The sequence below is a fragment of the Candidatus Gracilibacteria bacterium genome, assembly GCA_041658685.1.
In the GTDB taxonomy this organism is placed as follows: domain Bacteria; phylum Patescibacteriota; class Gracilibacteria; order UBA1369; family UBA12473; genus JBAZZS01.
Genome location: JBAZZS010000001.1, coordinates 519,043 through 576,713 on the forward strand (window position 1 = coordinate 519,043; position 57,671 = coordinate 576,713).

General features: G+C 46.2%; 41 protein-coding genes, 8 tRNA genes, 3 rRNA genes and 1 pseudogene (1 of these 53 running past the window's edge). 25 read left to right on the forward strand and 28 right to left on the reverse strand.

Annotation, left to right across the window (positions count from 1 at the left end; all coding sequences use genetic code 25):
- Positions 1-51 precede the first annotated feature (51 nt).
- From WC882_02110 to WC882_02120, 3 genes are all read right to left on the reverse strand, one after another.
- Positions 52-128, reverse strand: a tRNA-Val gene (locus WC882_02110).
- A 222-nt stretch (positions 129-350) separates the two neighbouring features.
- A tRNA-Leu gene (locus WC882_02115) sits at positions 351-439 on the reverse strand.
- Between the two features lie 45 nt (positions 440-484).
- Entirely contained in the window at positions 485-1,702 is a 1,218-nt protein-coding gene (locus WC882_02120) for a trypsin-like peptidase domain-containing protein (GenBank protein MFA5842451.1), read from the reverse strand.
- Positions 1,703-2,548: 846 nt separating this feature from the next.
- Between WC882_02120 and glyA the strand changes: the two genes are divergently transcribed.
- The 3 genes from glyA to WC882_02135 all read left to right on the forward strand — a co-directional run bounded on the left by glyA (position 2,549) and on the right by WC882_02135 (position 6,072).
- Entirely contained in the window at positions 2,549-3,811 is a 1,263-nt protein-coding gene (glyA, locus tag WC882_02125) for a serine hydroxymethyltransferase (GenBank protein ID MFA5842452.1), read from the forward strand.
- Positions 3,812-4,077: 266 nt separating this feature from the next.
- Entirely contained in the window at positions 4,078-4,386 is a 309-nt protein-coding gene (locus tag WC882_02130; GenBank protein MFA5842453.1) for a hypothetical protein, read from the forward strand.
- A gap of 18 nt (positions 4,387-4,404) precedes the next feature.
- Entirely contained in the window at positions 4,405-6,072 is a 1,668-nt protein-coding gene (locus tag WC882_02135) for a hypothetical protein (GenBank protein ID MFA5842454.1), read from the forward strand.
- A 1-nt stretch (position 6,073) separates the two neighbouring features.
- On the opposite strand, the gene WC882_02140 is transcribed toward WC882_02135, so the two are convergent.
- The 3 genes from WC882_02140 to lepA all read right to left on the reverse strand — a co-directional run bounded on the left by WC882_02140 (position 6,074) and on the right by lepA (position 11,088).
- A complete protein-coding gene (locus tag WC882_02140; GenBank protein MFA5842455.1) occupies positions 6,074-7,654 on the reverse strand; it encodes a SpoIIE family protein phosphatase in 1,581 nt (526 codons plus the stop codon).
- Entirely contained in the window at positions 7,624-9,198 is a 1,575-nt protein-coding gene (locus WC882_02145) for an ABC transporter substrate-binding protein (protein ID MFA5842456.1), read from the reverse strand. The genes WC882_02140 and WC882_02145 overlap by 31 nt, the downstream gene beginning before the upstream one ends.
- Before the next feature lie 69 nt (positions 9,199-9,267).
- Positions 9,268-11,088 carry a translation elongation factor 4 gene (gene lepA, locus WC882_02150; GenBank protein ID MFA5842457.1) on the reverse strand — a complete coding sequence of 607 codons (1,821 nt, stop codon included), beginning with the start codon at positions 11,086-11,088 and terminating at the stop codon, positions 9,268-9,270.
- Positions 11,089-11,400: 312 nt separating this feature from the next.
- Between lepA and WC882_02155 the strand changes: the two genes are divergently transcribed.
- From WC882_02155 to WC882_02170, 4 genes are all read left to right on the forward strand, one after another.
- Positions 11,401-11,568 carry a hypothetical protein gene (locus WC882_02155; GenBank protein MFA5842458.1) on the forward strand — a complete coding sequence of 56 codons (168 nt, stop codon included), beginning with the start codon at positions 11,401-11,403 and terminating at the stop codon, positions 11,566-11,568.
- Between the two features lie 187 nt (positions 11,569-11,755).
- Positions 11,756-12,202, forward strand: a complete 447-nt coding sequence (locus tag WC882_02160) for a PrgI family protein (GenBank protein MFA5842459.1) — start codon at positions 11,756-11,758, stop codon at positions 12,200-12,202.
- A 12-nt stretch (positions 12,203-12,214) separates the two neighbouring features.
- A complete protein-coding gene (locus WC882_02165; protein ID MFA5842460.1) occupies positions 12,215-13,072 on the forward strand; it encodes a hypothetical protein in 858 nt (285 codons plus the stop codon).
- A 191-nt stretch (positions 13,073-13,263) separates the two neighbouring features.
- Positions 13,264-15,078 (forward strand): hypothetical protein, encoded by a 1,815-nt coding sequence (locus WC882_02170; GenBank protein MFA5842461.1) that lies wholly within the window; start codon positions 13,264-13,266, stop codon positions 15,076-15,078.
- A gap of 156 nt (positions 15,079-15,234) precedes the next feature.
- On the opposite strand, the gene rrf is transcribed toward WC882_02170, so the two are convergent.
- The 3 genes from rrf to WC882_02185 all read right to left on the reverse strand — a co-directional run bounded on the left by rrf (position 15,235) and on the right by WC882_02185 (position 19,090).
- Positions 15,235-15,349 (reverse strand): 5S ribosomal RNA (gene rrf / locus WC882_02175).
- A gap of 137 nt (positions 15,350-15,486) precedes the next feature.
- Positions 15,487-18,555, reverse strand: a 23S ribosomal RNA gene (locus tag WC882_02180).
- A gap of 292 nt (positions 18,556-18,847) precedes the next feature.
- A complete protein-coding gene (locus WC882_02185) occupies positions 18,848-19,090 on the reverse strand; it encodes a hypothetical protein (GenBank protein ID MFA5842462.1) in 243 nt (80 codons plus the stop codon).
- A 130-nt stretch (positions 19,091-19,220) separates the two neighbouring features.
- On the opposite strand from WC882_02185, the gene WC882_02190 reads away from it, so the two are divergent.
- Positions 19,221-19,297 (forward strand) — tRNA-Ala (locus WC882_02190).
- Between the two features lie 88 nt (positions 19,298-19,385).
- Positions 19,386-19,462 (forward strand) — tRNA-Ala (locus WC882_02195).
- Positions 19,463-19,662: 200 nt separating this feature from the next.
- On the opposite strand, the gene WC882_02200 is transcribed toward WC882_02195, so the two are convergent.
- Together WC882_02200 and WC882_02205 are read right to left on the reverse strand one after the other, a co-directional pair.
- Positions 19,663-19,739 (reverse strand) — tRNA-Ile (locus tag WC882_02200).
- A gap of 420 nt (positions 19,740-20,159) precedes the next feature.
- Positions 20,160-21,667, reverse strand: a 16S ribosomal RNA gene (locus tag WC882_02205).
- Together the 16S, 23S and 5S rRNA genes with 3 tRNA genes alongside form the textbook arrangement of a ribosomal RNA operon.
- Before the next feature lie 332 nt (positions 21,668-21,999).
- Between WC882_02205 and clpP the strand changes: the two genes are divergently transcribed.
- Positions 22,000-22,653, forward strand: a complete 654-nt coding sequence (gene clpP, locus WC882_02210) for an ATP-dependent Clp endopeptidase proteolytic subunit ClpP (GenBank protein ID MFA5842463.1) — start codon at positions 22,000-22,002, stop codon at positions 22,651-22,653.
- 315 nt (positions 22,654-22,968) lie between these two features.
- On the opposite strand, the gene WC882_02215 is transcribed toward clpP, so the two are convergent.
- Positions 22,969-23,976, reverse strand: a complete 1,008-nt coding sequence (locus WC882_02215) for a RimK family alpha-L-glutamate ligase (GenBank protein ID MFA5842464.1) — start codon at positions 23,974-23,976, stop codon at positions 22,969-22,971.
- 122 nt (positions 23,977-24,098) lie between these two features.
- On the opposite strand from WC882_02215, the gene WC882_02220 reads away from it, so the two are divergent.
- Positions 24,099-24,704: a hypothetical protein gene (locus WC882_02220; protein MFA5842465.1), complete on the forward strand. Its 606-nt coding sequence runs from the start codon at positions 24,099-24,101 to the stop codon at positions 24,702-24,704.
- Between the two features lie 161 nt (positions 24,705-24,865).
- On the forward strand, positions 24,866-25,438 hold the full coding sequence (locus WC882_02225) for a hypothetical protein (GenBank protein MFA5842466.1): 573 nt from the start codon (positions 24,866-24,868) through the stop codon (positions 25,436-25,438).
- A 3-nt stretch (positions 25,439-25,441) separates the two neighbouring features.
- On the opposite strand, the gene WC882_02230 is transcribed toward WC882_02225, so the two are convergent.
- The 3 genes from WC882_02230 to WC882_02240 all read right to left on the reverse strand — a co-directional run bounded on the left by WC882_02230 (position 25,442) and on the right by WC882_02240 (position 25,730).
- Positions 25,442-25,528: transfer RNA gene (locus tag WC882_02230), tRNA-Leu, on the reverse strand.
- Positions 25,529-25,542: 14 nt separating this feature from the next.
- Positions 25,543-25,616 (reverse strand) — tRNA-Cys (locus WC882_02235).
- A 39-nt stretch (positions 25,617-25,655) separates the two neighbouring features.
- A tRNA-Lys gene (locus tag WC882_02240) sits at positions 25,656-25,730 on the reverse strand.
- A gap of 140 nt (positions 25,731-25,870) precedes the next feature.
- Here WC882_02240 and radA point away from each other — a divergent pair.
- Entirely contained in the window at positions 25,871-27,178 is a 1,308-nt protein-coding gene (radA, locus tag WC882_02245; protein ID MFA5842467.1) for a DNA repair protein RadA, read from the forward strand.
- Here the strand turns inward: radA and WC882_02250 are convergent, their stop codons facing one another.
- From WC882_02250 to WC882_02260, 3 genes are read right to left on the reverse strand one after another with little or no spacing between them, the layout of a single operon-like run.
- Positions 27,179-27,475, reverse strand: a complete 297-nt coding sequence (locus WC882_02250; GenBank protein ID MFA5842468.1) for a hypothetical protein — start codon at positions 27,473-27,475, stop codon at positions 27,179-27,181.
- A gap of 23 nt (positions 27,476-27,498) precedes the next feature.
- A complete protein-coding gene (locus tag WC882_02255; GenBank protein ID MFA5842469.1) occupies positions 27,499-27,807 on the reverse strand; it encodes a hypothetical protein in 309 nt (102 codons plus the stop codon).
- Positions 27,808-27,828: 21 nt separating this feature from the next.
- Positions 27,829-28,620 carry a TatD family hydrolase gene (locus WC882_02260; GenBank protein ID MFA5842470.1) on the reverse strand — a complete coding sequence of 264 codons (792 nt, stop codon included), beginning with the start codon at positions 28,618-28,620 and terminating at the stop codon, positions 27,829-27,831.
- 385 nt (positions 28,621-29,005) lie between these two features.
- On the opposite strand from WC882_02260, the gene aroF reads away from it, so the two are divergent.
- The 7 genes from aroF to WC882_02295 all read left to right on the forward strand — a co-directional run bounded on the left by aroF (position 29,006) and on the right by WC882_02295 (position 36,705).
- Positions 29,006-30,019: a 3-deoxy-7-phosphoheptulonate synthase gene (gene aroF / locus WC882_02265; GenBank protein MFA5842471.1), complete on the forward strand. Its 1,014-nt coding sequence runs from the start codon at positions 29,006-29,008 to the stop codon at positions 30,017-30,019.
- 186 nt (positions 30,020-30,205) lie between these two features.
- A complete protein-coding gene (aroB, locus tag WC882_02270; protein ID MFA5842472.1) occupies positions 30,206-31,303 on the forward strand; it encodes a 3-dehydroquinate synthase in 1,098 nt (365 codons plus the stop codon).
- 141 nt (positions 31,304-31,444) lie between these two features.
- Positions 31,445-32,761, forward strand: a complete 1,317-nt coding sequence (gene aroA / locus WC882_02275) for a 3-phosphoshikimate 1-carboxyvinyltransferase (GenBank protein MFA5842473.1) — start codon at positions 31,445-31,447, stop codon at positions 32,759-32,761.
- Between the two features lie 119 nt (positions 32,762-32,880).
- Complete coding sequence (locus tag WC882_02280; GenBank protein MFA5842474.1) at positions 32,881-34,044, forward strand: MFS transporter; 1,164 nt, start codon at positions 32,881-32,883, stop codon at positions 34,042-34,044.
- 1 nt (position 34,045) lies between these two features.
- A complete protein-coding gene (nadB, locus tag WC882_02285) occupies positions 34,046-36,064 on the forward strand; it encodes an L-aspartate oxidase (GenBank protein ID MFA5842475.1) in 2,019 nt (672 codons plus the stop codon).
- A 22-nt stretch (positions 36,065-36,086) separates the two neighbouring features.
- Complete coding sequence (locus WC882_02290) at positions 36,087-36,380, forward strand: nucleotidyltransferase family protein (protein ID MFA5842476.1); 294 nt, start codon at positions 36,087-36,089, stop codon at positions 36,378-36,380.
- The gene (locus WC882_02295; protein MFA5842477.1) at positions 36,364-36,705 is read left to right on the forward strand and encodes a DUF86 domain-containing protein; all 342 of its coding nucleotides are present in this window, start codon (positions 36,364-36,366) and stop codon (positions 36,703-36,705) included. The genes WC882_02290 and WC882_02295 overlap by 17 nt, the downstream gene beginning before the upstream one ends.
- Before the next feature lie 3 nt (positions 36,706-36,708).
- Here WC882_02295 and WC882_02300 read toward each other — a convergent pair whose 3' ends face one another.
- From WC882_02300 to WC882_02330, 7 genes are all read right to left on the reverse strand, one after another.
- On the reverse strand, positions 36,709-37,572 hold the full coding sequence (locus tag WC882_02300) for a hypothetical protein (GenBank protein MFA5842478.1): 864 nt from the start codon (positions 37,570-37,572) through the stop codon (positions 36,709-36,711).
- Between the two features lie 111 nt (positions 37,573-37,683).
- Positions 37,684-38,769 (reverse strand): peptide chain release factor 1, encoded by a 1,086-nt coding sequence (gene prfA / locus WC882_02305; GenBank protein ID MFA5842479.1) that lies wholly within the window; start codon positions 38,767-38,769, stop codon positions 37,684-37,686.
- Complete coding sequence (prmC, locus tag WC882_02310) at positions 38,763-39,845, reverse strand: peptide chain release factor N(5)-glutamine methyltransferase (GenBank protein ID MFA5842480.1); 1,083 nt, start codon at positions 39,843-39,845, stop codon at positions 38,763-38,765. The genes prfA and prmC overlap by 7 nt, the downstream gene beginning before the upstream one ends.
- Positions 39,846-40,100: 255 nt before the next feature.
- Positions 40,101-40,304 (reverse strand): hypothetical protein, encoded by a 204-nt coding sequence (locus tag WC882_02315; protein MFA5842481.1) that lies wholly within the window; start codon positions 40,302-40,304, stop codon positions 40,101-40,103.
- Positions 40,305-40,523: 219 nt separating this feature from the next.
- Positions 40,524-40,787 carry a hypothetical protein gene (locus tag WC882_02320; GenBank protein ID MFA5842482.1) on the reverse strand — a complete coding sequence of 88 codons (264 nt, stop codon included), beginning with the start codon at positions 40,785-40,787 and terminating at the stop codon, positions 40,524-40,526.
- A gap of 223 nt (positions 40,788-41,010) precedes the next feature.
- Positions 41,011-42,951 carry a DNA topoisomerase (ATP-hydrolyzing) subunit B gene (gene gyrB, locus WC882_02325; protein MFA5842483.1) on the reverse strand — a complete coding sequence of 647 codons (1,941 nt, stop codon included), beginning with the start codon at positions 42,949-42,951 and terminating at the stop codon, positions 41,011-41,013.
- A 115-nt stretch (positions 42,952-43,066) separates the two neighbouring features.
- Positions 43,067-45,568 (reverse strand): DUF5667 domain-containing protein, encoded by a 2,502-nt coding sequence (locus tag WC882_02330; protein ID MFA5842484.1) that lies wholly within the window; start codon positions 45,566-45,568, stop codon positions 43,067-43,069.
- Positions 45,569-45,948: 380 nt separating this feature from the next.
- On the opposite strand from WC882_02330, the gene WC882_02335 reads away from it, so the two are divergent.
- On the forward strand, positions 45,949-47,817 hold the full coding sequence (locus WC882_02335; protein ID MFA5842485.1) for a S41 family peptidase: 1,869 nt from the start codon (positions 45,949-45,951) through the stop codon (positions 47,815-47,817).
- Between the two features lie 127 nt (positions 47,818-47,944).
- Positions 47,945-48,664, forward strand: a complete 720-nt coding sequence (locus WC882_02340; protein MFA5842486.1) for a sulfite exporter TauE/SafE family protein — start codon at positions 47,945-47,947, stop codon at positions 48,662-48,664.
- Positions 48,665-48,666: 2 nt separating this feature from the next.
- On the opposite strand, the gene WC882_02345 is transcribed toward WC882_02340, so the two are convergent.
- Both WC882_02345 and WC882_02350 read right to left on the reverse strand, forming a co-directional pair.
- Positions 48,667-50,787: a DUF87 domain-containing protein gene (locus WC882_02345; protein MFA5842487.1), complete on the reverse strand. Its 2,121-nt coding sequence runs from the start codon at positions 50,785-50,787 to the stop codon at positions 48,667-48,669.
- A 78-nt stretch (positions 50,788-50,865) separates the two neighbouring features.
- Positions 50,866-52,203: a GGDEF domain-containing protein gene (locus tag WC882_02350; protein MFA5842488.1), complete on the reverse strand. Its 1,338-nt coding sequence runs from the start codon at positions 52,201-52,203 to the stop codon at positions 50,866-50,868.
- 108 nt (positions 52,204-52,311) lie between these two features.
- Here WC882_02350 and gyrA point away from each other — a divergent pair, with 108 nt between their 5' ends.
- The 3 genes and pseudogenes from gyrA to WC882_02365 all read left to right on the forward strand — a co-directional run bounded on the left by gyrA (position 52,312) and on the right by WC882_02365 (position 57,009).
- Positions 52,312-55,125 (forward strand): DNA gyrase subunit A, encoded by a 2,814-nt coding sequence (gyrA, locus tag WC882_02355; protein ID MFA5842489.1) that lies wholly within the window; start codon positions 52,312-52,314, stop codon positions 55,123-55,125.
- Between the two features lie 1,416 nt (positions 55,126-56,541).
- Positions 56,542-56,685 (forward strand): annotated as a pseudogene (gene rpmE, locus WC882_02360) (50S ribosomal protein L31).
- Between the two features lie 6 nt (positions 56,686-56,691).
- Positions 56,692-57,009, forward strand: a complete 318-nt coding sequence (locus tag WC882_02365; GenBank protein ID MFA5842490.1) for a hypothetical protein — start codon at positions 56,692-56,694, stop codon at positions 57,007-57,009.
- 86 nt (positions 57,010-57,095) lie between these two features.
- Here the strand turns inward: WC882_02365 and WC882_02370 are convergent, their stop codons facing one another.
- A protein-coding gene (locus WC882_02370; protein MFA5842491.1) for an S-layer homology domain-containing protein crosses the window boundary here: on the reverse strand, positions 57,096-57,671 show its 3' portion. The gene runs 7,014 nt beyond the window's last position; 576 of the gene's 7,590 nt are visible here — the last part of the coding sequence; its start codon lies beyond the right edge, outside the window; it ends in the stop codon at positions 57,096-57,098.

The following is a 57,671-nucleotide window of genomic DNA, read 5'->3' on the forward strand; positions in this document are numbered from 1 at the left end:
TGCGAGGAAAGAAAGAAAATGCAGGAGAAAAATTGCAAAGCAATTTTTCTCTGGTGGGCGATACTGGACTCGAACCAGTGACCTCACGAATGTGAATCGTGCGCTCTAACCAGCTGAGCTAATCGCCCGTAAGGAAAGGTTAGAAAAAAGGGTTAGTCCGCCAAAGGCGGCGTTTCGAGTGAAAACGGCCGTAACAAACTTGTTTGTTAAAGGACGATTGAACGAAAAACGGTCCCGCAAAGCGGGACAAACCCAATTATCAAAAAACTTTGACTGGAGGTCCTGCAAGCTTTCGCCGAAGGCGAATGCTAATCGCATGAACTAAGGACCCTCGTTACGCTTCGTGTCTATGGTGCCCAGGAGAAGACTTGAACTTCCACGACCAAAAAAGGCCACTAGCCCCTCAAGCTAGCGCGTCTGCCAGTTCCGCCACCTGGGCACATTATCAAGGATTTCCTTTCAAAGGACAAAAGAGCACGGCTATTTAATCAGAGGCGGGAGCTCTCGTCAATTCGACTTCCACTTCAAACGTTTCTCCGTCTCGCCATACCTCCATTTTTATCTTATCTCCAACTTGATAACGCAACACCGCATCTTGCAACGGATAATCCAAACTCAACGCTTCTCCTTCCACGCTTAAAATCACATCCCACTCTTTAAGCCCCGCTTTTTCCGCAGGCCCTCCCGCCACAATAGGCGACACCTTCGTATCCGGATCTTTAATAATCAAAGCTCCATGATCCATAGACAAATCCAACGCCCTAGCTCTCGCCGGGACCAACATCACATAACGTACGCCCAAAATAGGCCTTAAAATTTCGCCGGTTTCCCTCCAACTTTCAATCGCGGACTTCACGTCATTGATCGGAATGGCAAACCCAATTCCTTGCGCTGAAGAATCCACCGCGGTATTGATTCCAATCACCTCCCCGGCCAAATTCACCAACGGCCCTCCGCTGTTTCCCGGATTAATCGCCGCATCGGTCTGAATCAACCCATACAAAGTCGACGTTTGCCCAAATCCATCAGATGCAACCACTTTTCGCCCTGTGGCACTCACAATCCCGGCTGTGGTTGTGTTTTCATATTCGGCCAACGCATTCCCAATCGCCATAACCTGTTGCCCAACCTGAAGCGTTGATGAATCCCCCAAATCCGCATACGAAAAATTCCCAACCATGGCTTTTACATCCTCTGTGGCCTCTTCCGATGCCACCAATTGAAGAATCACAAAATCATTCCCGGGATCAATAGCTTCAATCGTAAGATCAAATTCAGTCCCATCATTCAAATAAGCTTTATAAATGCCTTTGCCATCACTCGTCACATGCTTATTGGAAACCACAATCCCGGAAGGATCAATGATAAAACCAGTGCCCCCGGCCACTTCGGTCAAATTCGGTCCCTCTGTGCCATTGGGAGATCCTCCGAACGGATTGGGCCCAAAAGGACTCCCTTGCTGTTGTTGCCATGCGGAAATATCCCGAAATTCCACAATACTCACCACCGCGGGCGCCACTTTTCCTTGGGCATCGATCATAAACGATTCCTCGATATAATCCCCATCGATTTGAGAAGCCCCATTTCCATTTTCATTAATTTTCATCATTAAAAAACTCGACCCAAAACCTCCTGCAGTTCCCAATAAAAAAGATCCCATCACAACTCCCACCATCATTCTTTTAGAGAAAACATTAGACATAAGGAAAAATTAAAAGATCAAGCGTTGGTGATTGTAATCAAAACAAGTTCATGTTTCAATAGAGAGGCCTTATGAAAAAAGCCCTACGAACTCACGCCAAAACGATTCGTGCCTGCATCCTCCCCGATCACCGAACCCGACACAACGCAGACATCCAAAAAAAGCTCAAAACATTCCCTCTCTTCAAAAATGCAAAAACAGTGCTTTTTTACGTATCTAAAAAAAATGAAGTGGACACGCATAAACTCATTCAAAACCATCTCGAACTCAACGATAAAATCACGGTCATTCCCATCACTCATCCCAAAACCAAAACGCTCTCTCTTTCTGTGTTAAAAAACTTTGACGATTTAAAAAAAGGCGCCTTCGACATCCTCGAACTCCCTCCAAAAAACCGAGTTCCTATTGACCCAAAAGCCATTGATCTTGTAATTGTACCAGGTTTGCTTTTCGACAAAAGAGGTCATCGTTTGGGCCATGGTCACGGCTATTATGATCGCTTGCTAAAAAAAATAACCGCCCCTAAAATAGGTCTGGCCTACGCATGTCAAATCGTTCCAAAACTTATGAACGAGGCACATGACGTGCCTGTAGACCATCTAATCACGGAACAACAAATTTTTACTTTTGCTCCTCTTCCAACATGAGTGAAAATCTTTTGAGCGCACGGAGTCGTAAACACTTTCGGGTCTTGTGGGCCCCGAAGTGGCTTACGACGAAGTTTAGCGAAAATAATTTTCACGAATATCAGCTTGGAGGGGGATCCCGAAAGGGGGAACCTTAGGTGTCCCCTTTCGTATTCTTTAACTCCTTTTTCCCATGCCGCAAGACAACGCACAGGCGCAAATGGTTGCGCACAACTGGGCCCTTCTCCAGCAGAACGACCCCACCATCTACAACGCTATTTTGGGAGAGCAATCTCGAGAAAAAAAAGGAATTGAGCTCATCCCCTCCGAAAACTACACGTACCCCGAAGTGTTTGCAGCCAACGGATCGGTTCTCACCAATAAATACGCGGAAGGATACCCGGGACGACGCTATTACGGTGGACAGGAATTCACCGACATTGTGGAATCACTTGCCATTGAACGCGCGAAAAAAGTTTTCCGTTGTGAACACGCCAATGTGCAACCCCTTTCCGGCTCACCCATGAACCAAGCCGTGTACCTCGCCTTCTTGAAACCCGGCGACACGGTATTAGGGATGGATCTCTCTCATGGCGGTCACCTCACGCATGGACATCCGGTTTCTCACATGGGAAAAATCTTCAACTTTGTGCGCTACAAAACTCATCCCGAAGAAAACGGACGCATCGACTTTGACGAACTCGCTCGTGTGGCGCGTGAAACCAAGCCAAAAATCGTGCTCTGCGGATACACTTCCTATCCTCGAGACTACAACTACGAAGATTTCAAAAAAATTGCAGATGAAGTCGGCGCCATCACCATGGCGGACGTATCTCACATCGGCGGACTCATTGCCGCAGGCGTAATGCGCAACCCGTTTGACTACGGGTTCGACATTGTCACCACCACCACACATAAGAGTTTGCGTGGACCCCGTGGAGGCATGATTCTCTGCAAAGAAAAATACGCCAAAGATATCGACAAATCCGTATTTCCGGGATTACAAGGCGGGCCGCACATGCATTGCATCGCCGCGATCGCCGTGGCGCTGGGAAAAGCGCTCGAACCTTCCTTTAAGGAATACGGTGCGCAAATTCTCAAAAACGCCAAAGTGCTCGCGCAAACCCTTATGGACGGCGGAGCCAAACTCATCACCAATGGGACCGACAATCACATGATGGTCGTAAACACAGTGGAAAGTTTTGGGCTCGGCGGTACGGACGCGGAAAAAATCCTCGATCGCATCTCCATCACCACGAACAAACAAGTCATCCCCGATGATCCAAACCCGCCTCTCAAACCCAGCGGCATTCGTCTCGGCACTCCTTGTGCCACGACTCGTGGTATGAAGGAAGCAGAGATGAAAAAAATCGGAAATTGGATGCTCGAAGCCCTCAAAAACCACACCAACGAAGCCAAAATGGCTGAGCTCAAAAAAGATGTGGAGGCATTCTGCTCCCAATATCCGGTGCCGGGGATCTAGCAGGCACGAAGCGTAAAAAATGATTAAACAAGAATTTTAAAAAAATTCAAGGATTTTATTTGTAAAAAACCTGGTAAATTTTAAATATGAGTGAAAAACCCCCATCACACCGACCAAACCCTCTATTGTGGTTGGATACCTCTCCACCAGAACCCCCCGTAATATTCGAGCTCTCAATCAACCCGATCGTTCCTCCAACTCCTATTGCTGAGCCCCCCGTTTCTATTCCTCCCATTACCCCACCATCGCCCATTCCATTAGACACAATGGATCCTATCACTTCTTTAAAAGATGAATCTGTTGAAACATTAGAAGAAGACCCCCTACCCGCCCCAGCCGTTAAAATTACAGAGGATCCCATAAAATCAATGTGGGAGGAATTAGCAACAAAATTCGCCCCCACTTCCTCCGGTTGGGCCATGGTCGGGATCCCCGTAAAAACCATTCACGATATCAGCGCTGCAATTGCAGCTAAAGATGCTAAAACCCTAAAAGCATTAGCTGCTGGGAAAACCGCGACCCAATTTCCTGCTGTTGTCAGCAATATACTAAGAAAATTTGGGCTTCTTAAATAAAACCACTACAATAGGGCTATGAAAATTTGCAAAAAATGTCACAATTCTTTCGACTTCTCCCCTGAAGACGAACAATTTTTGCAAAAAATAAGTCCTGAGTTGAATGGGAAAAAATACCCAATCCCTTCCCCTCAATTATGCCCGGATTGTCGCCAACAAAGACGACTCTCCTGGAGAAATGAACGAAATCTCTATCAAAGAACGTGCGATTTTTGTCATAAAAAAAACCTCTCCATTTATCGAGAAGACAACCTCTCGCCGGTCTATTGCCTCGATTGTTGGTGGAGTGACCAATGGGACGCGCAAAAATACGGCAGGGACTTTGACTTCAACCGTCCTTTTTTTGAACAATTTAAAGAATTACAAAACATCGTTCCCCGAATGGCAGTGCAACAATCTCAAAACGAAAACAGTGAATACACGGCCAATGTGTCCCATCTCAAAAATTGCTACCTGCTTTTTTCCTCGGATTTCAGCAAAGATTGTTATTACGGAGCCTTGGTTGAACACTGCCAAGACAGTCTCGACAATCTCATCATCAACAAATGCCAACTCACCCATAATGCTATTTTTTCCGAAAACATTTACAACTGCACGTTTGTCATCCATTCCTCTCAATGCTCGGACTCGGCGTTTCTCCTCAATTGTAAAAACTGTTCCCATTGCTTCATGTGTTACGGGTTAAGGAACAAAGAATATTACATCGCCAACAAACCCTATTCCAAAGAAGAATACTTTAAAAAAGTAAACTCTTTGCCATTATCTTCCTATAAAAATTATGAAAAATTCAAGAAACATTATTTTGAAATGATTCAAAGCGCTCCTTATCTTTTCATGTGGCGAAACGGAAGAATCCAGGATTCCACCGGCGATTTTTTAACCGACGTCCAAAATTGCATCAACTGTTATGAATTGACCCAAGGACGCGACTGTAAATATGTCCAAATAGCCTATCAAGTCACAGACGCCCAAGATTGCTCCTGTGTGAACGGAGAACTCGGATATGAAAATTGCGAATGTTTTCCAATGCCCATGAAATCCGCCTTCAATTTAAACACTTACAATGGAAGTGACATTTTTTACAGCGATATGTGCATGAACGGCAATGCCTCTCTTTTTGGATGCGTAGGTCTAAAAAGAAGCAAATATTGCATTTTAAATAAACAATACAGCGAAAAAGAATACAACGAACTCGTCCCCAAAATCATTGAACACATGCAAAAAACCGAAGAATACGGCGAATTTTTCCCGGCTTCCCTTTCCCCTTTTCATTACAACGAAACCGATGCCCAAGAATTTTTCCCTTTAACAAAGGAAGAAGCCGTGGCAAAAAACCACACCTGGCTGGAAAAAAAGAAAAAAGACTACCAACCCCAAACCTATGAAATGCCTGATAACATCAACGAAACTCCAAAAGAAATCGTAAACAATGTTTTGGCCTGCCAAGAATGCAAAAAAAACTACAAAATCATCACCCAAGAATACGAACTTCTCAAAAAACTACAACTCCCCATCCCTCGTTTGTGCTTTGAATGTCGGCATGCCCAACGCAGTAAATTTAGGAAAAAAAGAAAACTCTACATAAGAAAATGTGCGGGTTGTGAAATCCAAATCCAAACCAATTATGCACCGGATTGCCCGGAAAAAGTGTTTTGCGAAAAATGCTATATGGAGAAAATCTACTAAGTTACCCCTTTCGCTTCAATACCATAATAGTAATATCATCCTTCTGTTCATACCCTTGAGACCATTGCTTCACATCCGCGAGCAACGCGACCTTGATGGCCTCCGCACTCTGTAAATCGCACGATTGGGTGACCACGCGTTTGAATTCCGGCATGCCGTATTGCTCTTTTTCATTGCGCCATGCCTCGGGAACGCCATCCGTGTAAAGAATCAAACTATCCCCCACCGCCATGGGCACCTCGACCGCCTTCATCAGCGGCTCAATATCCGGCATCATTCCCAACGCAATTCCTCCGCGCGGGAGCTCATCCGTCTTAACCGGCGGGCCCGCTTTATATTGCAAAACCACCTCGTGCCCGGCGCTCACCAACTGCATTTTTTGCGTTTGCGTATTCCAATGCCACAACACCAACGTGACAAACATATTCGCCTTGGTTTTTTGTCGTAAAATCTTATTGGCTTCCACCAAAATCTTCACCGGATCTCCCAAATTCGCATAACTGTGAATCAGCGCATTCGTAACCGACACCAACAAGCCAGCCGGAACCCCGTGCCCGGTCACATCTCCCACATACCCAAAATAATTCACGCCATCGGCGGTGATAAAATCATACACATCACCTCCAACCTCAGCCGCAGGAATAACTCCGGCCGCGATATCAAGCCCCGCCACTTTTGGCATAGTCTTGGGAAGCAAATTTTGTTGAATTTCAGCCGCCAATTCCAATTCTTTGGTCAAACGTTCTCGGTACAATTTGGCTTCCACGCCTTTTTCCAAATCTGCGGCCATGGCATTGAACGTGCCGGCCAAAACCCCGACTTCATCTCGAGTTTGCACCACCACCCGCGTTTTTAAATCGCCTTGCCCCAATTGAATCGCACCGGCCTGCAATTTTTTAATCGGCCTCGTGATATTCAATGAGAAAAAATACGCATATCCAAGCCCCACAACAAATGAAAACAACGTGAGCAGCGCAATTTTCACCCACATGGCATGAATTCGCTCCTCCAAAATCGCATACGACGGCGAATACAAAACCGCATACTTTCCTTGATACGGAACAATTTCATTTTGAATCCGATCCAACGCATCAATAGGATCAACAATGTGCTGATTTTCATCTGTAAAGCTCACATTCCCGTCCACATCGGTTTTTACATAAACCACACGCCCGCTTTCCAACAAATAAGACGGATACGCAGCTTGAACTCGCGACAACAAAGCCTCGGGTGCAGAGCGCATTTCGCCCTGATATTGACTCGCAATTTCTTCGCTCGAGTCGTATAAAATTTCTCCCGCATAAGACACGATTCCAATGCCGGAAACTTCCTCGGTTTTATCAAATAATTTTTGAATTTCACGATTGAAATAAATAAAACTTTCCTCTCCCAAGTATTGTTCGTAAAAACCAACGACTTGTGGGGCGGTCAGGTCGGAAAAACTCTTCACCGACGTATACAAATCGCGAGACAACTCCACCGTCTTTTGCTTCACCAACAACACCGAAGAAACCCCAAACGAAACCATCAGGAACACGATCATTCCAAGGGTTAATTTTGTTTTGAGAGAACGGAGAAACATAATCAATGAAAATCAGAAGCTAAAAGGAGATTATCCAAACGAGGTTCATACAAAACATCTTTTTGCGAAACCACCAATGTTTTGGGCTCAAACAACGGAACGGCAAACACTTCCTTTTCCACAAGCAATTTCATCAATTCCGCCATTTCTTGCTGGCGTCGCGATTCCAAAAGATCTTTTTCCAAGCGCTCGATCAAAGTGTCGATTCCGGGATCCACATAACCGCCATAATTCATGGCGCCATACCGACCATCCGCGGTTTGCGAATGCACCAAATGCGTAAAAAAATCCGTGGCATCGCCAAGCTCGCTTTTCCACCCAAAAAAGTAAAGATCGCTCTCCCCTTTTGCAATGTGTGCGGCATAATCGTCAGCCGACCAATACGTCACCGTAACCTGAAAACCAATGGAATCAAGCTGGGTTTGAATATAGGTTCCCAACGCAGACATGCCTTCCGGAAGATCTAATGTCACGGCAATCGGCGTTACAGACTGGCCCACCAACGCTTGAGCCGCTTTAATGTCATAACTCGTCATTTCAACGTCCGGATTGTAACCCAACACTCCCCGACTCACGAATTGCGTGGGAGAAAGCGCATAACCCGACGTAAATGTCAGCAATTCCTCAGGAGAAAGCGCGAAAACCACGGCCTTCCGTAAATCTTGAGATTGGAACGGCGCATTGTCCTCTTTCATTCCAAATCCGAGCATATCCACTTCCAGAGCAGAAAGACTGGCCACAGGATAACCCGTTTGCAGCAGCGCATCTACAAAAACCGGCGGCGTCTCAGCCAACACATCAACCTCATTTCCGGAAAACACATTGTAGCGCTCAAATTTATCCGGAATATAAGAAAGCAAAAGACTCGAAAATGTCGGCGCTTCTCCCCAATAATCCGCAAAACGATCAAAACTCCAGTTATTCAGGCCCGCGGTTTCCACAAACACATACGGCCCGGTTCCGAGCGGTTTTTCAACCTCATCCGGCAACTCGGAAGGCACCATAAACAACATCGTCAATTCACTCACCAACAACGGATCCGGATCAGCGGTTGTAATCGACACAGTCAACGAATCGATTTTTTTCACACTCTCCATTCCGGAAAGCAACGTGGTCAACTTGGAATCCGGATGCGACTGCGCCCTCTCAAAACTGGCAAGCACATCATCGGCATCAAACGCAGAACCATCGTGAAAAACCACATTCGGGCGAAGCTTAAACTGCCACGTGGTGTCATCGAGCATTCCCCAGGACAACGCCAACGCCGGCTCCAGGTTAAAATCGCGATCAAAACGCACCAACCCTTCATAGCAATTGGAAAGATATTGACGCAAAACCACATCCACGGCTGTGGGCTCATAAGTGGTGAGCGGTTCGGCATACACAATCGAGAGCGTTTCATTACGTGAAATCGTGGGGCCGGAGGTGATATCCCCCAACAGCACACTCGATTCATTATTTACAAAAAGCACATACGACAATGCTCCGAGCGCGATCACAAAAAACGCCGTAAATACGATATCCCCTTTTGAGAGCCAAGCCACTTTCACCTGTTTTTCGGTTATAAAATATCAATATATTCTACCAGAAAACAGAAAAGAAAGCAACCCGCTCTACTCGCGTTTCAGCACCGCCAAAAACGCCTCTTGCGGCACCGAAACTTTGCCCATCATTTTCATACGTTTTTTCCCTTTTTTCTGCTTGTCGAGCAACTTATTTTTTCGGCTTACATCTCCGCCGTATAACCCGGCGATCACATCTTTTTTCATGGCCCCAATCGTTTCACGAGCGATGATTTTCCCTCCAATCGCCGCCTGAATCGCGACTTCAAAATTTTCCTTGGGCAAAATCCCCTTCAATCGCTTGGTCACCACACACCCGCGCTTGTACGCCGCCTCGCGATGAACAATCGTGGAAAGCGCCTCCAATTTATCGCCTGCCACCAAAATATCGAGCTTCACCAAATCCCCGGGCCGAAATTCCAAAAACTCATAACTCATGGACGCATACCCGGACGTGATGCTTTTCAACATATCGTAAAAATCAATAACCACCTCGGCCAATGGCAATTCATACGTGATCATGGCACGCGACGCATCCAAATATTTAATCGATTTCGAGACTCCGCGACGTTCGGTCAATAAAGTAAAAATCCCACCCAAATATTCTTTGGGTGCCAAAATTTCAACATGAATCCACGGTTCTTCAATCACTTTATAAAAATTCGGCTCCGGCAAAAAGGCGGGATTGGAAATGAATTCCATAGTGCCATCCATTCGTTGAATTTGATACGACACACCGGGCGCCGTTATCACCAAATCAAGATTGTATTCGCGAGACAACCGTTCCTGCACAATATCCATATGAAGAAGCCCCAAAAACCCGCATCGGAACCCAAATCCGAGAGCACTGGACTGCTCGGGCTCAAATGAAAGAGACGAATCATTGAGACTCAATTTTTCAAGCGCATCGCGAAGCATGGGGTAATCTTTTCCATCCACGCAATAAACACTGGCAAAAACAAAAGGCATAACTTTTTTATATCCGGGCAGCGGTTTGATCTGTAGCGGATCCAACTCAAGGCCATCGGGATTCCAAATCGTATCTCCAACGCGCGCGTCTTTCACCGCTTTCACTCCGGTAATCACATACCCAACCTCACCAATGGAAAGCGTGGGAGAACTCACCCATTTAAGCTGAAGATAACCCACCTCGAGCACCTCGGTCTCGGCTTTAGTGTTCAAAAATCGAATCTTATCTCCGCGTTTTAAACTTCCATCCATCACGCGAACATACGCCACCACGCCGCGATACGAATCGTAAAGAGAATCAAAAATCAGGGCCTTGGTTCCCTCATTCATACCCGTGGGCTTGGGCGGGGGCACGAGCTCAATCACGCGTTGAAGCAGGGCTTCGACATTGGTCCCCTCTTTGGCTGAAATTTGCAAAACCTCCTCGGGCCGAAACCCAAAAACTTCATTCAATTCATGCAAACACTTTTCAACATCCGCGGCCGGAAGATCGATCTTATTGATGACCGGAATAATGGTGAGATTGTGGTCCATGGCCATGTAGGAATTAGCCAACGTTTGCGCTTGAATCCCCTGCGTGGCATCCACCACCAAAATCGCGCCTTCGCACGCCGCCAAACTGCGGGAAACTTCGTAAAAAAAGTCCACATGCCCGGGGGTATCAATAAGGTTGAGTTGATAATTTGTGCCCTCGTGATCGTAATACATGCGCACCGGCTGAAGCTTGATCGTGATGCCGCGCTCCTGCTCGATGTCCATGGTGTCGAGCATTTGGCCATGCGTCATCTCGCGCTTGGTGATGGTTTTGGTGACTTCAAGAAACCGATCGGCCAACGTGGACTTGCCGTGGTCGATGTGGGCGATGATGCAAAAATTACGAATGTGAGAAAGGGGGTCGGTCATAAAAAATACTGCGATTGAAATGGACTTGTCACCCTGAGCTTGTCGAACGGGTGACGATTGAAAAATAAACTTTGTCACCCTGAGGCTCTCGAAGGGTGAGGAATAAAAAAATTAACCGGGGAAATATTACCAAAAACTCAGCCAAAAAAGATAAAAATTCCCCAAGTAGGGTTGACATAAAGAAAAATAGATGTACTATGTCGGCGCGCAGGTAGGTCAAGATCGTGCTGATAAGTAAGGGTGCTTCGGCATCCTTTGGACGAATTCCTCGTCCCGGCATACTTGTGCCTTTCTGCCTTTAGAGAGGTGCCCATGGCCGACAGGAATGGAAAGAAACGCCCCGGAGGAAACTACGGGAACGGGAAAAAAGAGAAAAAAAAAGGAGGGAACGAACCCTGCACTCAAAAGAAACCCGTCACACACGGAGTGACACGGTGGCAGGGCAAGAAGAAAAAGAAGGGGGCGGAAGGAACCCCTTAGCGCGCCTAGATTGCCCCAGCGCTTGAGCTTTACTCGCGCGGGGCACACCTCGACCCGGCGACCGGATCCCTCACAGGACCGCTCGCCACCCAGCCCACCGCGTCTCTGACTCGGTGGGCAACTTCTAATTGAATTTTTCCACTCAATCTGATATAATAAAAAGATTTCTTTTTGAAGTACCTCCCCTATGCAATTCAAAATCCCCCAAAACGTCCAACTCGAAGATAAGATCATAGGCCCGGTCACCTTAAGACAGCTTATAATTATAGGCGTTGGCGGAGGCATGGCGTATTTCATTTATGTGACCCTTGCAAAAATTTACATTCTCCAAGTCGCAGTCCTGGCCGCCGCCCCGCTCGCGCTCCTCACCCTGGCCATCGCTTTCCTTAAAATTCACGGCCTCACTTTCATCCAATACGTACTCGCAGCTCTTGAATTTTACATCAATCCCAAAAAACAAATCTGGGACCAAGGCGGTGGAGAAGTTTTCCTTTCCGTCACGACTCCGGCTCCCAAAAACACGAACGAGAAAAAACAAGAACAGCAACAAAAAGCGCCGATGAAAGACGTGGCCACGCTCGAAACTCTCGCTAAATCTCTCGATTCATACAGCCAAATGCTTTCTCACAAATAATAAAAACAAACCATGCCTGACGCCACTCTCACCCCCGCAACTCAAACCACCACGGCAACCACCGGCACGCCAGCCAACACAGGCGCAACCGCCCATACCGGGGACCCGTTGCTCCTTGTGAAAGACACGGTCAAAAACGCCCCAAAAAACGCGAACCACAGCACCCAACTTTACATGCGCATCGCGGAAATTCGCGACAACGTGGTAGTGCTCAAAAATGGCGGCATTCGCGCCGTGCTCAAGACGTCCAGCGTCAACATTCATCTCAAATCCGAAGAAGAACAAAACGCGGTCATTTATTCGTATCAAAATTTTCTCAACACCATCGAATTCCCGATTCAAATCGTAGTCCGCTCGAAAAAACTCGATCTCGACAATTACCTCGATCAACTCAACGACATTGCCGTTAAACAACAAAACCCACTTCTAAAAAATCAAACCACGGACTACATCGATTACATCAAGCGCTTGATCGAATACGCGGACATCATGCAAAAAGAATTTTACGTGATCATCCCCTACGACCCTCCTCGCGCCAAAAAAATAACGATTTTTCAAAAATTCGCCGAATTTGTTTCCCCTCGAGATAACGTCGCGCAACTACGTATCCGCCATCGCGAATTCGAATCTCTCAGAAAAGGGCTGATGCAACGCGTCAACATTGCCACGTCCGGCTTGCAAAACTGCGGACTCAAGGTGGACCAACTCACCACTCCGGAACTCGTCACGCTCTTCTACGAGTGTTACAACCCGCGCACCTCACGCATCCAAAAATTCGACAAAAGCGACGAACTCGACGTCATCCACGACCACGACCTTTTTGACGCCAAAAAGAAAATGCTCGAGGATGGGGGAGAGGGAGACGCATAAAGCCACCTTAACCTGCCTTGTCACCCTGAGGCTCTCGAATGGGTGACTTCAATCAAAACCTAATGCGAATGACGCATGAACAATTTTTTTATACAAAAAAAGCCCTAAAGAGCTAAGGTAAGGCGATTTTTAGTTGAAATAAAAATAAAAAAGCGTACCCTTTTGCCTTAAGAGTCCTTAATATAAGGCTTATGGCTGAAATCCAGGAATCACCATCCGCCGCCCCATCTAGTCCTCCTCCACCTCCCCTAAGTAAAGAAGAGATTGGGCAATATCTCCGCGTTGGATATTTAGCAATGTTGTTGACCCACTGGCCACTTAATAAAAATATCGGCCATTGTTTAACTGAAGGACAAGCCTATTTATTCCAACAAGAAAGAGATGTTCATGGACCTCTTGTCCAGGAGCTAAGTTATGAAAACCTCTCTTTACTAATTCCACCAATCCATCAAGCACGCATGCAGACCATGTGGGAAGCTGTCAAAGAACAACAGAAAAAAAGCGACGAAACAACACTAACCCTTGAAGACACATGGGAAAGAGCTCCCAAAATAACAGATAGAAAAAGCGAATCTTTTGTAGAAAGATCTCCTCTCCCCATTAAAAAAACATCCAGAAAAGTGGCTCGAGCATACATTGCCCCCACCCCTTCTATACCTACTATGCCAAGCAGAGAAAAAGACCTCGTTATGTGGAGGACAAGGGAAGGGACTGAACGAAGAGGATTATATGAAACGGATAAAATATATTTAGACGCTCTGGAAGCCTATCTAATAATGCTGTTGGAAAGACCGCCTTCGGATCCAACCGATCTCTTAGATATTCCTCCTTTGGTTATTACAGACGAAACTACCCGCCAAAAAGCCGCAAGACTTCTTGGCGAGGTAAAAGCGGTAAAATTACAGCATCTCGGATTCTCTGCAGTTAAAACAGAAACTCACGCCCAAAGAAAAATGAAATTACGAAAAAGTACAAAAGCCCCTTATATCATCCATCCCTGGAGGGCCGCTCTCGCCCATCATTTATACATAGCCTCTCATGATTTAGAAGAAACATCTCCTGAATCAGGAAACGAAGTCGGGATGACAATAGATACTATAATTAATGAAATCGCGATTCTAATCCATGACCTTGGGGAAGACACCGCTCTTGCAATTCAAGAAGTTGTAAAAGAAACAAGAAGGATAACAGGAGGAATTAATGCTAAAATAATCCAAAGAATAAGAACTGGATTTCCATCAAGAAGAGACGTCCACGATAATGGACGTGACCGACTTATCCCTCAAATTGAATTGGTTTGCGAAACCATTCAAAATAGACTATTTCATATTCTGCTCGCTCTAACCGATGGAGCAGAAAAAACAATGTTCCCAGGATATAAAAGGAAAGCCCTCGATCAAAGCGTTGCCGGAGAAAGACTCACAAGAGAAATTATCGGTGAGCCCGAAGAAAACGAAGGAGAAGAAAAACAACCAACCCTTCAAGCTTTCAGTAAATTCCCAATTCCAGACCCGGACCACACTAAAGGTCCAAGTACAATGCAATCTTTTCTAGTACGTGCTTTAGCCTTAGCCAAAGACAACACCGAACTCGAAGGCATGCTCCTTGGAAAAATTTTCGATCGATGTGACAACCTTAGCGACCATTTCGAGGATAAAGAAATCGAATCTCAACTCCGTAATTTGCGCGAGACGGCCGGATGTTTAATCGTTTATCTTATAGAGGATTATATTCCTACACATCCTGATCATAAACTTTATGGAGCTCCGGCACTCCTCATTGATAGAACATTGGAAGAATATACTCGCCTTCAAAAAGAAGGTCGACCCCCTTCACTCACAGCAATAGACACTCAATACATCGCCTATTTGCGCGAAATTAAAGATATTGCCCCGCGCCCGCCATTACCTCCCCGAGCGCAAAAGGCCGTAAACGAATTTAATGAAGCAAGAACCCGACCCCGCAACGGAAAACACCATAAAACAACGCCCCCACTCGCAGCATAATAAAAAACTGAGCGACCTACGGGTCTCGTGGGCCCCCACGCACGTAGCGCCAGCGAAGTGCGCTCCCCCCGGCATTTCCTCAGCGCGAAAACAACTCGGAGAGGGAGTTCGCGAGGGGGAACCAGCCGTTCCCCTTTCGCATAATAAAAAGCCCTGTCTTGGCGGCGACCTACTCTACCATGGCTCAGACCATAGTACCATCGGCGCTGAATGGCTTAACGACTGTGTTCGGGATGGGAACAGGTGTACCCCATTCGCTATAGCCACCAAGACAGGACCTTTTATCAATTGAACAAACAAATGATGCAGTCCTCTCCCCTTTTTTACAAGGGAAAAAATAAATTAGGCGTTTATAAAATCAATATAATATCCATTCACAGAAATTGCACGTCAAAGAAAGATTGTACATTACAAAAATCAATGGTCTGTTAGTACTTCTCGGCTAAACACATCGCTGTGCGTACACCTGAAGCCTATCAACCCGGTAGTCTACCGGGAGACTCATAGGGATCTTTTTCTTGGAGGGGGCTTCCCGCTTAGATGCTTTCAGCGGTTATCCCGTCCGAATATGGCTACCCAGCTATGCCACTGACGTGACAACTGGTGCACTAGAGATTCGTTCACTCCGGTCCTCTCGTACTAGGAGTAACTCTCCTCAAAAATCCTTCAACCACGGCGGATAGAGGCCAAACTGTCTCACGACGTTTTGAACCCAGCTCGCGTACCACTTTAATCGGCGAACAGCCGAACCCTTGGGACCTTCTCCAGCCCCAGGATGTGATGAGCCGACATCGAGGTGCCAAACCGGATCGTCGATATGAACTCTTGGATCCGATCAGCCTGTTATCCCCGGCGTAACTTTTGTCCGATGAGCGACACCCCACCCACGTGGTGGTGCCGGATCACTTTCACCTGCTTTCGCATCTGTTCGACTTGTAGGTCTTACAGTCAAGCTCCCTTATGCGAATACACTATCGCGCTGATTTCCATCCAGCGCTAGGGAACCTTCGCGCGCCTCCGTTACTCTTTAGGAGGCATCCGCCCCAGATAAACTACCCAGCAAACACGGTCCCCCCAATAAAGGGGGTTAGAGTCAAAGTAACGCAAGAGTGGTATCTCAACGGTGGCTCAACCCCAACCGAAATCAGGGCCTCAAAGCCTCCCACTTATGCTGCGCAAGCATTACCTCAACCCAATGTCAACTTATAGTAAAGCTGCACAGGGTCTTTTCGTCCTGCCGCGGTCAATCGGTATTTTTACCGATATTATAATTTCACCGGATCTATCGCTGAGACAGTGCTCATGATCATTACGCTATTCGTGCGGGTCTGAACTTACCAGACAAGGAATTTCGCTACCTTAGGACCGTTATAGTTACGGCCGCCGTTCACCAGGGCTTGACTTCAAAGCTTCGATCCGAAGACCTAACTTATCCATGTGACCTTCTGGCACTGGGCAAGCGTCAGCCCCTATACATCCTCTTACGAGTTTGCAGAGACCTGTGTTTTTGATAAACAGTTGCATGAGCTCTTTAACTGCGGCCAATCCCTCTGCCGTTTAAAGCAAAGCGATTGGCAGACCTTATCCCGAAGTTACGGTCGCTATTTTGCCGAGTTCCTTAGCGATAGTTATTCCGTTCACCTTAGTATACTCTACCTATCCACCAGCGTTGGTTTGCGGTACGGAAACGTGCATTTCTCGCCTCGAAGTTTTTCTTGTCCGCTGAACACAGGAGGATCACTCCGCAAAGCGAAGCTTTCCATCACTTCTCGCCTCCTTCCCGAAGGAAGATCTCTTCTGATTTGCATGAAGAGATATAGACTTAAAGTTTAGACGTGAATTCATTAACACGCCCTCCTTCTCCAATGGCGTCACTCCTAGGCTAGCGCCGCTTTCCGCTGACCTGAATACTCATCAAAACCCCGAAGGGTCTTGAATCGCAAACAGGGGCTTCCAGCTTTGCTTGGGCGAAATGCCCGTTGTACAGGAATATTAACCTGTTGTCCATCGGTTACCCCGTTCGGGTTGGCCTTAGGACCGACTAACCCCAAGTCGATTAACGTGGCTTGGGAAACCTTGGACTTTCGGTGACCAAGTTTTTCACTTGGTTTACGTTACTTATGCCAACATCGTCACTTCCATTCACTCCACCGTACCTTACGATACGGCTTCACTGCGGAATGGAACGCTCCTCTACCACACCTTGTTCCCGAGGGAACAAGATATCCATGTCTTCGGTTGAAAGTTTGAGCCCCGTTGTATTATCAGCGCCAAATCTCGTCAAAAGACAGTAGACCAGTGAGCTGTTACGCACTCTTTAAAGGATGGCTGCTTCTAAGCCAACCTCCTGGTTGTCTGAGAGATCTGACATCTTTCTCCACTGAACTTTCATTAGGGACCTTAGACGATGGTCTGGGCTGTTTCCCTTTTGTCCGTGGCACTTAGCTGTCACGGACTGACTCCTGTGAGGTACATTGTGGTATTTGAAGTTTGTCTCGGTTTGGCAGACTTATTTCGCCCCCTAGCCGAAACAGAGCTCTACCCCCACAACTTAACGCACAAGGCTAACCCTTAAGTTATTTCGAGGAGAACCAGCTATCTCCAGGTTCGATAGGAATTTCTCCACTACCCACAGTTCATCCCACGATCTTGCAACATCGTTGGGTTCGGCCCTCCAGCCACTGTTAAGTGACCTTCAGCCTGACCATAGGTAGCTCACCTGGTTTCGGGTCTAGTGCATGAGACATAATCGCCTTTTAAGACTCGCTTTCGCTACGGCTTCGGGTAAATCTCCCTTAACCTAAGCCTCATACAACTAACTCGTTGGCCCGTACTACAAAAAGTACGCCGTGACCCCGCCGAAGCGAGGCGCCGACATCTTTTAAGCATAGAGTTTCAGGTTTATTTCATCCCCCTACCCGGGGTACTTTTCACCTTTCCCTCACGGTACTAGTTCACTATCGATCTCGAAACCTCTTTAGCCTTGGAGGGTGGTCCCCCCAGATTCAAACCGGATTTCACGTGTCCGATTTTACTCAGGTACCTATTCAACCGAATACATTGTTTTCGTCGACGGGGCTATTACCCTCTATGGCGACTCTTTCCAGAGTCTTTGACTAACAATGCAGTCGATTGCCGATCTCATCAGCAATCGGATACAGGCCCTACGACCCTCTCTCGGAAACGGCTGACACCTATCACGCCGAAAGAGTTTAGGCTGTTCCCTCTTCGCTCGCCACTACTAAGGGAATCTCAAAATTGATTTCTTTTCCGCAGGTACTAAGATGTTTCAGTTCCCTGCGTGTCCTCCCCGCAAATGCGGGGTAATTCCACATAACTGGAATTGGGTTTCCCCATTGGGAAATCCTCGAGTCAACGTCTGCTTAGCAACTCGTCGAGGCTTATCGCAGCTAACCACGTCCTTCATCGGAGTTTCGAGTCAAGGCATCCACTCTACGCCTTTTTTACAATTTAAGTAACGTACAATCTTTAACGTGCAATCCCTATAAATGGAATTGCACAACGAACTGACATTTTATATGCCAGTGAAATTATACTGACCTTAAACGCCTAATTTTCAAAGATCTAAAAAAAGTGTGCGTCTTGCACACCCCTAAACCTAAATAAACTAGGTTTGCAATTTAAGCTTAGGGTTGCGCAGGAGGAAAAATAAAGATCAACAGAGAAGATGTAAAAGATAAACTTTCCTAAATGCGGGGAGATTATAGGGAGCGAAAAAGGTAAAGTCAACACATTTTTTAGACTTTTTTTAAGCTGCGCCAAAATAGGGCCCCAAAGCGCCCATAAACCAAGCTTGAAGCGTGCCTGCGGCCCACATCAATCCCCCCAAAAAAGTAACCACGCCCAACAATAATAAAAAGGTATACGTTCCTCCTCCACCCAAATACTGCTCCGCAAATCCAATGTCTCCGATTTGACCTTTCACACGTTCCCGATACACGATGAGTAAAAAGCCTATAATTGAAACCGTGAATCCAACGACATATCGCATGGGAGAAATTTTAAAAAAATCGATACTTTTATTTAAGCAAAATTTAAGAAAAAATCCAAAGATTAAAAAAAGGATTGTTCTTTTAAGAGCCAATGTTTAAAATGCAGTTCGCATAAGAAAAAATCACTTTGGGGTTGTAGCTCAGTTGGCTAGAGCGCCTGGTTTGCAACCAGGAGGTCAGGGGTTCGAGCCCCCTCAACTCCACCAGCACGCATGGAGCGCAGCGAAGTGCGCTCCCCCTATTCTCTCTTCGCATTTTTTTCCTAGCATTTCCGTATCCCAGCCCTTGCACCGTGGGGATGTAGCTCAGTTGGCTAGAGCGCGTCGTTCGCAACGACGAGGTCGGCGGTTCGAGCCCGCTCATCTCCACCAAAGAAAAAATGTTTCACATTTTTTCTCTCTCCTGCATTTTCTACGCATTGTTTTCTTTCCTCTTTTTCTCAACAAAAGAAACTTTTTTACATACAAAAAATTTACCCTTTGGTTTCTCTGTGAAGTAGGAATGCAAAGGGAAACACAAAATGCAAAATACGAAGGAAAGAAAGAAGAAAAAAACGTAAAACGTTTTTTTCTGGTGGGCGGGGGAGGACTCGAACCTCCGACCTCAACATTATCAGTGTTGCGCTCTAACCAGCTGAGCTACTCGCCCGTAGGAAAAAGTTGAAAGTAAGGGTTAGTCCGCCGAAGGCGGCGTTTTGGAGCGAAAGCGGCGAAAACAAACTTGTTTGTTTAAAGCCGATTGAGCGAGAAAACGGTCCCGCGCAGCGGGACAAACCCGATGAGAAAACCTTGACCGAAGGGCACCATAGCTTTCCGCCCCGCGGAATGCTACTCGCCCTCCTTAAATTTAAAAGAACTTTTCGTACACGGAGTTTAAGGAACCCCTTTCCCAAAGTCAACGAAAAAAAGCGCAATCCATGCGCTTTCGTTTCGCCCAACCCTGACAGTCTTATTGTAATAGAGAATTTTTTGATCTACCGTTTTTTGGTCTTAAGCCACTTGCGCGACTTAGACCAGGCCTTGAATCCGAAGATTCAAAACCTCGACCTAGAAGTAATAATACTCCATAAAAGGAGGTGGTCCATCCGCAGGTTCTCCTACGGATACCTTGTTACGACTTAGTGCCAATCAGAGATTTCACCTTAGGTCCGCGAACGCGGAACTTCGGGTGCCCTCTCCTTTCATCACTTGACGGGCGGTGAGTACAAGACCCAGGAACATATTCAACGCGCCATGGCTGATGCGCGGTTACTAGCGATTCCAGCTTCATGGGGGCGAGTTGCAGCCCCCAATCCGAACTAAGATCGGTTTTAAAGGATTGGCTCCGCCTTACGGCTTGGCTACCCGTTGTACCGACCATTGTAGCACCTGTGTCGCCCTAGGTATAAAGGCCATGCTGATTTGACGTCATCCTTACCTTCCTCCCCGTTAAACAGGGCAGTCTTCTTAGAAAAATGCAACTAAGAACAAGGGTTGCGCTCGTTTACGGACTTAACCGAACACCTCAAGGCACGAGCTGACGACAACCATGCAGCACCTGTCACTGCGTTCCTTACGGCACTCTCACCTTTCGGCAAGATTCGCAGGATGTCAAACCTAGGTAAGGTTCCTCGCTTACTATCGAATTAAACCAGATGCTCCACCGCTTGTGTGGGTCCCCGTCTATTCCTTTGAGTTTTAGTCTTGCGACCGTACTCCCCAGGCGGGATACTTAATGTGTTAACGTCACCACTGATCCCGGTCGAGCGGGACCAACAGTTAGTATCCATCGTTTACGGCGTGGACTACCGGGGTATCTAATCCCGTTTGCTCCCCACGCTTTCGTCCATGAGTGTCAGAACTTAGCCAGTCAGCTGCTTTCGCTTTTGGTGTTCCTCGGTGTATCTACGGATTTTACCCCTACACACCGAATTCCACTGACCTTTCTAAGTCTCTAGTTTGCCAGTTTTGAGTACCATACCCCAGTTGAGCTAGAGTATTTAACACCCAACTTAACAAACCACCTGCGGACGCTTTACGCCCAATGATTCCGGGTAACGCTTGCACCATTTGTATTACCGCGGCTGCTGGCACAAATTTAGCCGGTGCTTATTCCTGGGGTACCGTCAAAATTCTTCCCCCAGAAAAGAAGTTTACACCCCGAGGGGCGTCATCCTTCACGCGGTGTTGCTCCATCAGGCTTTCGCCCATTGTGGAAGATTCTTTACTGCTGCCTCCCGTAGGAGTGTGGGCCATGTCGCAGTCCCACTGTGGCTGATCATCCTCTCAGACCAGCTACCCGTCATAGCCTTGGTGGGCCGTTACCTCACCAACTAGCTGATAGGACGCAGGCGCCTTTCATACCGGCCGAAGCCTTTACCCTTGCGGGACTATCCAGTATTAGCCACGCTTTCGCGTGGGTATCCCTGAGTATAAAGTAGCTACCAACGTATTACGCACCAATTCGCCGCTCCCAGCACCCTACCGACAACCGCGCAAACACATTAAGGGTTGTAAGCAAAGTGCTGGGCGCTCGACTTGCATGTATTAAACACACCGCCAGCGTTCACCCTGAGCCAGGATCAAACTCTCCATATAAAAAAGTTATGACCATCCTAGCTGGATGGAAAAAAATTCAAACCGAATTTCAAAGTGATAGACAAAGATTCTCTATTACAATCAAACTGTCAAGGAGCGCGTCTCCCGGGGCGCAAGGTTCTAAAAACACCTATTCCGTCAAAAGGAGCACGGTCATTCTATCAATGGTTTTTTAGATGTCAAACGATTTTTCAAAAAAAGTCCTAAAACCCCACTCCATTACAAGGCAATAAAACCAATTTACGTCATCGGATAGAACATACCCACATCTATAAAAAAGAGGTATACTGTTAAAGAACCTTTTTAATTTTTACTTTTAAAAAATCAAAAAAATGAACACGTCCTCCACGGCTCACAGCCAAAAACAAATCAAAAACAGTATTTTGATTCCCACCGTCATCGAACGAACACACGAAGGCGAACGCTCATACGACATTTACTCACGCTTACTCAAAGATCGCGTTCTTTTCTTAGGAAGCGCCATCAACGACCAAGTGGCCAACTCCATCATCGCGCAATTGCTCTTCTTGGAAAAAGAGAATTCAACAAAAGACATCATTATGTATATTCAATCCCCGGGCGGACACGTCACCGCGGGCTTGGCGATTTACGACACCATGCAATACATTCGTCCGGATGTATGCACCGTATGTATAGGAATGGCCGCGTCCATGGGAGCCGTGTTATTGGCCGCCGGAGCTAAAGGGAAACGCTACGCTCTTACCCATGCCGAAATCATGATTCATCAACCCTTGGGCGGAGTCGAAGGACAAGCGTCGGACATTGAAATCCATGCCCGTCATATCATTCAAACTAAAAAACGACTCAACACAATTCTGGCTCACCATTCCGGTGCCCCATTCAAGACCGTTGAAAAAGACACGGACCGCGACAACTTTATGACTGCGGAAGAAGCCATGAAATACGGCCAATACGGCTTGATCGACAAAGTCATCACACGCCCGCCGGTGGAACTTTCAAAGTAAAACGTTTTTAAACAAGTGGGAGAGGAAAATTTTTGTGAAAATTTTCAAGGATACGCATGGAGCGTAGCGGAATGCGCTTGAGAAAATCATTGAATATCAGCGAATTATTGAAAATTCAACACGTGGCTGAAAATGGGGCATCCTTCTCAAGGACACTCACTTCGTTCGTGTCTGGTGAACAAAAATTCTTCCTTCCCGCTTGTTTCTAACAAAGGGAAAAAAATCAAAATGCGACACTTCGCTTCGCTACGTGTCTTAGCAGACGATCTCCTCAGGAGCGATCGAACCGCGGTGGCCAAAGAGACATCAATGACCTTATACAATAGAATTCGGCTCTTCCCTCAAAGAAGGATCTGTTGTTCCCGAAGCCTTTGATTTTTTCGACTTAAAAGAAACATCTGATTTTTGCTTAGCCTTGAGCACGGCAAAATCAATGATTTTCCCCGCCACATCCACTCCCGTGGCTTCCGTAATTCCCTCAAGCCCGGGGTTGGCATTGAGCTCCATGACTACGGGACCGGTTTTTGTTCGCAACAAATCCACTCCCGCCAAATCCAAACTAAAAGCACGCGTGGCATCCAACGCCAATTTTTCTTCTTCTTTTGTTAAAACAACGGGAATTCCTTTTCCTCCACACCCGATATTGGACCTAAAATCCCCTCGTTTTGATTTTCTCTCCATAGACGCAATCACCTTATTATTCACCACAAAAACACGAATATCATGCCCCGCGGACTCCTTTACATATTCTTGAATAAGCAAACTCCGATTCTGTGCATCCGCCCAAATAATATCCAAGGCCGACAAAAGAGATCGACGACTTTCCACAATCGCCACTCCCCTTCCCAACGACCCGTGTGGCGTCTTAATAATAATAGGAAATCCGCCCACGCGCTTAATCGCATCATCCATATATTCAAAACGTTTCAAAATCACGGTTTTAGGCATTTTAATTCCCGCATGACTCAAAATTTGAAGCATACGAATTTTATTTTTCGCGCGCATCACCGGCATATAACCGTTCACCAATTTCATCCCCATTAAAAGGAGATGTTTATTAAGAGTCAGTTCCAAATCCACATTATTGCAAACACTCGGACGCGGAATGATCACATCCATTTTCGGAAAAGGATTCCCCCCGTAAAACACCTTCATCTCTCCATTTTCATAAAAAAGCTGACAACGTTCGAATCGAAACACTTTCATGGTGTGACCGCGAGCCCGACCCGCAGCCAACAACAACTTATCGTGCGCGGAAAGACGCCTCGATTTGAGACTGGTCCTCCACCACTCCGAATTGTAAACCAAGATACCAATATTCATCGCGACGAATTGTAAGGGCATGCAAAATAAAAGCAAGCAAAAGAGCCTTGTCGCTTGAGAGAAAAACCCCTACAATCAAAGGAGCTCTGCAAGGGTTATCTTCTCTTTAAAAAAATCTCCACATGCAAAAAATAAAAAATCCGACACTTCGCTTCGCTGCGTGTCTACTCGCGACTCTGGCCTTTTTACTCCCCGGTTGTGGAGACGGCGACACAGCCACCACCGAGCCCATCAGCCAAATTGAACCCATCGCTTTTTACCGTGCCATTGAAATTCAAGATCTTGGAATGCAAGTCCCTGAAAATTGGGAAACCATCACCGAATTTTCTTCTCAATACCCAAAAAACACGCTGGTCGCCTTTCGCAACAATGTGCAAGATCACGACTTTATCGCCAATATCAATGTGGTCCAAAACCCGGTGACCGAAGGCACCCAAAGTGCGGATTACGCGCTCACCATGCTGAACACGCTCTCGGGCCAATTGGTGAATTTTAAAAAAATCAGTCAAACCGATTTTAATGTGAATATTGCCGGCACCTCAGTCCCCACATATTTAATTGAATTTGAGGGCACCAACGACTCCACCGAGCCGGTGCGCAAATTCATTCAACTCTATGCCGTAAAGGGAACCACGGCTTATATTGTAACCGGGACGTATGACGCCTTGGACACGCAACTCGCGATTGATCAAGTTAAGCAAAGTTTGAAGACGGTGTATTTGAAGTAAATAAGCGAGCACAATTGGAATCTGGCCCGAAACAAATAAAAACCCATGGCTTGGGGAGCTTTGGAGATGGAGATGATTTTCATGAGAAATAAATTAAAAAAGCATCAACTTGCCATTTTGCGAAAAATATAATTTAATTTGAAAGAATTTAACATAACTTTATGGAAATTCGAAAACACGATCCCCGTACATGCGAGCGCGGACCAGACGACGCATACATTGGAACGCTCCGGCCCAGAGGAATCCCTTGGGGTCTTCCGGACACAGCCGCACGCCGAGAAGCTCCACAAATTTTATTGAATTTTGACGCTTTTGAAACAATTTTAAAAGAAGCCGCTAACATTCTAAATCAAAAAAACCTAGAAATAATACTGACTCAATTAATACAAGCCCTTGAATTGATGATAAAAGAGGAAAGAGAAAGACAAAAAACTGTATATGAAATGGCAAAAGAAAATGCCTGTTGGAAAATACATGCCGACTACATGCACCCACATTTTCAAAACTATATGAAAATTCTCGAACTCGCGCTACGAACTGCCATTGAATTATTGGGAAGATCGATACATCGAGAATTATCAACCGAAGGGGCTCTAGAATTTCCAATAGAACCCACTCAAAAATTCGATTTGGATTTCATCCGAGGAACACTTTTGGATTTAAGGACACTTTTGCGAATAACCCATGAGCAAGTGGTAGTTAGAATGGCAAAAAGACAGGATCATAAAAATTAGTAGTGGTGCCCGGGGTGGGAGTCGAACCCACACGACTTTTTAGGTCAAGGGATTTTAAGTCCCCCGTGTCTGCCATTCCACCACCCGGGCGGAGCACATTTTATTGGAGGTGCGAACCGGAATTGAACCGGTGTACGCGGTTTTGCAGACCGCTGCGTAACCACTCCGCCATCGCACCAAAATTTTCAAAAATCAAACGCCACGTCATCATAACATATGGTGGGTCAGGTGGGTATCGAACCCACGGCCAATTGCTTAAGAGGCAACTGCTCTACCCCTGAGCTACTGACCCACATTCACAAACGATTCAATGAACAAAGCGGCGCTATTTTAATGAAAAAAACCGGGAAGACCAAGAGGAATTTATAAAATCCACTGTAGTGTTCATCTTTTTGTTAGAAAAATTTAATCATCACCTGCTATAGTAAAGCCATGAGACTCAAAACCATCTTCGTCTGCCAATCGTGCGCCGCACAAAGCCCAAAATGGGTTGGAAAATGCCCCCAATGCAACGCGTGGAACAGCTTGATCGAAGACACGATTCGCACCGACTCTCCGGCCAAAGAGCGCCAACACCGCAACCTTCAAACCCCAATCCCCACTCCCCTTTCAGAAACCTTAACAAACATGGAACGCACGCCCACCGGAATTAATGAATTCGACCGCGTGCTCGGCGGCGGTTTGGTCAACGGAAGTCTACTCCTTTTAGGAGGAGAACCCGGGATTGGAAAATCCACGCTCACTCTCGAGCTTTGCGAAGGGATCAGTAAATCCAAATCAAAAATCCTTTACATTTCCGGAGAAGAATCCGTGGCCCAAATCGCGCTCCGCGCCAAACGCTTGGGAATACGATCCGAAAAACTCCTGCTCGTGAATGAAACATTCCTCGAGCCAATTTTATCGCTACTGGATCAACAAAAACCCGATTTCGCAATCATCGATTCCATTCAAGTCATGTCCACTGAAAACGCCGAAGGCATGGCCGGCGGCATCACCCAAGTTCGCGCGTGCGCCGAAGCGCTCATGGAACACGTGAAATCAAAAAACATGTCCCTGCTCATCGTGAGCCATGTGACCAAAGACGGAAATCTCGCAGGCCCCAAAACTCTCGAACATCTTGTGGACACGGTTCTTTATCTCGAAGGCGATCGTTACCACGACTTACGCCTCCTCCGAGGAGTTAAAAATCGATTCGGATCCACTCAAGAAGTTGGAATTTTCGAAATGACGGAAACCGGGCTCAAAGAAGTTTCCAATCCTTCTCAAATGTTGCTCAAGCATCGCCCGAATAATCCGCTCGGATCCTGTCTGACCGTCACCCTGGAAGGCACTCGCCCGCTCCTTGTCGAAATTCAAGCCCTCACTCACACCACCGCTTTTGGTTATCCCAAACGTGCAGCCTCGGGATTCGACCTCACTCGGCTTGAATTACTCATCGCCGTGCTTCAAAAACATGCAGGCCTCAATCTCGGCAATCAAGACGTTTATGTAAATGTGGTGGGCGGACTCAAAATCAAAGATCCTTCCGTAGATCTTGCGGTCTGCCTCGCCATCGCCTCTTCTTTTTATAAAAAACCTCTAGCCCAAGACCTCACCGCATTCGGAGAAATCGGACTTTCCGGAGAAATCCGTGAAGGAAACCAACATAAAAAACGACTGCACGAAGCCAAACAATGGAGTTCTCAAATTCTAGTTCCCGGAAAAATCAACACCCTCAAAGAAATGCTGGGAATGATTTAATTATTGTCTCGTACACCCCGGATTTTCTTCCCCGTTATAAAGGAAAGCGGTGCATACATTCAAGATGCATTGCGGAGCTGCGGACCACGGCCCATTGCACCCATCCAAACATTCCATATCGGAATCAATATTTTCGGCATACCATTCTACATTGAGCGTCCCATACGCGCAAGAATTCATGCAATCCGCATCGGTTTCACAATAATAAGCCATCTTATTGTTTTCTACGGTTTTAAATACCCAAATCCCAATCCCCACTAAAAAAAGAAACCCTATAAAAACAAAAATTTTACGCATAAAAATAAATTGAATTAAAAAAATTATTGGTGAGTACAATTGGAAGCCGGCAACCCATCTTCTCGAAAAGCGACACAACTGTTTTCAATGCATTGAGGCGCCGCCATCCGGTCTCCGGCACACCCATCGTCACACAATTCTTCTTGCCCTTCAAACCAAGAAAAATTAACCGCTCCATACCCACACGAATTCACACAATCCAAATCCATTTCACAATAATATTTCATCTCATCACTCACTACGGGCTCAGACGTACAAGCACTCAAAAAAACAACGCCCATCATTAGCCCAAAAAACAACCGCGACTGCCCCCTCCAAAATGAATTTTTCATTAAATTTTCATTAAAAAATAATTACAATTTCATCCCAAAAAATTGGATCGCATTCTGAGTCGTCTCCTCTTCAATTTTCCCTACAGATCCATGCCGCACCTCAGCCACCGTCTCAACCAATCGGGGAAGAAACGACGATTCATTCTTTTTCCCGCGCAAGGTCTGATGCGGCAAAAACGGCGCATCGGTTTCCAAGAAATAGCGATCCGGCGGGCACGCAGCCACCACTCGACGCAACTCCTCACTCTTGGGATAACTCACCACCGCCGTAAACGACGTATGCCACCCTTTTTCCCAAATTTTCTGGGCCGCTTCCAAGTTTTCCGAGAAACAATGAAAAACCACACGCAACATCTTTTCCTCCTCCAAAATCGCAAAAACATCCTCAAACGCCTCACGACAATGAATAATCACCGGCAAATTTACTTTTTTAGCGAATTGCAACTCCTCGCGAAACACGCGTTGTTGCTCCTCTTTTGTGATTTTCATATGAAAATAATCGAGCCCAATCTCTCCAATGGCCACAATTTTCGTAGAGCCCGATGCCCGATCCTCCTCAATTTTTTGTGAAAAAGTCGTCCCCACAGACAAATCCCATCCCGCGCCATCATACGGATGCACGCCCAATGCACAAAAAACCGACTCATGTTTTTGAGCCAATTCAAGACCTTTTAACGAACTCGTCACATCAAAACCAACCGTGATCAATGGCGACACTCCCGCCGCTTGCGCACGCTCAATCAACGCGCGACTCGCCTCGTCCGTCTCAACAAAACCGGGAAAATAAAGATGGGTATGAGTATCGATGAGCATTGCGCAGATTCTATCGTTTCTATAAAAAATTCACAAACCATTGCCACCTATCAATCTCCCTGCTAAACTACTCCATGTTCTTCTCGTAAAAAAAATCTCATGAATCGCCTCAACTTTGCATCTTCGGCCGTTTCCGAAAAAAACTCATCTGTTCGAGGCGCTTTTGGAGAATACTTTTTTTACTTTAACTGATCCTTTGCCGTAGGGAAGCGCTCTGCATTCAAATTTCTTCCTCGCGGCACACGAGGATTTTTTTTGTTTATTATTTTTTTAACCCCTTTTACAATGGGTACCAAATCGTTTAGTCCCGTATTCGCCCCTCATATGACTCGCCCTTATCTTTATTAAAGCCTCCGCTTCTTCTCATCCTTTAAAACCAGACACCATGATCATCATCATGAAACGCAACGCTCCGGAAACCGAGGTTCAACGCATCATTGACGAAATGCGTGCCGCCAAACTTCAACCCATGCCCTTAATCGGCACCGAACGCGTGGTCATCGCAGTCATCGGAGACGAGCGAGGTCTCGATGTTTCTCATATCAAATCCCTGCCAGGCGTCAGCGACGTTATGCCGGTTTTACAACCGTACAAACTCGCAGCGCGCGACACCAAACACGAAAACACGATCATTGACATCAATGGCGTCAAAATCGGAGGAAAACAAATCGTAGTCATGGCCGGACCATGCTCTGTCGAAAGCGAAGAACAAATCAACGAATCCGCCAAAGCCGCGAAAAAAGCCGGAGCCACCATCTTGCGCGGAGGAGCGTTCAAACCGAGAACCACGCCCTACGCCTTTCAAGGCATGGGCGAAGCAGGCCTCAAAATCATGCGCAGTGCTGCGGACTCAAACGGTTTATTGGTCGTCACCGAGCTCATGGACACGCGCGATGTAAATTTAGTTTCCAAATACTCGGACATTGTCCAAATCGGGACACGCAACATGCAAAACTTCAACCTATTAAAAGAAATCGGGAAAACGCAAAAACCGGTTTTGCTCAAACGCGGGCTCTCGAGCACAATTAAAGAATGGCTTCTCGCTGCGGAATACATCATGAGTGAAGGCAACCATAAAGTGATGTTGTGTGAACGCGGAATCCGCACGTTCGAACCGGAAACACGCAACACATTCGACATCAATGCCATCCCGTTAGTGAAAGAACTCAGCCACTTACCCGTGATCGCAGACCCAAGTCATGGAACCGGAAAACGCATTCTCGTAGCCCCTGTGGCTCGTGCCGCGATTGCGGCCGGAGCCGACGGTCTCATCATCGAAATGCACCCGCATCCGGATCAAGCCATGACCGATGGGGATCAATCCGTCACCCCGGAGATGCTCGTGGACATGATGAAAGACTTCAAAAAAATCGCAAAAGCGGTAGGCAGAGAGTTATAAAAAATAACTAAAAACAAGTGGTCAGGAAGAATTTTTATTCGCATGGGAACGAAATGCCTCGGATCATGATTCTCGGCATTTCTTCCTTAAAAATGCTCACAAAAATTTTCCTCTCCCACTTGTTTTCTGCTTAATTTCTTCAAAAATTTAGGATATATTAAAAACACTTTTTAATCCTCCCTCCCCATGTGGCTCACTCGCGTTTCTTCGTCTCATTTCCTCAAACTTCTCAACTGGCGCGACGATTCGTATGAAATCCAAATCGAACCCGGATTGTTTCAAAAAATTCCCGCAGACCTCAAGGATCAAGAATTCGGCGAAAAATATTGCATCGTCACCGACACCAACACGCGTAAATTTTACGGAGAACGATTGCTCAAAGCCTTACACGAAGCCGGATTGGAAGCCAGCATGATCTCGTTCCAAAGTGGCGAAGGTCGAAAAACACTCGAAACCATTGGAAAATTAGCGGAACAAATGGTACAGCTCGGACACCATCGCACGTCCTGCGTCATCGCCTTGGGAGGCGGTGTGGTGGGCGACATCGGTGGATTTTTAGCCTCGATTTTCATGAGAGGAATCCCATTCGTGCATGTGCCCACCACCTTATTGGCCATGGGCGATTCCGCAATTGGCGGAAAAACCGGAGTAGATCTCCGCATCGGAAAAAACTTGGTGGGAACCACGGCCCAACCACAAAAAGTCTATGTCGACCCGGCCCTGCTCGCGACTTTACCTAAAAAACAGATTCAAAATGGCCTCGCGGAAATCATCAAGCACGGACTCATTGCGGATCGAAAAATTTATAAAATCCTTAAAAAATTCCCAGAAGACGCGGGCAATGCCAACACCGTGCTTCTGACCAAACTCCTCATCCGTTCCTGCAAAGTCAAAACGCGCATTGTGGAAAAAGATGAACGCGAAACCGGAGTGCGCATGCTTCTCAATTATGGACACACCATCGGCCACGCCATTGAATACGCCAGCGGCTACCGCCTCAGCCACGGCCAAGCCATTGCCATTGGTATGAACCTCGAAAATCGCCTTGCCGTAGATCTCAAACTTCAATCCCCCAAAACCTGCGAACAAATCGAGCAAGTCCTCCGCTCTCTCGGCTTGCCCACGCGTCTCCCGGACAAACTCGAGCGCGAGCCTATCCTTAAAGCCATTCGCCGCGACAAAAAACACACGGCTCACGGATTTACGTTTGTGCTGTTAAAACGCCCCGGAAAACCCAAAATTGTACGAGGCATCACAGAGGATCAGGTGCGGGCAGTGCTATAACAGACCCGCAGTGAAGCCGTAAGGCAAACGAAGGGTCGCATCCTGCATTTTCTTCTCTATTAACTCCTTCATGAATGTATGGTTCGAGACGCCACTTTGTGGCTCCTCACCATGACATAAACATTTTTCCCTTCTTCCCCCATGCCAAAACTTTCCATTTCAATCCCCGGTTCCAAAAGCTATACCAATCGCGCCCTACTCATGGCTGCTTTGGCCTGCGGAAAAACCACGCTCAAACACGCGCTTTTAGCAGATGATACTCAAGTGATGATTCAAGCGCTCAAAGATTTGGGAGTAAAAATTCAACAAAAAGGGACCACACTCACCGTTACGAGCACAGGCCAATTTAAAAAGCCTAAAAAACCATTGTACCTGGGTAATGCCGGGACCGCAGTCCGATTTCTCACCGCGATTTTAGCCAACGAACCGTTCACAACACGCATCGAAGGCGACGCGCGTATGAACGAACGTCCGCTCAAGGATTTGCTCGACGCTCTTACGACAATGGGCGCCAAAATTGAAAGCAACAACGGCTGCCCTCCACTCACGATCCACGGAAAACCGCTCATTCAAAAATCCGTCCAAATTCGAGGAAATTTAAGCAGCCAATATATTTCTGCCTTACTCATTTTAGCGCCGAGATTACCCCACGGTTTAACCTTAAAAATCAAAGGAAAACTCACATCAAAACCCTATGTAGAAATGACGCTTTGCTTAATGAATAAATTTTTTATACAAACTCCCAAGAAAGCACCCGGTCGAACTCTAAAAATACTCCATCAAAATTACCAAACAACAACACTTACGATCGAAGCCGACGTCTCAAGCGCCTCTTACTTTTTTGGACTCGCAGCCATCACCGGGAAAACAATTACAGTGAAAAATATTTCTTCAAAAACGCTCCAACCCGACATCCAAATTTTAAAACATCTCAAAAAAATGGGATGCCAAATTCAAGAAGGAAAAAATCAAATCACGATCCACGGACCTCTTTCACCCAAAACGCTCAAACCATTGGGCACCGTAGATGCCAACGAATTTCCGGATGGCGCCATGACCTTGGCCGTGGTCGCCGCCTTTGCAAAAGGAAAAACGACCTTAAAAGGACTCGGTAATCTAAAAATCAAAGAATCCGACCGCCTTTCCGCTCTCGCCACAGAACTCCAACGCATGGGTGTGAAAGTAAAAAAACTCAAAGACGGCCTAATCATCTTCGGAAATCCAAAATCCCTTCACCCCGCCACGATCGAAACCTATAACGACCACCGCATGGCCATGTGCTTTGGAATGGCAGGATGCGTACTCCCCGGGCTCGTGATTAAAAATCCGAGCTGTGTAGGAAAAACGTATCCGGGGTTTTGGGAGGATCTTAAAAAGATAAAAAATCATTCTAGGGCGGAAGGAAAAAATTTGTGAACGAAAATTCCTTTCCTTTCACCCTTACAATCAAATCAATAAATTCGACACTTCGCTTCGCTACGTGTCTGAGCGACCAGTCGCCGCAGGAGCGAACGAACCGCGGTGGCCAAGAATCCTTCTCCTCGGATCACCTCATGTGACATCATTTTCTCCATCTTATGCCCAATATTCACTCCAAAATCACACCATCTTCACTCCCAATCCGTCGCGCCACCTTCCTCATCAGCGCACAAAAATTCCTGGCCCAAGCCATCCTTTTTTACTGGGGCATTTATTTCACGAACATCGGCCTTTCCGGCGCTCAGCAAGGCATTCTTTTCGCCATTTTCCCTATTGTGACCCTTCTCGTGGTCGTGCCCATCGGATTTCTCAATGACCGCATCCCCTCCAAATATTTAAGCGCCCTGGGCTTCATCCTCCTGGCCAGCGATTTTATCGGATTCGCGGTCTTCAACAATTTCCAAATTTTCATCTTGGTCTCAATCTTGGGAGGCATCGGGACCAACCTAATCACCTTGTCGGTCGACAGTTTTTTCTACAAAAACAGCAACCGCGAAAAAAGCAAAGAAATCGGGTCTTATGTTGGAACATTCCTTCTCGCCTCGGGATTGGGAACATTCACCGGGGGCACGATGTTGCAATTTCTCACTTTTCAAACATGGCTCTACACCCTCTCGGGCGTGACCCTTCTCATGGCATTATTTTGCCTAACGCTTCCCAAAAACATCATTTTCAAAGAAAAAATAAAAGCCTACAAAAACGACCTTTGGAATTTTCGAGTGGTGGCGTTCATCCTAGTCATCTTTTTATGGGCATTCCATTTTGGCGCGGAAAATACTTCATACGGCCTCTTTTTACGTGAAAATTTACACCTCTCCTATCAAGTCATGGGGCTATACACCGGACTCGCGATCATGACCATGTACGGATGGAGCCGGTACGCAAGCGTGCTCATTCATCACGGCATGTCTGTCACAAAAATATTAACCATCGGGCTGATCGCTGCAGCCATAGGCCAACTCATCATGACAATCCCCTCTCTTCCCATTTCCTTCCTGGGGCGACTCATTCATGAAGGAGGCGACGCATTTGGATTCGTTTTTTTGTATCATGGCGTTCGCAAACTCTTCCCGCAAGAACGAGTGGGAGGAAGCGCGGGAATAATGCGATTTTCAGACGCAAGCGGCGCTATGTTGGGAGCATTTCTTTTTGCTCCCTTGGGTTCAACCTATGGCAATTCTTATGTTTTTTGGGTCAGTTCGGGACTGATTGTACTTGCCCTGCCTTTTGTGTATTTTTTAAGAAAAGATTTAAAGCATTAAAATGAACCTTATTCTTACCGGCATGCGGTGTTCGGGAAAAACACGACTGGGTCGCGATATTGCGAAAAAATTAAATCGTCCTTTTTTTGATATCGATCAGGAAATCGAACACATGATGAACAAAAAAATTGATCAATTCGTGAAAGAAAAAGGATGGCCTGCGTTTCGTAATCTGGAAAAAAGAGTTACCCAACGTCTGGCAAAAGAAAAAAATGTTGTTATCTCCACCGGCGGAGGAACTTTCATGGATCCGCAAAACGCTAAAATTTTTAAAAAAAATGGAATCGTGATCTTTCTCAACGCATCCCTTCCCCTGCTCAAAAAACGCTTACAAAAAAGTTACGCCCGCCCCTCACTCACCGGCACACAATCGTCCCTCCAGGAATTGGATAAAATCTGGAAAGAACGAAAACCCGTTTATGAACGTGTAGCAGATCTTATCTACACCGTTAAAGAGAAAAACAACGTCGCACCACTTCTAAAAAAAATCAAAAAATCTCCTCAATTTATAAAAAATGAATGCAAAAAATGCGGCGCTTTGGAATGCCCGTGCCATACGCTCATCATCGGCTCCGGCATCGCCGGGCTCAACTTTGCGCTACACGCGGCACAATACGGAAAAGTCGTGGTTCTCACAAAAAAACTCGCCGCCGAAACCGGAACCAACAAAGCCCAAGGCGGAATCGCCGCAGTCCTGGACAAGGCCGACCGTTTTGCCGCCCATGTTCAAGACACGTTCGAGGCCGGAAGCCTTCACAACAACCGAAAAGCGGTTGAATTCATGGTAAAAAACGGACCCGCGGCCGTCATGCAACTCGTGGAATTTGGGGTGCCGTTTGCTACCGATAAAACCGGAAAACTGCTCCTCACCAAAGAAGGCGGTCACCACGCCCGACGCATCGCGTTTGTCGGAGACTACACCGGCATGGAAATCGAACGCATTTTGGTGGAAAAAGTAAAAAATCATCCCAATATCGAACTCCTTGAACACACGTTTGCCCTCGACCTTTTGGTAAAAAATAAAACCTGTTATGGAGTACGAGTCATTCATGCCGGGAAAATTCAAAATCTATACGCCGCCAATACCGTGCTCGCCACCGGCGGACTCGGGCAAATTTACAAATACACCACCAATCCGGCCATCTCGACAGGAGACGGAATCGCCATGGGTCTACGCATTGGCCTCTCTGCAAAAGACATCGAATTCATTCAATTTCACCCCACGGCCTTCAAACTCGGAGGTCGAACAAAATTTTTACTCAGTGAAGCGTTACGAGGCGAAGGAGCTCTCCTTAAAAATAAAAAAAATGAACGATTTATGAACGGCGTTCATCCTCTGGCAGAACTGGCGCCTCGAGATGTCGTGGCTCGCGCTGTGTATCAGCAAGATTTGAACGGAGGCGCTTTTCTCGACATGCGTCATTTGCATGGAGATGAAATCAAGTTGCGCTTCCCTCAAATTTATCAAAAACTCAAAACATTTAACCTCGACCTCACCAAAGACCTCATCCCCATTGCCCCGGCCGCGCATTACTTATGCGGCGGTCTCAAAACCAACCTCAATGGCGAAACCGGGGTACGAAACCTGTACGCCTTCGGTGAAGTGGCCTGGACCGGGGTTCACGGCGCCAACCGACTCGCCTCCAATTCTTTACTCGAAGCCCTCGTGTTCAGCGGCCAAGTTCAAAAAAAGATCGCGCACCGTTCTACGCCGGCGTCTTTCCCGAATTTTCCAGTTCCAACTTACCAAAGACCAACCGCAACTCAACTCAAACGTCTACGCACGATTCAAACCCAAATTCGAGACCTATTGTGGGAAAACGTAGGCATTATTCGCCATCCTTCGCGCATGCAGCTCGCGTTACGCCAACTTCAAGCCCTCGAAAAATCATTTCCAAAAACCTCCAAGTCTATCAATGAACAAACTCAAGAAACCCACAACATGCTCGAAACCGCCAAAGCTGTAACTCAAGCATGCATTAAAAGAAAGAAAAGCTTGGGGAATCATTGGGTGGAGTAAAAAATTCTGTTATAATTGCGGCATGACTATCCAAACCATCAAACGACAAATCATTCCCATTCTCAAACTCGAAGGAGTCACAAAAGCCTCCATTTTTGGGTCTTTTGCCACAGGCGATGAAACCGAACGTAGCGATGTAGATCTTTTAGTACGATTTCAAGGAGGAGCCAGCCTCTTGGATCTTTCTCGGCTTAAATTAAAACTTGAAGAAAAAATCGGACGAAAAGTCGATATTTTGACCTACGATTCCGTACACCCTTATCTTAAAAAGATCATCTCAGACGAACAAAAACTCATCTATGAAAAAAAATCCTAAAATTTTCATCAAACATATCCGTGACAGCATCAAAGAGATTGAAAAATACGCTCGCGGCACCAATAAAGAAAAATTTAGCGGGATGAAAATGCTTCAAGATGCCCTTATTAGACGCATTGAAATCATTGGCGAAGCGGTTAAACAATTACCGCCTGCGTTCAAAAAACAATATCCGGAAATCGCATGGAAAGAAATTGCCGGGATGAGGGACATTCTCATTCATGAATATTTTGGCGTGAATATCAATGTGGTATGGAAAACCATTCAAAAAGACATTCCAAAACTCAAGGAACAAATCGAGGAATTGCTTGAGAGGCTTGGGTAAAGTTTACTGAGAAAGAGTCATCGCAGTAATACGTCGAGAAAGCTCGGCGGCTTCTTCAACTAAACTACCCGCTTGAGCTTCTAATGCTTGTACCTCAGCCACAAAAACCCAAAGAGGAGAAGGCCTTTCCGAAGTTCGATTTACAAAACCAGATTCCGGGGCAAGTCCTAAACTCCCGACTCCCGGATTATAAGCTCTTCGAGTCCCCACTCGTTCATTTTCTGTTGCATTCGTCGGGAATGAACGATTTGTCGCAACAAAAATTTGCACCGGATCAGCACAAGTTATTCCTGACGATTTTTCCCATGTTGCAAAAGCATTTCTCACATCTTCCAAGCGAATCCCTTCATCGGTGACGCGAACACGTGCCGTTAACAACGGCAATTCCGCAGAAATGGCATCCAATTCCACCTTTTTAGCTTTCAATTTTTCTTTCCATCCTTCTAATTGCGTTCGTTTCGCGCCTCCTTCTGAAAAATCACTGGCCGGAGCATCCGTCGGTAACCCATTAAGCATAGTTTCCATTTCGACTTTCAGTGTCTCCGTACCCTTTACCACAGTGGCTACTCGAGCTTCCAAAATCTTTTTCTCGGCATCTAATTTTCCCTGAGCACCTTCTTGAGCCGAAGATCGCTCCGCATCCGTAACATCCACCGCTTCGCCTAAAGAGTCTCCAAGAGAGCCTGCATATCCATTTAATTGCCCCACCGTCATATGAGGAACCGTACAAGCATTCATTAAATTTTGGCCAGTGACTTCAACGGTCGGTTCTCCCCCCACACGGTAAACGCCCATTCCTTGAGCTTCCGCTGCTAAAGGAGTAACGGCTAACATTGCGGCAGCGACGGCAGGTTTTGAAATGCCCATATTTGATAATTTTATAAATATAATAAAAAAAAGGACACCTTAATTGTCCCATAAGAAGAAGAAGAAGTCAAGATCGAAAATTGGATGCATGAAAAAGCGCACTTCGCTTCGCTACGTGCGTGTTCAGCACGCCCTAGCCAACATCTCCTCCTGATCCGCTTTTTTCAACGCCTCAACGATTTCGGCGATATTCCCATCCATAATACCCGGCAAATTGCTCCAACTCACTTTGATGCGGTGATCCGTGACCCGATCTTGAGGGAAATTATACGTGCGAATTTTTTCCGAACGATCCCCGGTTCCGATCTGGGAAAGACGGGCTTCGCCCAACTCTTTTTGACGTTTTTCCTGCTCCATGGCGTACAAACGCGAACGCAAAACTCCCATGGCCTTGGCTTTATTTTTCAACTGTGATTTTTCATCCTGACAGATCACCACCAACCCGCTGGGCAAATGCGTGATGCGCACCGCCGAATCCGTAGTATTCACCGACTGCCCACCATGCCCTCCGGCGCGGAAAACATCAATCCTCAAGTCCTGATCTCGGATTTGAAGATCCAATTCTTCCACCTCAGGCAAAACCGCCACGGTCGCAGTGGACGTGTGAATTCGCCCCTGAGCCTCAGTCACGGGCACGCGCTGAACCCGATGCACTCCACATTCGTATTTAAGAAGCCCAAACGCCTGAGGCCCTTCCACTTTAAAAATAATTTCACGAACCCCTCCGCCCTCATTTTCACTTTTATCGATCAAATTGACCTTAAGATTCAACGATTCCGCATAACGAAAATACATACGCGACAACTCCTCGGCAAACAGCGCAGCCTCATCCCCACCTGCCCCGGCTCGAATCTCAAAAATACAATTTTTACTGTCATCCGGATCCACCGGTAAAAGTGCCACACGCGCCGCCTCAATGATCTGCCCCTGTTTCAATTTTGCAGCCGCAATTTCAGCTTCCAAAAACGCATGCGTTTCAGAATCCGTATCCTCTTGCATCATTTTTTCCGCTTCTGCCAACGTGTCTTCGTTTTGTTGAAGTTCGTGATACACCTTGGCGCGCGACTGAAGTTCAATACGACGACGCACCAATTTTTGATAAAGGGGTTGATTGGAAATCACAGCCAAATCCGACATCTTGGCTTCCACTTCAACGAGTTCATCTGCAAATTTTTTAAGTTTTTCGAGAATTAACATAAGAAAACAATAAAAATATTTAAAGGCTTATGTCGTGGTGAGCTTGTCGAACCACACATTCATCAGACACGTAGCGCAGCGGAGTGTCATATCCCGCATTTTCAAAGCTTCTTCTTGAGGTCATGGGAATGAAATGCAGGGAATCGGACACTTACTTCGTTCGTGTCTGTTCGAGAACCTCAGGGTGACTTTGGCAACTCTACAATAAAATATCGATCCAAACCAGCCAAATCCGTATGAAATTCAATTTGAACTGAGGGATCGGGAAAATAATGCCGTAACTCCTGCTCTAGTGCGGCTTTTTGCAAAGAACCAAATTCGCCTAAAATCCATCGGGGGCACCAAGCTTTCACCCCCTTTCCCCCCACTTGTTTCGCGTTGCCTGAACAACTAATTTGCTCAAACAATCGCCGATACAAATCCAACCCATCCGAACTTGCAAAAAGGGCAACATGAGGCTCGAATTTCTTCACGGATTTTTCAACAAAATTAAATTTTTCAGTGCCAATATACGGCAAATTCGCCACAATCACATCAGGTCTCAAAGCCTCCCTAGGAAAGCTTTCCAAAAGATCGGAAATAAAAAAAGAAACTCGCTTAGAAAGCCCCAATCGCTCCGCATTTTCACGGGCCACCTCAATGGCTTCGGGAGAAACATCACTCGCAAACACTTGCGCCTGAGGAAGCGTATGTGCCAACGCCAACGCAATCGCCCCACACCCGGTTCCAACATCCAAAATTCGCGGCTCCGTCAACCCTGAATCCTGCACTCGCGCCAAAACCGCCTCCACCAAATGCTCGGTCTCAGGCCGTGGGACCAAAACGCGCGAATCCACTTTAAATTTCAACCCAAAAAATTCCTTTTCGCCGATCAAATAAGCGACAGACTCCCCTTTTCCAAATCGAGACCACAAATGCGCCAAACGATCGGACTCTTGAGAAGAAAACTCATATTCCGGATGCGAAAAAACCCATTCCTTGCTCTTGTCCAGGACATAGCCGACAATCAATTCCGCAGCCAAACGATCAGAAGGGGTTGTAGAAGCCAAAAAAGAGCCGAGGGTGGGATCATTCATATTAATAAAAAATCTTGTAATAAGGGAGGTGCGGGGATTTTTGAGGATATTTCTCCGAGCAAGAGGGAAAGGGAAATTTTTGTGAAAATTTTTAAGGAAGAGGACACGAGAATCATGATCCGAGTGTCCGACTCCCATTTGAACAAAAATTCTTCCTTCCCGATTGCTTTTCAAAATGCGGGGATCGGACACGCCGCCCTTAAATGAGATTTCAATAAAAGAGGCCGCCTTATCGACGACCTCTTTTTTGTGTTCCTAATAGAACTTCATTTTTTCACGTTTCGCTCGGTAGAATTCACGTTTCAACGCCGCCTGACGTTGCAACCGCCTGGTCAACGGTTTCTTGCGATAACGTCGTTCCCTCAAGACACGCACAACACGAGAACGTTGGACCGCATGGTCAAAACGAGATAAAAACCGATCGAATGATTCCTTAGTGTTTTTCCAAACAGAAATCATATAAAACCTCCTTTAAGGTCTGAATAAAAAAATAACGTCCGGAGTATAAGGAGCAATCGGGACGAAGTCAAACTTTTTCAACCCAATAAAAGCCAAAAAAGTGTGCGCGTGCACACTTTTTGCCTCAAATAATGGCTTATTTAAGCCATTTTAATACTTAAAAAACCATAAGGAAATACAGGGAAATATATCGATTTACTTCTCTTTGTTGCAGGACTTTTATTTTCTTTTCCCCAGCGTCCGGGTCACAAACCCATACACATCCTCTGAAATGGCATACACACGCCCATCTTGGACCGCCAAAACGCCGCCCAAGATGTCTTCGGCGTCTTCTACTTCGAACACCCAAAAATCCCCAAACGAAGGGCTAAAACGAAATTGTTGAGGCGAATCCGTGGATTGCAAACGCTCGATTTTCCGCAAGAAATTCGACAAAACGCCCATATCAATCCAAGTGTCATTTTGAGACGAAGCGCGTGGCATATTCAAAAAGATTTTATTTTTGTTATCTATCTATTTTACAGGAGAAAAATGAGCAAGTCAATCTGTTCCAATAAGATCCCTGACCTAAGACGAAACGTGCCTTTCCCGGTACGCACGGCTCAACAAAACGAATTAAAATAAAACTGAATATCAGCCCTCGCTGAAAAATTGAATAACTGTCCATATTCAACCGCTACTCAAGGACACTCGCTTCCGCTCGTGTCTAGATATCCAAATTCCTCACACTCTTAGCATGGGTCTGAATGAATTTTTTGCGAGGCAATACATCCGAGCCCATCAAAGTTTCAAAAACCTTATTGGCACGTTCGGCATCCTCTACATTCACTCTCAACATGATCCGAGTCTCCGGATTCATAGTGGTCTCCCACAATTGTTCCGGATTCATTTCTCCCAAACCTTTATAACGTTGAATATTGATCTTCATCTCTTTATCAAACGTCTTAATAATCTCTTCTTTTTGCTCCTCGTGATACGCATATTCCATCTTCTTGCCTTGAGACAACTTAAACAAAGGCGGTTGCGCGATATAAATATGCCCATGCTCGATCAACGGATAAAAATAACGATAAAATAAAGTTAAAAGAAGCGTTCGGATATGAGCTCCGTCCACGTCCGCATCGGTCATGATCACAATTTTATGATAACGCAATTTGGTGAGATCAAAAAACTCACCAATCCCCACTCCAATCGCGATGATCAAAGATTTAATTTCATTATTTCCCAAAATACGATCCATGCGGGAATGTTCCACGTTTAAAATTTTTCCACGAAGGGGAAGAATGGCTTGTATTTCACGATTTCGACCCTGCTTGGCCGAACCGCCGGCCGAATCTCCCTCAACGATGTAAAGCTCGGACTCCTCGGGCTCTCGAGAAGAACAATCCGCCAATTTCCCGGGCAAAGTCATGCCCTCCAGCGCCCCCTTGCGAATCACGGTGTCGCGCGCCGCACGAGCGGCCAAACGAGCGCGAGCCGCCAACGAACATTTGGCAAAAATTTCCTTAGCTCCGGTCGGATTTTCCTCTAAATATTCCTGTAAAAAGTCTCCAAACACGCTCTCCACTGCGGTACGAATCTCGGGATTCCCGAGTTTACTCTTGGTTTGCCCTTCAAATTGAGGATCCGGCAATTTTACGGAAATCACGACGGTCAACCCTTCCCACACATCTTCGGATAAAAGATTGAGATCTTTCTCTTTTAAAAATGCATTGTTGCGAGCGTATTGATTGATCACGCGGGTCAAAGCAGATTTGAATCCGGTGAGATGCATTCCGCCTTCCGGCGTATGGATGGTATTGGCAAATGTAAAAATATGTTCCTGAAATCCTTGGGTGTATTGCATGGCAACCTCAATGCTGCCTTCATTCGGGCTTTTTTCAACATAAATCACTTCCCCAATCGTTTCCTTCCCTTTATTCAAATGGCGAACATAAGACTTAATCCCTCCTTCAAAATGGAAACGATAACGATTGAGCTCTTCTCCGCGTTCATCGATTAAGGAAATCGTCACTCCTTTGGTGAGGTAAGCTTGTTGGCGCAATCGATTCAAGATCGTTTGAAAATTGTATTCCGTCGTGGTTTCAAAAACCGCGGGATCGGCCCAAAATGTAATCTTAGTTCCGTTATGAGTGGACGTCCCCGTCACTTTCACGTCCGCCTTGGCCACCCCATGGTCGTAACTCTGATAATACGTTTTATTATCGCGATAAACCTCGGCATCCAATCGGACCGAAAGGGCATTCACAACCGAGACTCCGACTCCATGAAGACCTCCTGAAACTTTATATCCGCCACCCCCAAATTTTCCTCCGGCGTGAAGCACGGTGAGAACGGTTTCGAGCGCGGATTTGCCGGTCTTAGAATGTTTATCCACCGGGATCCCACGACCATCATCATAAACACTAATAGAATTGTCCTTATGAATGGTCACAATAATATTTTTACAATAACCGGCCATCGCCTCATCAATCGCATTATCGACCACTTCCCAAACCAAATGATGGAGCCCGGTCACATCCGTAGATCCAATGTACATTCCCGGACGACGACGAACGGCTTCCAATCCTTCCAAAACCTGAATTTGATCAGCGGAATAAGAAGAAGTAGTCGCGGTAGAAGAAGAAGTTGAAGGAGAAGAATTCATAAAAAAAGTTCAATAAAAAAGTCCTGAAATTGCCGGGGGCAACTTTAGCACAAACAAAGATTGCGACGCAATCTTTCTCGCATTCCACATTTTCCATTCCCCAATTTAAAATTTTTTAATTCCCTGCATACGCTTCCTCTACCGCATTTTTTAACTCGTCAATCGACGAAACCAAAACCTCAAAAGTTTCGCCATTCACTTCTCCGGTCACACCAGAAATAGAATTGTCATCCCCATCATATGAAAACGTAACCAAAACCGTTTCATTCTTTGCACTCATCGGCACCGTAACCTTAAATTGATTTTCATCCAAATTCACAATCGTGATTGAAGCTTCGGCAAAATCCATACCGGTTTGCGTTTCAAGGCTGCTTCGCACCAATCGCACCGCCAATTCCTCCACCGGAGAAAGAGAAATATCCATAACCCCCGTGGGCTCTGTCGCGAAATCGTCCCCAACCTCTTCCCCCGTCTCCCCCATGGTTGAAATCGCATTCACCACAAGATCCAATTTAAGCCCGGTTGAGAACGTTTCTCCTTGTACACTCAAATCGTAAACAATATCCGTTTCTCGATCATAATTCCCCTCAAAATCAATTTCTCCCACTTTCCCTCCTTCAATCTTAAACAATCGATAATCCGTGTCTCCCATCGGCATCAACGCCGTATACTTCACCCCAGCCTGATTGAATCGTTTTTGAGCCGCAGTCAACGCCTCATCCAGAGTCATGGCCGGTGCTTCATTGGACGTACTTGCATCCGCCAATCCCTGGATATAACTCGCGAGAGCATCCATATCCGTTTCTTTTTGAAGATAAGCCGCAAATTTTTCTTCCAACGTGCCCTCTCCCAACTTGTAATCCGGCGAATCCAAAAATCGAAACATAGCATCCATTTCAATCAATTTTTCCGAAAAATACTGATTCACCGCCGCAATCTGCGTAATCCCGTTCAATAAAGTTTGAGCATCTTCCAATAACAAATCCGCGAGCGCAACCCCGGTATCCACCCCGATCGTGCCGGCATCAATGTAAGAAACCAATTTGGAAAGCATTCGAATCTTATCTTGAACAAACGCCTGTCGTTCCTCATTTAAATCGTATTCCTCGGCCGTGAGCGTCAAAATTCGATCTTCCAACTCACTCAAAACCGTATACAAATCCGCATCATAAAACGTGGGCTCGCGAACCAATAAATTTTGTAAAACTTGCCGCTCTTCGGTCAAAAACTGAACCTGATCTCGCAAATCCGTTCCCGCGCTTTCCATCAAACTTTTCCACTCGGTGTTGTACGCGTACAACGCTTCTTTGGCATTCCTCAAATCCCCGTCATCCAAAAGATCGTACACTTCATTCAACCGATCTCTTAAAAAATGCAACGAAAAATCCAATTTTTGCGAAACATCGGTGATCACCCCCAACTGCAACTCACGAAACAATTCTTTCACCGGATAAAAATCACTTCCAAAATTAACAGTATGGAACACTTGATCCAATATATAAAACTCGGAAAATTGAGTCACATCCATTGAAAACCCCTGGAATCGTTGAAGTCGTTCCACCGCACCCACCGGATCCCCGGCCAAAATCAAATACAGCGATTGATACAGCACCTCCAGTTTTTCACGATCTTGGACTTCTTTTAAATGAGTTTTATCCAACGTAAACGCATCGCGAATCTTGAGGTACGCGTCATGCCATCGATACCCAAACGTATCCGGACTGGCTCCGGCCTCGCCTTCCCGTCGTAAAAAAGATACAAAATTCGTGTACGCCTTGGCCAAACGATCGCGATCCGCGACAAGCTGAAGGGTCCACTCGTCTTCAAAATCGGTTTCCGCCACATAAATAAAAGGAAATTCCTTGGTGAGTTTGGTGTAGCGAAGTTGAGCCAATACCGGCTGAATCCCGGATTCGCTAATGGAAACTTGATGCAACTCGGTGAGAAGATAATCGTTCAAAACCGCAGGAGCGATGGCTCCGGTGAAATCCTCAGGCGCGTCTTCCAAAAAGGAAACGCGTGTCTCATGATAAGCGGACAAAATAAACGCCTCCCCTTCTGCGTAACGAATGTAGGTTGACGCTTCTTCCGGCTCAATGCGAAGACGATCGGTTTCAATCGCAAGATTTGAAGTTCCTTGAAGAGTGGAAATCCAAACCGAACCCGTCTTCAAACGAAAAAGAAACTCCATGGGATAAACCGACGTATCCACGGATTCAACAATCACTTCCGTATTGGGAAAAAATCGAATCAAATCCGTAGAACGAAAATAAATCACAAATTCACTCTGATCTCCGGTCCGAAACATCATGCCTGAGGACAAAATAGTAGGATCCTCAAACGGCAGCCAAGCCGATGAATCGATGACCTGATCCGTAATCAAATCCACCGCAGGAACAACCATTTCCACCGTGCCTTCCGGCACATAAGAAACAAGCGAAACATCCTCTTCATATGAGGTTGGAGAACTCCCTTCCCACACCCCGGAAAATACAAACGCCGCCCCTGCGAGCACCACCAAAAAAATCACCAGCGGAAGCCTCAATTTGAACGAAAACAATGACGATGTGGGCGCAGGATTGTCCAAGGGAGGGGAAATAAGGTTATTTCTATTCATATATTATACAGGTTTTAAGGTTAAAAGGAAAGAGAAAGGGAAAGCAACTGGAATTCGCTTAGAGGCAACTCGCGGAACTCTCATGGGCTTGGTGCGGCGCTATAATTTTTCTTAGCGCCGCCCATGAGAGCGAGCGCGTAGACATTTTCTGATCGCTGGAATCAAAAAAATGTCGGTGCCGAAAAGCGGATTCCGGCTACGAATCTTGATTTAAAATGACAAACTCAGTAAGCAGTTACAAAAGAAAAACGAATTGTCACTCGACATTCGTTATTATTTTTCTATTGTTTTCGCTTTCTCTTGCGCTACAATGGCCACGCTTCAAAAAATGGCTTAAGGACCCCACTTTTAAGCCTTTCTCATTCTTTAATCCTAACCCAATGGATTTCTTTTCTCGTCTCATGCGACGTGGCGCGCCTTTCATTCTCGCCGCTCTTTTAATGACGGTTTTTTTCCAAGTTCCAATCTCTTCCGCAAGCACTCCTTTTAAGGATCTCGGAACCACCTACGCCGACACCATTCAATACCTTCAAGACAAAGGCGTTGTCCAAGGTTATTCCGGCTTTTATTTCTACCCTGAAAGATCCATCACCCGCGCCGAATTCATTAAAATTTTATTAAAAAATTATGGATTCGATCCCGACACCGTCACCCAATATTCCAATCATTACATCGATGTTCCAAAAAGTATGTGGTTTGCCCCTTACATTGAGCGCGCGTTCGAATTGGGTATTTTAGACGATAAACAAGCCATTTACCCCAATGAACCCATCACTCGAGTCGAAGCCGCCAAACACGTTCTCTCCTTACTCGGAATATCTCTTCCCCGATTACTCAACGAAAGCGAATGGACCCTTTCTTATAAGGACGTGAGTTACGACGCTTGGTTTGCACCCATCGTGCTTTACGCCCAAAATTACGGTCTTCTCGGACCTCTTGATCCCGCAAGCACCGACTATTTCTCTCCCGTCCAAAGAATGTCACGCGGAGAAGCCACTCAACTGGTTTACAACACGGACATTTATCTTTACGGAAACCAAATCATGGACAGCACCGTCGAAACCGAAGAAGGCCCGGTTTACACAACCACCTACAGCACGGTCACCAACGGATCCGTCACTTATGACATCCCCAATTTCGACATCTTTTTGGATGTATGGACTCGAATTCACGAAGAATTCTACGGACACGACAACCTCGACGATGAAGCTTTGATGTACCAAGCGCTCGAAGGATTGATGGAAGCACTCGGCGATCCGTACAGTGTTTTCCTGGATCCCCCGGCCAGCACCGAATTGGACAATGTTTTAACCGGAACCCTCTCCGGCATTGGCGCCACACTCTTTGAAACCGACGAAGGCGTCATTATCCAAAATTTCCTCCAGGATGCTCCGGGAGAAGCCGCGGGATTGAAAGTCAATGATATAATCACCGCAGTGGATGGCGTAGACGTCACAGGAATGAACGCTTCGGATTTGGGAGGAATCATCCGAGGAGAATCGGGAACAACCGTCCAAATCACCGTCAAAAGAACGGGAACCACCGCGCCCCTGACTTACACTTATACCGTCACACGAGAAGTCCTCAATTTCAGCTATATTTCAGGAGAAATCATAAAAAACGATATCCTCTATATCGACATCAATCTTTTTGATGACCTGAGTTTCATCGACTTCACGCAAACCGTAACGGATTTAATGGAAGAAGACCCCAATTATACGGGAATGATCGTCGATCTGCGCGACAATGGCGGAGGCTACCTCAACTCCGTGCATTCCGTAATCGGACATTTTATCCCGTATGGACAAGCCGCCTTTTTTGTCCAATACAGCGAAAATGAAAATTCCTTATACCTCTCCACCGGAAACGGTGAATTCGCCAAACTTCCTTTGGTGATTTTGATCAATGAAAACACCGCGTCCGCCGCGGAAATCATGGCCATTGCGCTCAAAGAAAAAGCCGATGCCATCCTGGTTGGAAAAACCACCTATGGAAAAGGCACGGTCCAATCCCTCGTAAACTACGCAGACGGTTCTTCTCTCAAACTCACGATCGCGGAATGGCGCAGTCCGGAATTTCACAGCATCAACGGCATCGGGCTCTCCCCCCATTACGATGTCTCTATCTCGGATGAAAACATTGCCATGGGCGAAGATCCTCAACTCAATAAAGCGATTGAAATAATGAAAAATGAAATTGAAAAAGACCGTGACGCCGAAGAATACACATGGGGTCTGCTCCAAGATTAAAAAAACAAAACCGAATTTTCAATAACTTTCAAAAAGAGCCCCATCCAAAGGGGCTCTTTTTTTGAAATTGCGTTCAAATCCATTCCAGAATAAGCTTCTTCCGACAATTCGCTTCACTCACAAAAAAATGGACCTTCAAACCTCCTTAATCTTAGCCCTCGGCATTGGCATCGGATTTTTCGCACAAACCGTATTTGGTTTTGCCGCGACCTTGATTGCCTTCCCGATTTTAATGATTGTTTTAAGCCTGCAAAAATCCATTGCCTTAACATCAATCTTCCTACTCTTATTCAGCAGTATTTTGGTTTACCAAAACCGAAAACTGATGAACAAAAAAATTGTTCTGGAAATGGGAATTGGAGGCATAATTGGGCTCGTGATCGGCGTCCAAATTCTCAAACTCGGTAATCCTGAAATCCTCAATAAATTACTGGGCGTTTTCATCGTGCTTTATGCCTCTTACTCCTTCATCAAAAAACGCGAAATCAAAATCTTCAACAAATTGGGCTTTTTATTTTCCTTCCTGGGCGGATTCTTTTCCGGTTTATTTTCGTCCGGAGGCCCGCTTTTCATCACCTATATTTATAATAAAATTGAAAAAACGGACGTCGTACGAGCCACGCTCATCGGAATATTGGGCATCATCAATGTATTACGAGTCCCACTCCTTATTCAAAGCGAAATGTTGAACCGTGAAACAATGATTCAAGCCATAGTCCTTCTTCCCGTTTTCCTCATTTCACTCTATCTCGGCAACAAATTTTACAAAAAAATGGACGAAAAAATATTCAAGCAACTGTTCATCGTTCTGTTGTTGATTATGGGAATTTCGCTGATTGTGAAATAAAATTATTTCGCCATCATCACCTCATCCTTATCTCTCTGCTTCAGCAACTGCTCCGGATTGGTGGTCACGATTTTATCTTCACTGTACGACGCGATGATCTGAATGGCCACATGTTGTAAACCGGCGAAAAAGAGACCTTGGCCCACACCACTGTTCAACAACATATAGCGTTCACCTTGCGTCAAATTGAATACCCCGGTCAACACCTCCATGGCCGCCGGCGATTGTTTTAACAAAAGTTGCAATGAAGAATTGCTCACAATCGGCTTCCCGAATGAATTTTTCATAAAATCTTCCACATCCTGTGTGATGGTGGAAACCCCAAGATAATATTTGCGAGCGCGTTTGACGAGCCCAAACAAAAACTTGGCCGAATCCTCATGTTGCATCATGATCCAGGCTTCATCAATAACAAGAATGCGACGTTTCAATTGACTGCGCACACGATTCCACAAATAATTCAAAATAATATACATGGCGATCGGGCGAAGAGAATCTTCCAAATCACGAATCGAAAACACAACCAACTTGCTGTCGAGTTCGACATTGGTGGCTTGATTAAAAATCCCGCCAAACGTTCCGGTGGTGTATTTTTGAATCCGTTGAGCCAGCTCGGTTGCGCCCTCCATCGAGGACAACACGCTATAAAAATCATTCATGGTCGGAGGTTCAAAATGCGCGGGATCCGGCGTGTCCATCGTAATGCCTTTGGTCGCATACGTATCGAGCAACGCTTTATCGATGAGCGCCTCTTCCGAAGCCGTCATTTGGCCGAACATCAATTTCATCAAACCCGTGAGGTCGATGACCGCGGAACGGAGCAAGTCCCCGGGTTTCATTTCATCCTGATCGAGCGGCTTGGGTAAATCAAACGGATTGATACGACGGTCAGAGTTGAGCGATACGCGAAGATACGACCCGCCCACGGTTTGCGAAAGCGCTTCGTATTCATTTTCAGGATCGATCACAATCACATCCGTGCCCATCATCAAACTGCGTAAAATCTCAAGTTTCACGGCATAAGACTTTCCGGCCCCGGATTTGGCAAACACCACGGCATTGGCATTTTCAAGGGAAAATCGATCAAAAATAATCAAACTGTCGTTGTGGCGATTGAGCCCGTACAAAATTCCTTTATTGGAAGTGAGTTCGGATGAAATAAACGGAAAAGTCGAGGAAAGCGGAGACGTGTTCATATTGTGCGCCACTTCCAATTCATCGAGCGCCAAAGGAAGAGAAGAATTGAACGCATGATTCATACGAAGATCCGCGCGACGCGTGAGCACCAATTTTCCTCCGAGCAAACTCTCGATTTGCTTGGTGATACGTTCGAGTTTTTTCTCATCTTCGTGATACACCGTAAAATAAAGTGCAAATTGAAAAAATTTCTCCTGGCCTCGTTGCAAATCGGTACGAAGCTCTTCCGCATCCTCAAGTGCGGTTTCCAAAGCCGGATCACGAACCTGACCTTTATCTCGAGACATGTGAATGCTGGATTGAAATTTCGCCACCTGCGATTTGAGCGTTTTCATGATTTTCTCCGAAGAAATCGGATAAATAAATTGCGCGATGTCCATGGTCACATCAAAGTTGACCACCGGAGAAAGCCAGTTGGTATCAATATAACGAGGGTAAGAAAACACAAAGAAACTCTTGGCAAAAACGCCATCCATCAACACATGATTGAACGCGATTTCCGTGGAAGAAGGAGCAATCAAATCTCGAATCGTGGACATGCCTTGTTGAAAAATCTTTTCCGCTTCAATGACTTTTTTCTTATCTTCAAGGGAAAGTTTGGTAAAATCCGCATGGCCATCCTCGTCTTTGGGAAGGTTCTCAAGAGAAGCGGCGGCATGATTGGAAGCTGCCGAACCCGTGCCGGAGACTCCGGACGTCCCCTCTTTTTGCGCTTTTAAAGACTGACCTTTAACGCGATTCGCCTCAGTTCGGGCTTTCCAATCAGCCTTGAATTTGGCAAAAAATCCTAATTTTACCGGCTTGATTGGCTTGGCCGCAGGGGCCATTGCAACAGCCGTCTCCGTGGCTTGTGGAGCCACAGAAGCGCCATTCGGCACTGCGGTCGATATTGGAGTTTGATTTGTGTTTTGGACGGTTTCAGTCATGGGGTTCCCGGGTTTTAAATCTTATAATTATAGCAAAAAAGCCGAGAGAATTCAATGTGAAACCATTATAAAAAATTCCTAACGATCCCCCTCTTTAGCCTTACTGGCTGTAACAGCATCCAAATAAGCTAAAATCAACGGGGTCAAAAGACTTGCAACAACAATCGTGTTTTTATACAAAAAATCCGGATCAGGGGTTGTTATATAAGTATCAACTCCATCCTGAGACTCTATACGGACAACAAATCTACCCGTTGAAGGATGACGCCCTAAACATTTTGCCGCCTTCATAGCACGTTCCGATTTCGCTTCTAATAGTGTAGAAAGATCCTCAAGATTACAAGGAGCTCTTCCTCCTAAAAAAATTTCCGGTTTACTTTCATTCTTTAAAGTAGAAACAGCTCCAATCCCAACAGAAAGAGTTAAAGCTCTATGATCCTCGCCATCTAAAACAATAGGTCCTTTTTTTTCATTGGTTTTTCCTGAAGGAATAACAAAAGGATCTTTAAGTACCGCGTCCTGAATTCTTATCGCAGCCAAAACCGCCTTTGCTTGATCTGTATTTGGCATAAATATAATCGCCTCATCCCCTCCTGCGGCACAAAGGAGATCTTCCGGACGAATAATCGAACGAATACGTCTAAAAAATTCTCCTATAATATAATCTCCTGCAATTTGCCCATATCGATCATTAGCTTTCTTAAAGGAATCCAAATCCATAAAAAGTTGAGCACACGGAAATTCAACACGTTGAGCAAAACTCAATGCAGTTCTTCGACTCTGATCAAAAGCCTCCCGGGTTAATGCCCCATATTCTCCCCATTTTTCATGATGACTCTTTTCAATAGAAGCTCCCAAAATCCCCGTCATCGCCGCCCGAAACTCTGTGCATGTATCCTCAAAAGCAAGATCCCTCATAGGCCCCTCAGCAAAAACAACCGGCTTAGCCAATCTTGTTACAACTCCATTAAATCGCTCCCTATAACCCGGCAAAAACTGATCTAATGACTCAAGAATATCTAAATGTTCCGATTGAACAACCCTTGAAATCACGGTCGTCAAACGATCCAAACGGATCAATTGTTCTTCCCTTCCAAGAAATTGTAAAGATTCTTGATCTGGATTTTCATATAATAAACAAGAAGACACTTCGGGAAGAAATGAAAGCCTTTCACGAAAAAACTGAATTAAAGATTCAACAAATTTCCCATATCTTTCAGGAGTAGCAAGCGTTTGCCCTTGGAATACAACCGGATGCCTCGCTTTGTCTACAGCTTCCACCCCCACCAACCTCGCGGGCTTCCAAAAAGAAATTGGTTGTAAAGGGAATGTTAATTTTCCAGAAAGAAAAGACATAACACTAAATCATTTAATAACTACAAAACCCCAATCAGAAGAAGAGACGAATTTAATCATTTTTAATCATATTTGTCAACCCCACCTCACTTCCCCTACCACTCCTTTCCAATTTTGTGCTAAAGTTACGCAGTAAAAATTTCCTCTACTTCTTATTGATTCCTTATTATGCCTAAGAAAAATGACGGTCAGAATCCTAACGATTCAACCCCCAACAAGCAACCTAAAAAACCGAAAAAAGACTTGACTCAAAAACCCGAGGAAAAGAAAGCAAAAAAGGCGCCAATTGAAGCGACGCCCGAACCATCAAAAGAGGCTGAAAAAATTATAAAATCAACTCCCGAGATCACAGAAACCCCGGCAACGGTTGAAGCCACGGCCACCCCCCTCCCCGAAGTCGGAGGAGACGGCAACACCCCAACCCCCACCCTATTCACCGCCTTGGCCGCCAACGAACGCCTGCGCTCCATTTCCGATGAAATGGAAACCTGCTACCTCGATTACGCCATGAGCGTGATCGTGTCCCGCGCCTTACCCGATGTTCGCGACGGATTGAAACCCGTGCATCGCCGCATCCTTTACGTAATGCAAGAAACCGGACTTCGTTCCACTGCCAAATACCGCAAATCCGCGAACGTGGTCGGAGATGTTTTAGGTAAATACCATCCTCATGGCGACACGGCCGTATACGACTCCATGGTTCGTATGGCCCAAAGCTTTTCGCTCCGATACCCGCTCGTGGACGGACAAGGAAACTTTGGTTCCATCGACGGAGACAGCGCCGCCGCCTACCGTTACACCGAGGCCAAAATGACCAAAATCGCGGAAGAAATGCTTGCAGACATTGATAAAGAAACCGTGGACTGGACCGAAAACTACGACGGCACGCGAAAAGAACCCACCGTACTCCCCACCAAAATCCCTCAACTCCTTCTCAACGGGACCATGGGAATTGCCGTGGGTATGGCCACCAACATCCCACCTCATAACCTTGGAGAACTCGTGGACGGACTCGTGGCCCTCATCGACAACCCGGAAATCACGATCGAAGAACTCATGGCCTATATCAAAGGTCCCGATTTTCCGACCGCAGGACTTATTTATGACAACGAAGCCATCAAAAACATGTACGTGAACGGACGAGGCGGCATTGTGATGCGCGCCCGCGCCGAAATCGAAGAGCTCAAAAACGGAAAATCCATCATTCGAGTGGATGAAATCCCCTATCAAGTCAACAAAGCCACGCTCATCGAAAAAATGGCGGACTTGGTGCGTGACAAAAAACTCATGGGAATTTCCGACCTCCGCGACGAATCCAGCCGCGACGAAATTCGCATCATCATTGAACTCAAACGAGACGCTTATCCTAAAAAAGTCCTCAATCGTTTGTACCAACTCACCCAAATGCAAACGAATTTTAACATGAACATGATCGCGCTCGTGGACGGACTCCAACCGCGCCTTCTCAACCTAAAAGAAGTGCTCAAATACTTCCTCAAACATCGCAAAAAAGTCATCACGCGCCGCACCGAATACGAACTCAAAATCGCCAAAGCCCGCGCCCACATTCTCGAAGGTCTCAAAACCGCGCTCGATAACATCGATGCCGTAATCGAAACCATTAAAAAATCCGCCACCAAAGAAGAAGCGAGTCTCTCTTTACAGAAAAAATTCAAACTCTCCGAGCTTCAAGCCGAAGCCATTCTTGAGATGCGCCTCCAAACCCTGGCCGGGCTCGAACATCAAAAAATCGAAGACGAATATAAGGAAAAAATCGCTCTCATCGCAGAATTGGAAGGCATTTTATTGGATGCCGGAAAAATCGAAACCATTATGAAAAAAGAACTCGCGGAAATGAAAGAAAAATACGGAGATCCTCGTCGCACCGAAATCGTGCCTCATGCCGTGGGAGAAATTTCCGCCAAAGACACAATCCCGAACGAGCCCATGCTCGTGATCCTCACCGAGGAAAACTACGTCAAACGTGTCACGCCTTCTTCTTTCCGCACCCAAAGACGCGGAGGCAAAGGCATCATTGGCATGTCCACCAAAGAAGAAGATGAAATTGCCATTTTGCGCTACGCCAACAACCACGACGAACTTTTGTACTTCACCAATCGAGGTCGTGTGTTCAAATTGCCGGTGTACGAAATCCCGCAAACCTCTCGCACCGCCAAAGGCCAAGCCATCGTCAACCTCCTTCAACTCGAAAAAGACGAACGCGTAACCGCCATCTTGGGTATGAATGAAAGCTTTACCGGAAAATACCTGTTTATGGGAACCTCCAAAGGTACAGTCAAAAAAACCGCGGTGGAAGAATTCAAAAATGTACGAAAAAGCGGGCTCATTGCCATCAAGTTGCGCCCGGACGATGAACTCGAATGGGTCAAAGAGACTTCAGGCAACGATCGCGTGGTCATTGTGACCCAAGGCGCTCAATGCATTCAATTCGACGAAAACGATGTGCGCCCGCTCGGACGCGCCTCTATGGGAGTTCGTGGCATTCGCCTCAAAGGAACGAATGACATTGTCATCCAAATGGACATCATCCAAAAAGAAGGCGCAGACCTTTTGATTGTCACGGAAAACGGACTGGGAAAACGCACCCCGCTCATCAGCTACCGCTTCCAATCTCGTGGAGGATCCGGAATCAAAACCGCCAACCTCACCCCGAAAACCGGTAAAATCGTTGGAGCTCGTATCCTTGCAGAAGACATCGAAGGCGATCTCGTGATTGTGTCAAAAGTGGGACAAATCATCCGACTCCCCTTGGAATCCATTCCGGGCCGCGGACGTGCAACCCAAGGCGTGTATTTGATGCGCCTCAACAAAGATGATCATGTGGCCTCCATTTCCATCATCAACAAAACCACCGAGGCGGAAGAAGCCGAGGAAGGAACGATTGAAGGAGAAGAAGGCGAAAAAACGGAAGTAAAAGCCAAAAAAACCAAGGTCGCCGAACAGCCAACGTTGAAAATTTAGCACGCACATAGCGCATTTGATCATTCGTAATTTCTATACATTGATCATTTTCTAACTCCCTTCCCCAATGCCCAATTCAAAAATCTCCCCTAAAAACCTCGCGGTTTTTGCCCTTTTTCTCCTCCTTGCTTGCCCTTCTTTGACCTTTGCCGCGTCCGGAGACCTTTATATAGGAACCGGAAATGTGTGGTTTTCCGATGCCACCATTGTTCACGATCAAACAATCAGAGTTTACGCCTCCGTAAACAATGATGGGACAAACGATCTTTTGGGGTCCGTACAATTCATAAACCAAACCACAGGAAAACAAATCGGAACCGATCAATCCATTTCCGTGATTGCGGGCCAAACCGATACCGTTTTTGTGGATTGGCGCCCCACAGCCGGAACCTATACGATTTCCGTAGCCATTTATCCTTGGGACGGATCCGGAGACGATGCCGCAAACAACACCGCCTATCTCTCCACCACCGTGGATTACGACAATGATCTCGACGGAGTGGGCAATGCCTCGGATCCGGACGATGACAATGATCAAGCCTTGGATCCGGACGATCTTTTCCCTTACGATAAAAACGAATCCAAAGACACGGACAACGACGGATTGGGCAACAACGCGGATACGGATGATGACAATGACGGAATTCTCGACCCCGAAGATTCTCTCCCCGAAGACCCCACCGAATCCGCGGACACGGATGCGGATGGCGTTGGAGACAATGCCGATACCGACGATGACAACGACGGTTTAATCGACACTCATGAAACCTCGGCGGTGGATCCCGAAAGCCTTAAACCCAAAGACATCACCGATCCTCTAGTCGCAGATACGGACGGAGATGCAACACTCGACAGCCAAGACGCTTTCCCTCTCGACCCCACGGAAGGAACAGACACGGATGACGATGGCACCGGCGATAACACCGACCTCGATGACGATGACGACGGACTGCTCGATCTTGATGATTCCTATCCTCAAAATCATGGCCCGGTGATCCTTTTTTCTCAATACGAAGAGACCGATGAAGAAAATAATTCCTATCTCGTACTCGACGCCAGCCAAACCTATGATCCAAACGGCTCCCCCACGGATCTCACCTATCAATGGCTCAATGAAACCGGAGAAATAATGGCTGAAACCGCTGTGTTTGAAATTTCACTTCCAAAATCCGAGTCAATCTCTTATCCCACCACTTTGGTAGTCACTGATGCCACCGGAGAAAGCCGCACTTTGGAGTTGGAAAAATTCGGAATAAATGAATACGTAAAAGATATGATTTTAGCGTTAGCCGTCGCACTTTCGATTCCACTTGCAATCTTGGGCTACTTAAAATATACTGCGTCCGCTTCCAGACGGAAAACTCCGGCAACGAAGCCTGTTCAACCTAAAAAATCATCTAAACATCCCAAAAAACAATGAAATCCGGCATACACCCCACCTATTTTCAAAAAGCCCAAATCACCTGTTCCTGCGGAGCAGTGATTAAAACAGGCTCCACCCTCGAAACCTACACCACTGAGTTGTGTTCCAAATGTCATCCGTTCTACACCGGTAAACGCAAAACCGTGGACACGGCCGGTCGTATCGAAATGTTCACATTAAGACGCAAACTCGCGGATCAAAAGAAAAATGTCGTGGCAAAAAAAGAAGAGAAAAAACGCAAAACCATTGAAGACAAAGTCAATGAAGCACTCCAACGCGATCGTGAACACGAAATGGTCAAAGAACAAGAACTCATGACCCGCATCCGAAAAAATCGCCCGGTCCCAATGGAAACTCCGGTCACTCCCCCCACTGAAACCGCTTCCGTCCCGGAAACAACAGCCGCTGAACCGGTTGCCAAAACAGCCAAAGTCAAAAAAACGACTTCAAAGAAGAAGTAATATCTATAAAACGGGAGACGCGAGGATTTTTCATGTTAGCGCGAACGATTTAATGGGCATATCCGAAAAAAGCTTCGCGCCTCCCGCTAATTGAGCATTGGTATAACAATTCTCGGAACTCTCACTTTTGCCGTGGCATGAGTATTAACCGCTTGTTCATATAAATTGGTTAAAATTTTAGAAAATTCAGCACGAGAAATCATCTGATTCCCTTTAAAAGTGCCATCGCCATACCCGTTAATAATGCCTTTTTTGTAGGCATACAAAACATACGGGGCATACCAATCATTCAAAGACATGTCCGAAAACGGATTTTTCTCAAGGTTAAACTGCGCCAACAAGCCCTGAGAGGAATCGATCACGATCCGAACTCCTGACGAAAGGAGCAACATTTTCAGCGCCTCGGCCCGAGTGGCTTCTTGAGTGGGCCGAAAGGTCTTGTCCGGATATCCGGAAATCACGCCATGCTCAAACGCAATATTAAGATAGGGAATATCGGTTAAATTTTGTTCGGCATCCGAGAAAATCGAAATCCCGGACACCATGGAAATTTGAAGTTCTTGCCCTAAATCTTCTCCCATAAATGTAAGCATCGAGAGTTGCAAAACCTCCATACGACTCAATCCGCCAAACGGTTGAAAGAAAAAATTAAAAATCAAAAG